The sequence below is a fragment of the Paenibacillus sp. J22P15 genome, assembly GCF_056269345.1.
In genome coordinates this window covers 1-57,671 of sequence record NZ_JBWDNT010000026.1, presented here as the reverse complement: position 1 = coordinate 57,671, position 57,671 = coordinate 1, and the positions used below count along the sequence as shown (strand labels likewise).

Annotated in this window: 51 protein-coding genes and 4 pseudogenes (1 of these 55 running past the window's edge); 11 read left to right on the top strand and 44 right to left on the bottom strand. The window is 40.2% G+C overall.

Features of this window, described 5'->3' with window-relative positions; genetic code table 11:
• From cntE to AC0YN6_RS27730, 15 genes and pseudogenes are all read right to left on the bottom strand, one after another.
• Positions 1–544: the start of a staphylopine family metallophore export MFS transporter CntE gene (gene cntE, locus AC0YN6_RS27800; RefSeq protein ID WP_475751132.1), read on the bottom strand. Its footprint begins 656 nt before the window's first position; the window shows 544 of its 1,200 coding nt (coding positions 1–544); its start codon is at positions 542–544; the stop codon falls past the left edge of the window.
• Between the two features lie 38 nt (positions 545–582).
• Positions 583–1,329 (bottom strand): ABC transporter ATP-binding protein, encoded by a 747-nt coding sequence (locus tag AC0YN6_RS27795; protein ID WP_475751130.1) that lies wholly within the window; start codon positions 1,327–1,329, stop codon positions 583–585.
• Positions 1,316–2,139 (bottom strand): annotated as a pseudogene (cntD, locus tag AC0YN6_RS27790) (staphylopine uptake ABC transporter ATP-binding protein CntD). The gene AC0YN6_RS27795 and the pseudogene cntD overlap by 14 nt, the downstream one beginning before the upstream one ends.
• Positions 2,120–3,007, bottom strand: a complete 888-nt coding sequence (cntC, locus tag AC0YN6_RS27785; RefSeq protein ID WP_475751128.1) for a staphylopine uptake ABC transporter permease subunit CntC — start codon at positions 3,005–3,007, stop codon at positions 2,120–2,122. The pseudogene cntD and the gene cntC overlap by 20 nt, the downstream one beginning before the upstream one ends.
• Complete coding sequence (gene opp1B / locus AC0YN6_RS27780; RefSeq protein ID WP_475751152.1) at positions 3,007–3,939, bottom strand: nickel/cobalt ABC transporter permease; 933 nt, start codon at positions 3,937–3,939, stop codon at positions 3,007–3,009. Before opp1B ends, cntC begins: the two co-directional genes overlap by 1 nt.
• A 117-nt stretch (positions 3,940–4,056) precedes the next feature.
• Positions 4,057–5,673 carry a staphylopine-dependent metal ABC transporter substrate-binding lipoprotein gene (gene cntA, locus AC0YN6_RS27775; protein ID WP_475751126.1) on the bottom strand — a complete coding sequence of 539 codons (1,617 nt, stop codon included), beginning with the start codon at positions 5,671–5,673 and terminating at the stop codon, positions 4,057–4,059.
• 1,018 nt (positions 5,674–6,691) lie between these two features.
• Positions 6,692–7,609 carry a TIGR03943 family putative permease subunit gene (locus AC0YN6_RS27770; RefSeq protein ID WP_475751125.1) on the bottom strand — a complete coding sequence of 306 codons (918 nt, stop codon included), beginning with the start codon at positions 7,607–7,609 and terminating at the stop codon, positions 6,692–6,694.
• Entirely contained in the window at positions 7,606–8,517 is a 912-nt protein-coding gene (locus tag AC0YN6_RS27765) for a permease (RefSeq protein WP_475751123.1), read from the bottom strand. Before AC0YN6_RS27765 ends, AC0YN6_RS27770 begins: the two co-directional genes overlap by 4 nt.
• 792 nt (positions 8,518–9,309) lie before the next feature.
• Positions 9,310–9,465 (bottom strand): hypothetical protein, encoded by a 156-nt coding sequence (locus tag AC0YN6_RS27760; RefSeq protein WP_475751121.1) that lies wholly within the window; start codon positions 9,463–9,465, stop codon positions 9,310–9,312.
• A gap of 190 nt (positions 9,466–9,655) precedes the next feature.
• The gene (locus tag AC0YN6_RS27755) at positions 9,656–9,892 is read right to left on the bottom strand and encodes a type II toxin-antitoxin system HicB family antitoxin (RefSeq protein ID WP_475751119.1); all 237 of its coding nucleotides are present in this window, start codon (positions 9,890–9,892) and stop codon (positions 9,656–9,658) included.
• A 37-nt stretch (positions 9,893–9,929) separates the two neighbouring features.
• Positions 9,930–10,121: a hypothetical protein gene (locus tag AC0YN6_RS27750; RefSeq protein WP_475751117.1), complete on the bottom strand. Its 192-nt coding sequence runs from the start codon at positions 10,119–10,121 to the stop codon at positions 9,930–9,932.
• Between the two features lie 48 nt (positions 10,122–10,169).
• Positions 10,170–11,021, bottom strand: a complete 852-nt coding sequence (locus tag AC0YN6_RS27745; protein ID WP_475751115.1) for a phosphoadenosine phosphosulfate reductase domain-containing protein — start codon at positions 11,019–11,021, stop codon at positions 10,170–10,172.
• Between the two features lie 42 nt (positions 11,022–11,063).
• Entirely contained in the window at positions 11,064–11,441 is a 378-nt protein-coding gene (locus tag AC0YN6_RS27740; protein WP_475751113.1) for a hypothetical protein, read from the bottom strand.
• 574 nt (positions 11,442–12,015) lie between these two features.
• Entirely contained in the window at positions 12,016–12,639 is a 624-nt protein-coding gene (locus AC0YN6_RS27735) for a hypothetical protein (RefSeq protein ID WP_475751112.1), read from the bottom strand.
• A 190-nt stretch (positions 12,640–12,829) separates the two neighbouring features.
• Positions 12,830–15,814, bottom strand: coding sequence for a hypothetical protein (locus AC0YN6_RS27730; protein WP_475751110.1), 2,985 nt, complete (start codon positions 15,812–15,814; stop codon positions 12,830–12,832).
• 821 nt (positions 15,815–16,635) lie between these two features.
• Here AC0YN6_RS27730 and AC0YN6_RS27725 point away from each other — a divergent pair.
• The gene (locus AC0YN6_RS27725) at positions 16,636–16,950 is read left to right on the top strand and encodes a PepSY domain-containing protein (RefSeq protein ID WP_475751109.1); all 315 of its coding nucleotides are present in this window, start codon (positions 16,636–16,638) and stop codon (positions 16,948–16,950) included.
• A gap of 572 nt (positions 16,951–17,522) precedes the next feature.
• Here the strand turns inward: AC0YN6_RS27725 and AC0YN6_RS27720 are convergent.
• From AC0YN6_RS27720 to AC0YN6_RS27695, 6 genes are all read right to left on the bottom strand, one after another.
• A complete protein-coding gene (locus tag AC0YN6_RS27720; protein WP_475751107.1) occupies positions 17,523–17,855 on the bottom strand; it encodes a hypothetical protein in 333 nt (110 codons plus the stop codon).
• Positions 17,856–17,927: 72 nt separating this feature from the next.
• Positions 17,928–18,236, bottom strand: a complete 309-nt coding sequence (locus AC0YN6_RS27715; RefSeq protein ID WP_475751106.1) for a tyrosine-type recombinase/integrase — start codon at positions 18,234–18,236, stop codon at positions 17,928–17,930.
• 79 nt (positions 18,237–18,315) lie between these two features.
• Positions 18,316–19,059 (bottom strand): hypothetical protein, encoded by a 744-nt coding sequence (locus AC0YN6_RS27710; RefSeq protein ID WP_475751104.1) that lies wholly within the window; start codon positions 19,057–19,059, stop codon positions 18,316–18,318.
• A 451-nt stretch (positions 19,060–19,510) separates the two neighbouring features.
• Positions 19,511–24,913 (bottom strand): discoidin domain-containing protein, encoded by a 5,403-nt coding sequence (locus AC0YN6_RS27705; protein WP_475751103.1) that lies wholly within the window; start codon positions 24,911–24,913, stop codon positions 19,511–19,513.
• Between the two features lie 351 nt (positions 24,914–25,264).
• The gene (locus tag AC0YN6_RS27700; protein ID WP_475751102.1) at positions 25,265–25,636 is read right to left on the bottom strand and encodes a hypothetical protein; all 372 of its coding nucleotides are present in this window, start codon (positions 25,634–25,636) and stop codon (positions 25,265–25,267) included.
• 105 nt (positions 25,637–25,741) lie between these two features.
• Positions 25,742–26,110, bottom strand: a complete 369-nt coding sequence (locus AC0YN6_RS27695; RefSeq protein WP_475751101.1) for a hypothetical protein — start codon at positions 26,108–26,110, stop codon at positions 25,742–25,744.
• Positions 26,111–26,209: 99 nt separating this feature from the next.
• Here AC0YN6_RS27695 and AC0YN6_RS27690 point away from each other — a divergent pair, with 99 nt between their 5' ends.
• Positions 26,210–26,887, top strand: a complete 678-nt coding sequence (locus AC0YN6_RS27690; RefSeq protein ID WP_475751100.1) for a transposase — start codon at positions 26,210–26,212, stop codon at positions 26,885–26,887.
• Positions 26,845–27,708, top strand: coding sequence for an IS3 family transposase (locus AC0YN6_RS27685; RefSeq protein WP_475751150.1), 864 nt, complete (start codon positions 26,845–26,847; stop codon positions 27,706–27,708). Before AC0YN6_RS27690 ends, AC0YN6_RS27685 begins: the two co-directional genes overlap by 43 nt.
• A gap of 67 nt (positions 27,709–27,775) precedes the next feature.
• On the opposite strand, the gene AC0YN6_RS27680 is transcribed toward AC0YN6_RS27685, so the two are convergent.
• The 5 genes and pseudogenes from AC0YN6_RS27680 to AC0YN6_RS27660 form a co-directional block, all read right to left on the bottom strand.
• Positions 27,776–28,129 carry a DinB family protein gene (locus AC0YN6_RS27680; protein ID WP_475751098.1) on the bottom strand — a complete coding sequence of 118 codons (354 nt, stop codon included), beginning with the start codon at positions 28,127–28,129 and terminating at the stop codon, positions 27,776–27,778.
• 132 nt (positions 28,130–28,261) lie between these two features.
• Positions 28,262–28,426, bottom strand: a pseudogene (locus AC0YN6_RS27675) (SRPBCC family protein); the annotation flags it as partial.
• Positions 28,427–28,471: 45 nt separating this feature from the next.
• Entirely contained in the window at positions 28,472–29,758 is a 1,287-nt protein-coding gene (locus tag AC0YN6_RS27670) for a cohesin domain-containing protein (protein WP_475751096.1), read from the bottom strand.
• Positions 29,759–29,780: 22 nt separating this feature from the next.
• Positions 29,781–29,939 (bottom strand): S-layer homology domain-containing protein, encoded by a 159-nt coding sequence (locus tag AC0YN6_RS27665; protein WP_475751148.1) that lies wholly within the window; start codon positions 29,937–29,939, stop codon positions 29,781–29,783.
• Positions 29,912–30,076: pseudogene (locus tag AC0YN6_RS27660) on the bottom strand (S-layer homology domain-containing protein); the annotation flags it as partial. The gene AC0YN6_RS27665 and the pseudogene AC0YN6_RS27660, both read right to left, overlap by 28 nt.
• Positions 30,077–31,593: 1,517 nt before the next feature.
• On the opposite strand from AC0YN6_RS27660, the gene AC0YN6_RS27655 reads away from it, so the two are divergent.
• Positions 31,594–33,729, top strand: a complete 2,136-nt coding sequence (locus AC0YN6_RS27655; protein WP_475751095.1) for a fibronectin type III domain-containing protein — start codon at positions 31,594–31,596, stop codon at positions 33,727–33,729.
• Between the two features lie 212 nt (positions 33,730–33,941).
• Here AC0YN6_RS27655 and AC0YN6_RS27650 read toward each other — a convergent pair whose 3' ends face one another.
• Entirely contained in the window at positions 33,942–34,118 is a 177-nt protein-coding gene (locus AC0YN6_RS27650) for a hypothetical protein (RefSeq protein WP_475751094.1), read from the bottom strand.
• 496 nt (positions 34,119–34,614) lie between these two features.
• Here AC0YN6_RS27650 and AC0YN6_RS27645 point away from each other — a divergent pair, with 496 nt between their 5' ends.
• Positions 34,615–35,016 (top strand): DUF3888 domain-containing protein, encoded by a 402-nt coding sequence (locus AC0YN6_RS27645; RefSeq protein WP_475751092.1) that lies wholly within the window; start codon positions 34,615–34,617, stop codon positions 35,014–35,016.
• 109 nt (positions 35,017–35,125) lie between these two features.
• On the opposite strand, the gene AC0YN6_RS27640 is transcribed toward AC0YN6_RS27645, so the two are convergent.
• From AC0YN6_RS27640 to ltrA, 3 genes are all read right to left on the bottom strand, one after another.
• Entirely contained in the window at positions 35,126–35,455 is a 330-nt protein-coding gene (locus AC0YN6_RS27640) for a hypothetical protein (RefSeq protein ID WP_475751090.1), read from the bottom strand.
• Between the two features lie 66 nt (positions 35,456–35,521).
• Positions 35,522–36,070 (bottom strand): DUF3221 domain-containing protein, encoded by a 549-nt coding sequence (locus AC0YN6_RS27635; protein ID WP_475751089.1) that lies wholly within the window; start codon positions 36,068–36,070, stop codon positions 35,522–35,524.
• Between the two features lie 307 nt (positions 36,071–36,377).
• On the bottom strand, positions 36,378–37,706 hold the full coding sequence (gene ltrA, locus AC0YN6_RS27630; protein WP_475751087.1) for a group II intron reverse transcriptase/maturase: 1,329 nt from the start codon (positions 37,704–37,706) through the stop codon (positions 36,378–36,380).
• A gap of 612 nt (positions 37,707–38,318) precedes the next feature.
• Here ltrA and AC0YN6_RS27625 point away from each other — a divergent pair.
• Positions 38,319–39,086, top strand: coding sequence for a hypothetical protein (locus AC0YN6_RS27625; protein WP_475751085.1), 768 nt, complete (start codon positions 38,319–38,321; stop codon positions 39,084–39,086).
• Positions 39,087–39,985: 899 nt separating this feature from the next.
• Here AC0YN6_RS27625 and AC0YN6_RS27620 read toward each other — a convergent pair.
• From AC0YN6_RS27620 to AC0YN6_RS27600, 5 genes are all read right to left on the bottom strand, one after another.
• On the bottom strand, positions 39,986–40,174 hold the full coding sequence (locus tag AC0YN6_RS27620) for a hypothetical protein (RefSeq protein ID WP_475751083.1): 189 nt from the start codon (positions 40,172–40,174) through the stop codon (positions 39,986–39,988).
• Between the two features lie 942 nt (positions 40,175–41,116).
• Positions 41,117–41,794, bottom strand: coding sequence for a hypothetical protein (locus AC0YN6_RS27615; protein WP_475751081.1), 678 nt, complete (start codon positions 41,792–41,794; stop codon positions 41,117–41,119).
• A gap of 15 nt (positions 41,795–41,809) precedes the next feature.
• Entirely contained in the window at positions 41,810–42,190 is a 381-nt protein-coding gene (locus AC0YN6_RS27610; RefSeq protein WP_475751080.1) for a PadR family transcriptional regulator, read from the bottom strand.
• A 1,323-nt stretch (positions 42,191–43,513) separates the two neighbouring features.
• Positions 43,514–44,770, bottom strand: a complete 1,257-nt coding sequence (locus AC0YN6_RS27605) for a replication initiation protein (RefSeq protein ID WP_475751078.1) — start codon at positions 44,768–44,770, stop codon at positions 43,514–43,516.
• A gap of 874 nt (positions 44,771–45,644) precedes the next feature.
• A complete protein-coding gene (locus AC0YN6_RS27600) occupies positions 45,645–46,025 on the bottom strand; it encodes a hypothetical protein (protein WP_475751076.1) in 381 nt (126 codons plus the stop codon).
• Positions 46,026–46,907: 882 nt separating this feature from the next.
• Here AC0YN6_RS27600 and AC0YN6_RS27595 point away from each other — a divergent pair.
• On the top strand, positions 46,908–47,180 hold the full coding sequence (locus AC0YN6_RS27595) for a WGxxGxxG family protein (RefSeq protein WP_475751074.1): 273 nt from the start codon (positions 46,908–46,910) through the stop codon (positions 47,178–47,180).
• 38 nt (positions 47,181–47,218) lie between these two features.
• Positions 47,219–47,737, top strand: coding sequence for a DUF3231 family protein (locus tag AC0YN6_RS27590; protein WP_475751072.1), 519 nt, complete (start codon positions 47,219–47,221; stop codon positions 47,735–47,737).
• 391 nt (positions 47,738–48,128) lie between these two features.
• On the opposite strand, the gene AC0YN6_RS27585 is transcribed toward AC0YN6_RS27590, so the two are convergent.
• The 5 genes from AC0YN6_RS27585 to AC0YN6_RS27565 all read right to left on the bottom strand — a co-directional run bounded on the left by AC0YN6_RS27585 (position 48,129) and on the right by AC0YN6_RS27565 (position 51,199).
• Positions 48,129–48,581: a hypothetical protein gene (locus AC0YN6_RS27585; protein ID WP_475751070.1), complete on the bottom strand. Its 453-nt coding sequence runs from the start codon at positions 48,579–48,581 to the stop codon at positions 48,129–48,131.
• Between the two features lie 283 nt (positions 48,582–48,864).
• Positions 48,865–49,170, bottom strand: coding sequence for a hypothetical protein (locus AC0YN6_RS27580; protein ID WP_475751069.1), 306 nt, complete (start codon positions 49,168–49,170; stop codon positions 48,865–48,867).
• 114 nt (positions 49,171–49,284) lie between these two features.
• Positions 49,285–49,593, bottom strand: coding sequence for a hypothetical protein (locus AC0YN6_RS27575; protein ID WP_475751067.1), 309 nt, complete (start codon positions 49,591–49,593; stop codon positions 49,285–49,287).
• 198 nt (positions 49,594–49,791) lie between these two features.
• Positions 49,792–51,048: a toprim domain-containing protein gene (locus AC0YN6_RS27570; protein ID WP_475751065.1), complete on the bottom strand. Its 1,257-nt coding sequence runs from the start codon at positions 51,046–51,048 to the stop codon at positions 49,792–49,794.
• A gap of 28 nt (positions 51,049–51,076) precedes the next feature.
• Positions 51,077–51,199, bottom strand: a complete 123-nt coding sequence (locus AC0YN6_RS27565) for a hypothetical protein (RefSeq protein ID WP_475751063.1) — start codon at positions 51,197–51,199, stop codon at positions 51,077–51,079.
• A 798-nt stretch (positions 51,200–51,997) separates the two neighbouring features.
• On the opposite strand from AC0YN6_RS27565, the gene AC0YN6_RS27560 reads away from it, so the two are divergent.
• Positions 51,998–52,990 carry a helix-turn-helix domain-containing protein gene (locus AC0YN6_RS27560; RefSeq protein ID WP_475751061.1) on the top strand — a complete coding sequence of 331 codons (993 nt, stop codon included), beginning with the start codon at positions 51,998–52,000 and terminating at the stop codon, positions 52,988–52,990.
• 108 nt (positions 52,991–53,098) lie between these two features.
• Here the strand turns inward: AC0YN6_RS27560 and AC0YN6_RS27555 are convergent, their stop codons facing one another.
• On the bottom strand, positions 53,099–53,452 hold the full coding sequence (locus tag AC0YN6_RS27555) for a hypothetical protein (protein ID WP_475751060.1): 354 nt from the start codon (positions 53,450–53,452) through the stop codon (positions 53,099–53,101).
• Positions 53,453–53,484: 32 nt separating this feature from the next.
• Here AC0YN6_RS27555 and AC0YN6_RS27550 point away from each other — a divergent pair.
• Positions 53,485–53,658 (top strand): annotated as a pseudogene (locus tag AC0YN6_RS27550) (transposase); the annotation flags it as partial.
• A 555-nt stretch (positions 53,659–54,213) separates the two neighbouring features.
• The gene (locus tag AC0YN6_RS27545) at positions 54,214–54,444 is read left to right on the top strand and encodes a competence protein CoiA family protein (RefSeq protein WP_475751146.1); all 231 of its coding nucleotides are present in this window, start codon (positions 54,214–54,216) and stop codon (positions 54,442–54,444) included.
• A 76-nt stretch (positions 54,445–54,520) separates the two neighbouring features.
• On the opposite strand, the gene AC0YN6_RS27540 is transcribed toward AC0YN6_RS27545, so the two are convergent.
• The 3 genes from AC0YN6_RS27540 to AC0YN6_RS27530 form a co-directional block, all read right to left on the bottom strand.
• Positions 54,521–54,658, bottom strand: coding sequence for a hypothetical protein (locus tag AC0YN6_RS27540; RefSeq protein ID WP_475751059.1), 138 nt, complete (start codon positions 54,656–54,658; stop codon positions 54,521–54,523).
• Between the two features lie 268 nt (positions 54,659–54,926).
• Positions 54,927–56,048, bottom strand: coding sequence for a hypothetical protein (locus AC0YN6_RS27535; RefSeq protein ID WP_475751057.1), 1,122 nt, complete (start codon positions 56,046–56,048; stop codon positions 54,927–54,929).
• An 819-nt stretch (positions 56,049–56,867) separates the two neighbouring features.
• A complete protein-coding gene (locus AC0YN6_RS27530) occupies positions 56,868–57,344 on the bottom strand; it encodes a UPF0158 family protein (RefSeq protein WP_475751056.1) in 477 nt (158 codons plus the stop codon).
• Between the last annotated feature and the right edge of the window lie 327 nt (positions 57,345–57,671).

Sequence of the window (57,671 nt, the reverse complement as noted above, 5' to 3'; positions counted from 1 at the left end):
TTTTGGCACTATAGCCAAACACACCAGTGAAGATGGCAATTGCTATTATAACAACCGTAAAGGAATCCATACCCCCTGTTTTCCAAATGCCTAACGCCAATATGGGGCCAAAAATGCCAGGTATATATGTAAACAAAGAATAAAATGAAATGCCTTGAGATCGCTCCTTCTCTGGTAGTGCATCAATAATGCCTATCTGTAATGCCATTGAAAAGAAAGCTGTCGACATCCCTTGTAAAATACGGGCAACTAAAAAGCCCCCTAATCCAGTAATCGTATATAGAATTAAAGCAAAACCATTGATAATAAGAATAAGGCGTAACACTTTTATCGGTCCATGCTTTTGAATGATATGACCTGCCCATGGTCGAAAGAACATGGTTGTAAACATGTACGCCCCCATGATCAAACCAATGGTAGTACTACTGGCTCCTAATGTTTCCCCCTGTAAAGGGATAATAACATTCAATATCGAATTGGCACAAAAATAAAGAAGAGCCAGCATATACAATCGCAGAAAAGGCCAAGACATAGCTCTACTCACAATCTTTACTCCTCCTAATTGTATAACAAATTCTGTATCTAAAACGTTATTAAATACTCCAATAATTTTTTCGCATATTTTGACTGAACATCCTTTAGTTGTTCTGTTTGAACCATTTCTTCGATTTGACCATTTCTAAAAATAATGACTCTGTCGCAAATATAGGCAGCAGCCTGAATATCATGAGTTATAAAGACATAACCCATATTGTAGTTTTTTTTTAGTTTTTTTAATAATTCAAGGACTTGTATTTGAACAGTTACATCTAAAGAACTGATTGCTTCATCTAATATGATACATTTTGGTTTTGTTGAAATGGCTCTTGCAATACACACCCTCTGAGTTTCTCCTCCTGATAACTCATGAGGATATTTTTTTCTATAGGACGGATCTAATCCAACTTGATTTAATAGATTATCAATCTTGCTTTGATTTTCTTTTTGAAACTTTTTTTTAATTTTTAATGGCTCCAATATTGCTTCTTCAACTGTAAAAAATGGATTTATAGAGGAAGTATAGTCTTGAAATACAGCACTGATGTTACCTGAACTCACTATTCTATCCTCTACGTTCTTTCCCTCAAATAAAACTGTTCCACGATCAGGCTTTTCAATTCCTAATATCAAACGCCCTAATGTTGATTTTCCACTTCCACTTTCTCCGATAATACCGAGACATTCGCCATTCCTACATTCAAAGCTAACATTTTTCAAAATTTTCTGTCTTTTTTTAGAGAACAATCCACCATTTTTATAGGATTTCTCAACATTATTAACTTTCAGCAATTATAACTCCTCCCACATTATTTTCTTGAAATTATTACTCAGCGCTAGTCTAGTGGATACTAAATATTTTGTATATTCATGTTGCGCTTCTGAAAAAATGGTTTGGATATTCCCTCTTTCGATAATTTCTCCATCCTTCATTACCAAAACGTCATCAGCAACTTTTTTAACAACACCTAAATCGTGAGAAATAAAGATCATCGAACAGCCCATTCTTTCTCGTAATTTAATAAATTGCTCAACGACCTCATATTGTGAGATTGTATCTAGCCCAGTTGTCGGTTCATCAGCTATAATAATGTCGGGCTCTAATACTAATGCCAATGCGATCATAATTCGCTGCAGCATTCCCCCCGATAGCTGGTGTGGATACTTATTCATAATCTCTATAGGATTTTTCAGCATTACACTGTTCATAGCATTATTCATTTTTTCTTCCATTTCGCTTTTACTCCAGCCGAAATGTTCAACAAGTGTCTCCTTTAAATGAACACCGATCACACAAGAAGGATCAAATGCACACATACCATTTTGCAGAATCATGCTAAGATTTCTTCCTCTCTTCTTTCTCATCTTTTTTTCAGAAAGATTGTTTAAGTTTTCTCCTTTAAATAGAATGTCCCCTGATTGACGAATCCAGGCTTTATTCAATCTCATAATTGACCTGCAAGTTACAGACTTACCGCTTCCACTTTCTCCTACAATCGCCAGACAGTTTCCTTGCATTAAATTGAATGAACTATTATGGATAATTACTTTATTCGTGTTTATATCCCATATCTTCAAATTTTCAACTTCTAATATATTCATAAGTTGTTTCTTTCACCTCTATTTCTTGAAGCTTATTTTTAGAGGTAATTAATTTAGGATCTAAAGCAACTTGAAGTGCATCAGATAAAAAATTAAATGCCGAGACTATAATAATAATGGCTAAACCCGGTGCTAACATGAGCTCTGGTCTTGAAAACATAACTACCTTCGCCTCATTTAACATCATTCCCCATTCAGCATTAGGGGCCTGAATTCCTAAACCCAGGAATGAGAGTCCTGATATTTGCAAAATCATCGAACACATAGAACCACTTGAAATAACTGCTATATCAGAAAATGTAACAGGAACAATGTGCTTATATATAATTTTTATATTACTAATACCAGATGCTCTCGAAAACTTCACATAATCCATTTCAGAATATTGCATAACAGACGTTCGGATGACTCTAGCAAACCATGCCCATTTCATCACAATAAACGCAATCAATATATTTTCAAGACCCGTACCTAAAATACCAACAACCGCCAATGTCATAACGTATCCAGGAAAAGAAAGTATAATATCACAAATTCTCATAATAAAGGCATCTGTTTTTCCTCTGAAGTAGCCTGCTATAAAACCTATAATAGTCCCAATAAAAACAGATATTGCCAATGCAACTAAAACCCATAAAAAGCTAGGACGAATTCCATAAATTAATCTGGATAAAATACATCTCCCCAAGTGATCGTTGCCTAATAGATATTCCCACGATGAAGTTGCATACCGAAGCTTCATATATACTTCCTCGGGGTCATGTGGCGCAAATAAAGGGGCAAATATACCAGCAACAATCGTTATAACAATGACTATTAAAGATGTAATAGCTAACTTATCTTTACTTAAGTTTTTCAATATTCTCATTAGATATCCTTTCTAATTTTAGGATTCATCGCAGCATTTATAATGTCGGAAAACGTATTAAACACTACAAAGGCGACTGCTAATAAAAGAACATATGCTTGGATAATTGGGAAATCTCTACTTAGAATTGATTTAACACTTAGTCTTCCTAATCCTGGCCATGCAAAAACGTTTTCGATAACTACTGTGCTCCCCAATATATTGGGTATAGCCATACAAAATATTGATATAGCAACTTGCAATGAATTCCTTAAGATATGCATGGTAACCTTCTTCTCTGTTAACCCACATGCCCTTCCATACAGAACATAGTCTTCATTTAAATTGCTCAACATCGAACTTCTAACGGTTCTAAAATAAATGCCTGCATAACTTACTGTGATCACAATAACCGGTAGTATATAACTTTTATACGAATCGATCCCGCTAGTCGGCAATAAATCTAATTTAACAGAAAAATACCAAATCATAATAGACGCAAGCCAGTATGACGGTATCGCTGTTAGGAAAAATGAAATACCTCTTACTGATTTATCAATTATTTTGCCTTCTCTCATCGCACAGGTAACGCCTAATAGTATTGACAAAACAATAATGAAAACAGATGAAACTAACGTTAGCATTAACGTATTTAGAAAAGCTGGAGCTATTGATGACCAAACTGTTTCTCCTGTGACGTATGAATTCCCAAAGTCCAACTGTAAACAGGCAATAACCCAATGCATATATCGAATTATAAACGGTCTATCTAGCCCCAGCTCTTCTTTCGTTTGAGCAATTAATTCATCTGTTATTTCTGGAATATCTTGCGCTTGTAATACCACTTCGGCTGGATCTAAGGGAGAAAGATTAATTAAAACAAACGTTAAAAACGAAATGATTAAAAGCAAAGGGATTGCAATCAATATCCTTTTTAAAAAATAACTTCCCATATAAAACTCCTTTTCAACATTTAAATCCATTAAAATTCCCATCCATCAGCAAAGGCTCTATTTCATCGAAAGATTTAATCAAAAATAAAAGGGGATTATCCCCTTTTATTTTTATTACTATTTAAAATTCATTAGCTCAAATGGCAACTCGAATTGTGATTGCTTAAATGAAATGCCATTTAAGTTTTTTGGAGCAACTACAGTGACACGGCCATTTGAAATTGGAATAAATATTGCTTCATCATGAACAATTTGCATAATATCAGCGTATAATGATTTTCGTCTTTCCTCTTCAGTGGACACCATAACTTCATCAATTTTCTTGTAAAGTTCATTAGCTTTCGCAATTCCACTTGTAGTATGGAAATAGGCAGACGTAGAAGTAAAAGCAGAGATTGTACTTTGCGGATCATACGCTAATCCCCATGTTTGATTGAATAATAAATCATAGTCACCTGTTGATCTTCTATTTGCGATTGAGGTTGATTCTTCACCGATAATCTCTAGCTGAATACCTATCCCTTTCAATGAGCTTTGAATAAATTCTGCCTGTATTTTTTGGGAAGAAGAATTGCTGTCATAATACAATTTCATTGCTAATTTGTTACCGTCTTTCGTTCTAACTGAGGCACCGTTTTCCAGTATCCAGCCTGCTTTTTCTAAAATATCTTTCGCTATTTCTAAATCATAATCTCGTTTCTTCAAGTCAACATCTGCATAATTAACGTTAGAAGAAAATAAACTACTGGCTGCTTCTTCCGTACCATTAAAAATATCCTTACTAATTGTTTCTCTATCAATAGAATACCAAATGGCTTCACGAACAGCTGTGTCACTTACTGGATTATCAGTTTTACTACTATTAGCTACGATCATTTTCGTATTCATTGCTTCACTTCTAACAAGTTGATAATCACCTGAATCAGCTAATTGATTCATTGCTTCTACATCAATACTGTCTGCACCTCGATCATCTGTGAAAACAAAATTAATTTCTCCTTTTTGTAATGCTAAAAATGTCGTTTCTCCTGCTGGAAGAACTTTAGAAATAATTTTCTTAATTTTAGGTGAGCCACCCCAGTAGTTTTCATTTGCAGCAAAAGTTGCATTCTCATCGATTTTATGTTCGGTGAGAATATATGGTCCTGTGCCATTGTAGCCATTCACACCATCTTTTGTCCCCCCGTTAATAAAATCCTTAGGTGATAGGAATACATAAGGTCTAGTCATGGACAACTCAACCAGAGTTGGATAAAAGGCTTCTGATAGCACTAATTCAACTGTATACTCATTAACTACATTAGAACTTACTATTTTTGTTGATAGTTTAATCCAAGAATGCTTTTCTGCATTATTTTGTACAGCATCAATATTTTGCTTTACTGCTTCTGCGTTAAATGGTTCCCCATCATGGAACTTCACATCTTTCCTTAAATGAAAGGTATATGTTTTTCCATCTTTTGAAATTTCCCATGATTCAGCAAGTAAGGGCTTGATCCCTTCTTCGGTATTTTCAACTAATGATTCATACACCATCCCTTGAGCTGGCATTGAGCCTGTGTAAAAATGGGGATTCATATCATTAATATCTTTAGCTGATGCATAAACTAATTCTGTTTTATCTTCGTTATTCGTTGAATCAGTTTTAGTAACATTTCCTCCGCTGCAGCCTGCCAGTAGTACAATTGAATACGTAAGCATGAATATAAAAGCAAAAACACTTCTTTTTTTCACAATATTTCCTCCTAAAGAATATAAGATAGTAAGATTGAACTCATAAATTTAAGTACAGCCCAAAAATGATGATTTAGGTAGATCTTTGGCTCTTTGACCTACTGAATGGGTAAAAGCAACATTAAGACCAATACGCTTAAAAAAGAATACAAAGTGCTGAATCGTCTCGGTTTATGCTACTCAATTTAATTGTAATTATTACGATATTATTCGCGAAATAAATTGTAGCATGATGTTGGAAAGTGTCAATCCCCTACGATTCAGAATGCGGACAAAATCGTCGTTCTTGATCAAGGAAGACTTGTGGAAGAGGGAACGCACAAGAATCTGTTCAACTTCGGGATAGTAGATAAATGGTGTGCGATAATAAGCACTGTCTCTCCTTTTACAAGCTGCTTACCTTTCGGTCCGCTGCTTGTTTTTCCCGAATTACTGCTGCATCCTGTTACTGTAATAATTACGCTTAATAAACACACAATAAAATCTTGTTTATATAATCCACCCCACTGAATTACAGATTGCTTTTTATTCGTTTCAAAACTCAGATCAATTCGAATCCGATCCCTTGAAACGTAACAATTGAAAAAGCAAATTCTTCTTGCGCCCGCCTGGTTCTCCATTTGATCTACTTTTCCATCACCTGATATAAATCGTAATCATTACAATTAATAATAGTAATGATTACTATTCTTAATGTCAACAAGAATAAACTAATACCCACTTTCTTTCCAATGAGAAACCCGCATTCAATTACTGCTATCGAGGTGAAGAAATGTCGAAATTAGAGGTTGCAAGAGCTTCCTTTACTTTCATTCCGTAAAACAATGAGAATGACGAAAGGAACCGTTGTCGAGTTCTGGCGGCTTGACTACTCCGGCGAGACGGCACTCGTCATAATCATGCTTCCGGATTAGCACAAGCTTAAAAGTCCCGAAATCCTGAAACGCAAACAACACTGCGTTTCAGGATTTCGGGACTTGCAGTTGTATACATAGAGTTATTTATCAACCAGAGTGTGCTAATTGTTCCGGTACACGTAAGGATCCTTGGGATCGGGAATCGGTTCCCACGACGTTACCCGAAGTACGGGAATCTTCTGCTTGAACGGCTGGTACAATTGCGAGGTCAGCTTGCCCGTTATATGAACCCAATCATCATTGTTCAAAGCTGTGCCTTTCGGAAATTCGACCAGCATTCCAAATATGCCAGAATCGGCGGCGCAATGAAGAAATCCAAAACGGAAGATGAAATATTGATTGTCGCCGGTTTGTTCGCCCCGGTAAGCAAAGCCGGTAAACGAAATCGTCCTGTCCATAAATTCCCCCGGGAAATTATAAATGACCTCCATTCCCTTCATATAGTTGCTGTCATCCAGCTTGACTTCGTCCTGACCGACAAACTCTGCCAATTCCTTGTTTTTTACCGATTCGTAATTTTCTCTTCCATAAAAAACGCTAGAATCAGGTTTCAGGAATTGATGCTCCCCTGGGCTTTCATCAGACATCATTTCTTGTGAGGAAGGAAAAGAAAATCCTTTTGCTTTAACAAAGCTGGAGTCCAAGGTATGGACGGGCAAAAAAATGCCAGTGACGATAGGGAAAAACAGTATCAAATATCCGACCGACCGTTTCCACTTTGAAGTCGGCTCATGTGAATGGCCAAAGTCGTTTTCATCATGATCGTGATGATGGCTGTGATTATGATGATGAGCATGCTCATGCTTGCCGCAGCACTCTTGGCTCAGCGCCTTCCGCTCATTGGCTTTGTCCTGGAGGTTCACGCGAATCAGTTCGACGGTGCACATGATCAATAACAGAATGATCGCACTGATGGAAAGGTAGGCATATTTCGTATTGATGTATTTGTTCAGTTCGCCTTGCTTGTGAATAATAGCAAACATAAGCGCAAAGCCAAGCAAAATAACAAACCGAATCAATTGAACAACCTCCCCACGACTAAGGCTCCTATAAATGTGCTGACACTGACGAGAGCGATCAATACAATGACAAATTTGGTTCGAAAGGAGCCGAGCAGCATAAGTGTGTTTTTAATGTCGATCATAGGCCCGAACACAAGAAATGCGGAAATGGATCCGATCGAAAACATGCCTCTGAAGGAAGAAGCGATAAATGCGTCCGCCTCGGAGCATAGCGACATCGTGAAAGCAAGAGCCATCATGACGAGCGTAGCCATTGCGGGATTGCTCCCAATGTGCAGGAGCGACGAAGTCGGTATAAAGGTTTGCATGCAGGCAGCGATAAACGCGCCGAGAACCAAATATTTGCCGACCGAAAAAAACTCGTCAACGGCATGGAGCAGTACTGACCATACACGGCGGTACAAGGGAAGAAGTAGTTTGGCCTGGGCAGGTACGTCCTCCGTTGTTGTCGCAATCTGCATAGCAGCTTCCCTAAGCGGGAGTACCGGGAACAGGTATGCAACGGTCAACGATACAAAAAGCGCAACCGCAAAGGCCATTCCAGCGCGAATAGCGACTATTCTCCAGTCGTTTCCAAATGCAATATAGGTGGAGAACAGTACGATCGGATTGACGATCGGCCCGGTAAGCATAAACGCTATACCGGCATTTAACGGAACCCCTTTGTTCAGCAAACGGCGTGTTATGGGAACAATGCCGCATTCGCAGGAAGGGAACAAAATGCCCACGCTGCATCCGAACAAGGAGGCAAGGAACCGGTTTTGGGGCATAATCCGCGCGATCCAGCGCTCCGTAATGAACGATTGAATCAGACCTGAGATAATAACTCCTAGCAGTACGAAGGGTATTGCCTCCATAATCATGCTAAGGAAGATCGTATTTAATTGAAGAAACGACTCCACCATTTCACCGCCACAGCTCGAGTATCTTGTCTAGCAACCTGACTATCATAACACAAGTACACACGTTTGTGCCTTAACAGGATCTTCCGGAATTTTGATCAAGTTATGGGATGACGCAAGAGGCGCATGAAGAAAGGGCACAATGGTAAAGTCAACGTTCTCCAATTTAAGACGTATTCCTACAAGACTCCGTTCCTATCACTAAAATCCTTCCTAAAGAGTTCACTCGAAGGTTACTGGGATTTGTTTTACCAGAGCAATTTAGAAGGTTACCAAAAATCAATGATATCCTCTATCCATTCCACGTCTAAGAAATTGTCATAACTATCTACCACTCGATCACTTCCTCTTTAAATACATATTCCTGCCTTTCGTCTAGTCTACTTAGTAACCTGTATAAATCCTTGCCAAAATCACTTAGGATCAGCGTTTTCTGCGTAAGAACAACCAAATTAAGTTCATCTGCCGTTGTTCTACCAATACAATATTTTCTTCTAATACTTTAAATAGTTTGGTACTGTCGCGAAGTGGTTATATATCACTCTGTTTACATTGCAAAAAAAATAACCTCCTTAATTGTGATTATTTTCATAACTATTACCAGTTGTAAACATAGCAGCACAGTGTGAGAGCTCAATCAAAGGATAAGAGCGCGAAAATGTAGGTACATTTGTGTCTCTAGCTGACAATGTAGGCACTTTTGTCGTTTTTCAATGACACAAAATTACCTACAAAAAAATAAAAAAGCCCGCTAAATCAGGCTTTTCATAAGAGGTTTATGTTGGTACTTTTGTGTTAACCGACATATTGGGCCAAATGTAAGTTGACAAGAATATGTACCGATTTTTGTTTATTTTCACCAAGAATCAGCCCTACGATCGAGCTCAAATGTTCTTTTGTTTTAATACTTACCACTTCCGGATTACCATCAAATTTTTCTAGTAACCTCATAAATATACCTCCTAGATATATGAGGAAAAAAAGGACGCACTCATCTAAGCCTAATCTCGAAGGGTGCTTCCCTATGCCTGGCAGCGATTCAATAACACTGCTCTATTCGTTTTAATAACTAAAAGTAGAATATTACAAATATATGGATATTTCCAACTAGTTTATAAGAGAGATAATTCTGTCTTATAACTTATTTCCTTACCGGCATTTTGATATTAATGCTTTCAATGATTGCTGTGTCTTGCGGGAATGCTTGGCCCTTTTCCTGTAACGCCTCTAGTTCCATTGTAACCAAATCTATAGCGTTCTCACGCGCCTCTTTCATCGTGTCACCTGTTGCGCCTAAACGCAGTGCTGGAATGTAAGCAGTGACATTACCTTCTGCTTTGTCTTCTTCATACATTACAATAAAGCTTAAATTTTCCATAATAATAAACCCTCCCTGGTGATGTGTTTTAGTATGGTTACCATCCATGGGCACCCAATTGAAGAATAGAAGCAGCAGCTGCTTCCATCCTTCTCAGAGCGTCCATAGAAACTATTTTTCTAAAATGCTCGTCTAAGTTTCTTTCATGAAAGTCGAAAATTCGCTTCATATCACCTGTTTGGGTGTTACAAACATAGAGTCGTTCAGGTTTTTCTTTAAATATTCTCATATTTATACCTCCAAATTAGTGTATTATTATAATTCGATTAGTATTCTATTATAATTCGAATAGTGGTAATTGATCATACTTAATGAAGTCACCAAGGGCGAAAGAAGATCCCTTTTTACTCTTCAGTGTATGACCCAAATCTCGCTCGATTTGCTTTAAGTAACCCCAGTCCTCGGGAAACAATCTTGACGTACGAGACATTTCCGAATAAGTATTAAAAATACAAAATTTGCAGGAACAACGACTCACCCATTCGTAACAAGGATGTAATTTGATACCATAATCTGCTGCCAGTTGTGTGACTTCCGTTTTCAACATATCCTTGATTGGTTTTAGCCAATGAACAAAACGGTTTTTCTTACCCGTTGCATTTGCTGAATGGACCATGAAAACTGGTTTTTGAGCTCGTTCTGAAGATTCCTGAGAACGTTCTCCTGTCAACATCAATATTTTACAGTCCACAAATAGACGAACCCACTTCGAATATACATCCCGCTTCATAAATGATGTACAGAATCTAAATCTCGAGTCCAGAAACATGCCACGGTCTCGTATTCTCTCTTTCAGACTCTTCTCTCTCCATATGACGATTAATGGAAGATTCAAAGTTTCGCTCATATAGCGTAGATAATCATCCGTCTGTGGCCAATCAAACAATTGACGTTTCGTTAAATCGTTAGGATCGCCATCCACTCGCATGTGTTCGAGTTTAATCTTTTCTCTAGGTATTTTGTAACCGTGTAGAGCGACGATCGCTGTTGCTACACTGTCAGCACCACCAGAAACGTTAACATGTACCTCATCATACTCGTGGATTGAAAGCATCTCGGATGGTAGCTCTGGAAGAACATACTGCTCTGCAGCTTGCAATGTCTCAAATTCGCACGCACTAGTTAGCATAGACATGTTCTCCTTCCTCATTAATGAAAGAAAAGAGATCGGTCAAAGCTTTTCGTGATGACTGAAGAAAAAAAGCTCCATTAGGCGTAAATAATAGCCCGCTAGTGCCACTCTCGAGGTTAAATGACAGTTTACCTTGTCATATCTCAATTCGTCTCCTATGCGTCCTTGTGCTTCTGATAAGGGCACACTGTATTGAGGTAAATGGGCATCCTCTTTACAAAAGTGCGTTACCTGGTGCGAACGTGCTGTTACCCAACCACGAGGATTACTCTTGCGATTAGGTTTGATCTCTGTGCCCCAAGCACCGTCAATGATGACGTAATGACCTTGATAGCAGCAGGATTTAATGTGAATACTCCAGCAGTCTTTTTGAAGATAGTAGTGTACGTTTGTTTTGTGCCCATTTGAAACCGCCAATATAGCGCCTCCTTATTTTGGGCAAAGAAAAAGCCATGGAGAACGCAAAAAAAACACCAAATAGGTGTTAGCGTCTCCATGGCTAAATAAGCCCTTATATTTATTATCCGAAATATACTATCGGCATGTACTCCATCTTTATCGATTCATCAACGACAAAGAAAATTCAACTGAAATCGTAGTAACTTATTTCTATCATATTCTACAATATTCGTCAATATATCGCTATAAATAACAAACTCAATGGCTAGTGTTTGATGTTTAATTAGACTGCTTGTATATATAAGACCAGGCAGAGAAGGAGAATAAAATAATGTCCTAGACTGCCGTTGCTTACTGATCAATCTTTCTTCGGGTATCGAGCTGAAATACCAATAATCCGGACGTTTTGTTAAACGTGGGTTTATCGGCACACTGAGGCCTATCGCTACGCCCCTGTTCTAATGCATTAAGAGAGAAATTTTCATTAACGAATATCAAATATCCGTATGGATTGTCTTTGAAAAATGAAAAACAAACAAAAAGAGCAGTCTATACCGAACCGGTGCTCTTTTTGTTGCCTGTCTATGGAAATCTATTGCTTAGCGAATTGAAGCACGGCACTTGCAGCACGTTCTCTCCGATCGGGATCCCCGCTTCTCATCGCCTTCCTTAATATATCCAGCGCCAACGTAATGGTCTCCTGATCGACTGCACATGTTCGTTCCGTACCCACCACCTGTCCGAAAGGCTTATCCAGCCAGTGCTCAATCTGTTCTGGCGTTACCTTCCGTTCGAGCATCGAAATGGTCACCTTACGGTCTACAAAAGACTTCAGCTCCGGATGCAGCTCCGACCTCAGCAGACTCTTCAGCCAAGTCACGCCTCGCCGATGGCAGATACCCGCTTCCTCCTCGGACGGTCTATCTACATAGTAATAGTCGCCTAAGTCGCCCATATGAACATGATCGCCATCTGCCAGAAAGAGATAATCCCCATCCTGCATATCGTAAACGAAGGAGCCGATCTCGAGCAGCCGATCCAGCAGCACCGCACCCTTATGCTCGCAGGCCTGAACAACCTTCTCCTGTCCAGCCTCCTTGCTTAACTGCTCTAAATCCCCTATTCCCGGCCATTCGAAGCCTACGTAATGGTCTCTCAAAAATGTAGGGACATGCCGCACACCATGAAATTCAGAATTGAGAAGAAAAACATTCATTCGATGTGCCTCCAATCGTATGCAAGAACCGCACTGATGCTTAATCTATAAATTTTCTTTATTATCCAACATAGGTAGCCGGAAGTAAATATAAGAACTCTCCGCAACGAAAATAAGCAGCTGCAATCTCCTTGGAGAATGAGCCGCTTATCCAAAAGGTCAATCCCGTAGCCATATTTAACGTTTGTTCTTAATCCGCTTCCTTGACGAGCTCTACTTCCTTCTGAAAAATAACCTTTGCATTTCCCCCAGAAGCATTCAGCCATACAGCTTGAATGGCCGCTCTTCCGCTTGATTCTTTGTCCGAAAGGGAAACCGTCCCGTTCAGCTTCACATGGATTGCTTTTTCTCCGGACAGCTTAATCCACTTCACGAATGCAGACGGAAGCTCTACCCCTAATACGCTAAGCCTGTATTGATGCTTTGTGCCATTATCGCTAATAGTCACCGTTTCCTGAACCTCGGAACGAATATATGCCAATAGCCAAGTATTCATTGCCGGCTTCTCCTTCTCCAGCGCTTGCTGAAAGCCTACGGAAACAGCTTGCCACTCAGCCGCCGTAATACCTAATCCATGAAACCATTCACTTACGGCATACCGGTCTCTTTGCTGCAATACTTCGGTTAAAGCTTGATTGATAAGGGAACTTACCGCTTTCTTATTTGCAAATAGCGCTGTAATTTCCTTAGGTTTTTTGGCAGCCAACATATCGCGGACGGTTTCCTCGATACCCTTTACCTGACTCCCATCGCCGAATAGAAAAACAACCATATCGTCGATATTCAAATCCGCGCTGCCACCGGCTTCCGTCAGGATTGCTAGCGCAGCCTGATATTCGGGATTCGCGAGCATGGCCCTAAGCTCAGACGCCTGAGGATCATACTGAAAGGTCACAGCAACCTTGATCATTCGGAATAGGCTGGTCTTTAGCTGTACAGCATCAACGGATGCTGGCAGCTTTCCGCTTATTTTATTCCATATCGGATCTATGAGAAACTGCATCCCGGTATCATCAAGCCCGGCTATCTCTTCTTGAACAGCATGTATTTTCTGTGCCGATTGAGAGCCTCCCGCTGCAATAGCCTCATGCAGCCTGTTTATACGCTCCAGCAGGAGCGCCGGGATAGCTGGCTCGTCTCCTGTATCAGCAGCCTTCAAAGTTATTTCTTTTTGAAAGAGAATATGCTCCGCTTGTTCGTCCGTGCTGACCGCCTTCGCCTGAATGACAGCAGACACCTCCGGCGTATATGGCGGAATCGTAACGACACCATTAGGCAGCACCGTCACGGCATTGCTGCCTGATACTTTGGACCATGTCAGAAGCTCGGTAGGAAGGGGCTTCCCAAGTGTAGTCAACGCATAAGTATGTCGCAGCCCATCATCGCTAATGATCTCCGTTTCCTGTGTTTCGGAGCGAAAGTAGGCGCTCAGCATGGCACTGGCAGCTGATTCGCTATGTGCAAGCCTATCTTCAAAGCCGCCTATGACGCTTATGATATCCTCTGTTGTCACCCCTCTTTGCTTAAGAGCGCTGCCCAAAGCATAAAAATATGTCGTTCGCTGCCCGTCATCCGATTCGCTTAAGACCGTATCGATTGCCGATCGAAGCAGCTGTTTACGCTTCTCTTCATTATGAAGTAGGGCCATCAAGTCCTGTGGAGATTGTCTTGTAAGAAGTCCCAGCAATTCGCCTTGAACCCCGCCTCGGGCGGCGTCATCACCGAACAGCAGGATCAGAAGCTGCTCAGCGCCGTTGGAGTAAACCGGGATGATGTTATTAAGCAGCAGCTTATAGTCAGCGTTAGTGCGAATGGCATCCAATCGTGCTTCCTGCGGGTCGAAATACAAGCCTGCGGTCTCTTTCAGCAGTTGAAACAGGGCAATTTTCATCTCGTCCGCTAGAGCTGCCGTAAGCTTATTCCAAATGGGATCAAGCAGCTGCAAGTTTGAATTCACATCAAGAGCCGCCCACTCCTCCTGCAAGCTGCGTACATTTGACAAGTCAGAAGGAGGCCCCTCTGCAAGCGTACCGTACAGCTTGCTCATTCTCGCGAAGAAAGGCTCCTCCGGGAAGTCCGCAAATGCATGCGAATGCCTCACCTCTTTCTCGACGATTACCTTATCCGGACCGCCGTATGGATGAAGCAGGTTGACTTGAATAAGCGCTTCTGCGCTGCGTGCAGGGTAAACTAATTCCATGCCCCCTCTAGGAACGACCTTCAGATCAGAGCTTCCCGAACGCTTGGACCAAACCAGTTGAGCAGGCAAAACATAGGCTCCGAATAAACCTAGATCATAATGATAAATACGGCCGTCCGTGACATTGCCATCGTAATGGGCTATACGATAGCTGGTGCTCACATTCGAGCGCATATAGGCGACGGCTATTCCGACAAAAGCATCCGTATCGAGCTGCAGCCTATTCCCAAAACTCTGCAGCATCTCCTGCACGTTCAGAGCGGTCACCCCTAGGTTGCGAAAAACCCTGCTGACCTGATAGTCGTTCGATAAACCAAGCACCTCTTTCATTTCGGAGAAAAGAAGATTGTAAACCTTCTCTCTTTCCTGTGTCAGTGCCATTAACGAAAATGGGTCCATATTATGAATTTCATCTCTGACACTTCCTTCAAGCCCTTTACGGCTGTTGCCGTCACCATACAGAAAAAGTAAAAAATCCTCGAGTGTCAGGCTTGGCTGCCCCGCTGCCGCAGAAATTGCTTGAAGCGCCGCGCGGTAATCGGCATTGCCGCGGATATTTTCCAATTCGCTAGCCTTCGGATCAAATTGGCTGACGATGACCGCTTTTAAAAACTGAAAAAGATCGGCTTTCACTTTTACTTTATCGACATGGGCAGGGAGCTTTAGGAGTAACTTATTCCATACCGGATCAATAAGCGTCTGGTCATTCAAGTCATCCAGCCCATCAAGCTCGTCATGCAGATTGGACACATGCTGGGTATCGGCCGGTTCACCTGCAGCAAGCGCCTCATGGAACTCCCTCCACTTGACCAAGCTAGCTTTAGGCGGCGCTTCGGCGGCGCTCGCAATCCCCAAGCTGCCTCCACGTACTGGCTGATTCCAGCTTCCCAGCGGCAAACCCGTGAACAGCGTGGCGAACAAGCATGAAATGATACCGGATACAACTATTTTGTCTCTTACATTCACTTTCTTCATCCTCCATTTCGATTTACGTTCTATGCATGAGTAAGCATTTATCGACTTCCTCTGAGCTGGGATGATGTATGTGGTAAGCATTATTATATACAAAGTTATTCAGTTTGAATAACTAAATATATTTTATATTCATAAAGAGACCATTGGTATATGCATAGCAAAAAAAGCACCCGATATATAGACGGCTCTTTTTTTGTGCACCTAATATGGGTAGGAGAAATCATCGTATAATCACTTTTGATATATAATTAACGAGTAAGAATATATAAAATTATCGCTATAACACCCAAATGAGCTGGATAAAACGATCTCCAAAACCAGCGCGGAATTCGAATCTTTTCAATCCATTTCAATACATATGGCATGTACAGTATTGCTATGGTTGGAACAATACTAAAAAATTGAATGAGCCAGCCTTTATAGAATAGAAATACTACATTTAATATGAAATGAAATAGCATCATCTTATTATTAGGTGCATAGCGATAAATGAATACCAGCAACATGCCATTCAAACCATAATCAAAATGAAAAAACTCTAAAGTAAAGCCAGCTGCTAATACCGTAAGACTTATATATATTTTCGCTTGGATTTATCAATAATAATCATGCTTAATAAGCAAATCACAAAAGATCCCACAACATTTATCCCTGTTCTTTCATCAAGTCCATACATGTAAGGATACTGTGACAATAAAGCAATAAATAATAAACGAATCACATATTTAGTTCTATTTTGCTGATTAAGTCAAACCAAAGAACCTTTGTATTGGAATTGCATATGATTAAAAAAATTATCATTTTTCTTGGAGGTTTACTATATGAAGGAAAGATTTATTTTACGCATTGGTTTTTTCCTTCTCGCTTATTTGATTGTTTTGTCCATATTCAATACACCGTCAATATCATTCCAAGAAGCCGTTCAAATTGCTCAAAAGGTAACTCCAATATCAGATGGGTATCGTATAAGTCAGATAGGTGGCAGAAATAATTGGTCGTTTCTTTTTAATACTAATCCAGTTTACAGGTTTGATGTGATTACTATTAAAAGCGAATCAGGATTTCAACATCGGAAGTTTAAAGTTGAAATTGATGCGAAAACAAAAGATGTATTGGAAATCAAGGAAATTAACTAAAATAAACTCTTACCACCGCTTCCACTTCTCTCTAGCTGGATTAACAAAATAACACCAACCAGTGGATGGCGGTATTGGCTTTATATAAACAATAACGTAGGCAGCTGATCATCTACCTGTCTGCCGCAGTGTCATTTTTCAATCGTGTCCCTTCGTTTTTCGCTTTCTCAATGTAGCAACAACGAATGTTATTACCAAGATCACAACAAAGGAGATGCTGTAAAGAACAATCTGAGTAACTTGTGCTAGCCCGTCTTTTACAATGGTCCAGAACCACAATGATCCTAACATTAGAATTACCGCATTCATGATGGTGGCTGTTACTAACGAACTTCTGAAGCTTATCAATATCGAAAAGATCATCGAGAGCAATATTGGAACAATTAAACTCACCAAATTTTCATCCAATTTATGTGCACCTACTTGGGATATTATTTTGGATATTGTATCCATGTAGTTTTCGTACTATCCTGCCCAATAGCTTAATGGAACAAGGGCTATCTGTTCCCTGTAACTGCTGTTTATGTTGATCCAACGGTGAGCATACAGAAGGCTTACACTAATTTTATCAACTAGATGTTTTTGTCCTCATATCCCCATCGTTCCAGTAGCCTCTTATTTTCAATAATATCATCCTCAGTTAATCGACCCAATTTCATTTTGGCAAGTAGAATGAGTTCTTTACGATCTGTGTACTCGAAGTCCTTGTAGATCCCCTGATTCTCCTTATGGAATAGATGGATTAGCTCAGTTAGTTCGAAATATGGCAACACCCCTGATTTCCATTCCAAAAAAGACTGATACAAGGGTTCCAGAGCTTGTTCAGTTACAAACCTATGATACTCGTCAATAATCTCACGCTCTTGCTGTCGTTTTTGTTGTTTAGAAGTTAATCTGTTCTCCACGATTTTCCCCTCTTTTTATTGAACTATGGAATGCTTTAATGACTCACTGCCGCTACCAATAGAAAAGCGAAACTAAAAGAACCAACGATAAAGTTCTCGCCGGCGTTCGCCGCGCAACTGAGCATATATTTGGGTGGTTGATGCTCTTTCATGCCCCAACATGCCTTGAATGAAATCTAACGGCGCTCCGTTATCAAGGAGCTGGCAAGCATAGGTATGACGAAAGTGATGCGGGTATGCATTTGCTTCGATCTCTCCCCGATCTGCAAGCCGTTTTAATGCCCACCTTAGCGTTGGAATGGCCCTTCGTTTAACTGGATTTGTATCCGTTACAAATAAGGCTTTACACGAATCCTCTCGACTGGCTAAATACTTCTTCAACCATACTTTACACTCGGTGGTGAAGTAAACCTCCCTCTGCTTTAAACCCTTTCTTTCTGGTTTTTTCTATCGTCATCTTCTAAGTTACTAAGCAGCTTATCAATAACCATGATAAACCTAAGTGATGCACTCGCAGTGAAACCGAAACGAGCAAGTTTTGAATTTCCGTCCCACCCGCATCTCTAAGTCCTTGCATATAGTTTAGAAATAACTCTTCCTTATATTCTGCTATCTTGTTTACTGGAATTCTCTTCTTTAATAACGCATATCCAAACATTCGACCGAGCTCTTCTCCTACACCTGAGATGCTTGCAAACTGCCAATCGTTCGCTATTAATGAATCGCTGCCATTCAATTGCTCTATAAAAATGTTATCCCAGTGGACGTCTTGATGGGCAAATACACGGGGTAGTAATTCTAATGTCTCCATCAAGCTATTTACTCGGTTTCTATTGTTATGATATAGCTCCCATATAGAGCTCTTATCCTTAAAATCATTCAAACAAGTATCCCAAATAATTTTTTGCTCCTCAATGGGTTTGGCATAAGCAGCACAAACCTCTACCCAAGAACGCATCCAAGTGTGGCATAAAAAAGACTCAGTCGGAAGAGGAGTTCCTGTTATGTAAGCGCCATTGTATTTTCCAAGTAAGTAGGTTATTTTACACATGTGCGTGAATGACCAGTCACTTTGGATAGATTCAATAGCTATATCCTGGAGCCAGATCCAGACATTTTCATCAGGATACTCTTCTACTGCATGGCATAATGGCGCCCTAATACCAATAGGCAACTGATTCAGTATCCCTGTATGATAAACCAAAGCTTCGCGTTTCCAGTAATAGTAGTGATCGACTTGATTTCGCATAGAATCGGGTTTTAGTATTTTGAGTATCAGGGCATGATTTTGCTTTCTATCGTTGTCTAGAACTGTACAAGATATCCTATAGACAGAACTTTCTTCCTTGTTTTTTCCAAGCGGGCTGCAATTCCACGATAATAACTGTAAACATTTAGAAGGTACAATTCGCAGTAGTGAGAGATGGGAAAAAATATAAATTTAAAGACGGTAGTGAAGCAGTTTACTTTACAACGAATTCCCCAAAGGCTACTCAAGAAAGATTCAAAGTAAAAGATTAAAGAGAAAGACGATATTCCGTTCCAAAGTGAACGAAATATCGTCTTATTGATTCAATACAATCTTTAACAAATTAAAAGCGTTAGTTTTCCAGTGGTCTCGAACAAAGGTAGGGGACCTTTTTAGTAACGCTATTTTATTGTATGATTGCTTTTGCTACCACTGCAAGGTCTTCGATATCAACCTTACCGTCTTTATTAATATCTGCAAGTTCATTCCAATCAACTTGACCTCGTTCTGTGCCATAAGCCGCTGCAACTATAGCCAAATCTCCAATCGTGATACCATCTTTACCATTAATATTCATGTTGATTTTCTTTCCATTAAACACTTGAATTGCGGATTCTAATGCTGTAATTGCTTGATCTACCTGCTGTTGCGTAGCATTTGGATCGTTTGCCATTGCATTAGCTACATCGATAGCAGACTGTAATGCCGCTTTCGATCCAATCACATACAAGCCATCCTCATTACCTTCAACTGCAGCATCGTATTTCGATTGTGCATTTGCAATCAAATCATTTAAGGCTGATTTTTCTACATTTTTCACAAGTTCAATATCATGGCTCGTTCCTGCCACTTGCAGTTCATGCCCTTGGCCATTTGCAATTCCAATATTGTCAATAGAAATCGTCGTAGTCGTTGGCTGTGCTCCAGATTTAGCTGTGAATTTGAAATCAAGGATATTTTCTTGAACATTCAAACCTTGGTTTCCACCTACACTAGCAATTAGAATCCGAACTTTACCTGGCGCTACTTCCTTTTGGTCAATCACTTTGAATTCGCTTTTCGCAGATGAAACCGACTTAAACTCTACATGCATCGGGTTATACTGAAGCGTTACTTCTTCAGCAAATATTTGCTTAAATTCACTGTTCGTAACACCTGTCAATCCCATTGTCAGATGGAAAGTTTGGTCGTTGCTTACCTTAACAGGTCCTGAAATAACCGATTTCGGTCCTTCTACTTCTTCCACTGATTCAAGTAATACATTGATTTCAGCAGCTGAAGCGTAACCGCCAACCCCTGTTGTTGCTTCAAGTTTCACAAAGGCTGCTTTTGTCGAAGTAAACGAAGCGAATTTCTCTTTACTGTCGTTTGCCCAATTTCCATTTGCAACCTTCGTATAGTTTACTCCGTCTTCACTTACATACACGTTATAAGCTGTAATATTTCCGTTATTGCCCGATTGTCTTGGTAAATAAGCAAATTGATTGATTTGATGTGTTCCGCCAAGATTTAAAACAATTGATTGAGGACTAGGACCCGATTTATCCCACTTTGTATGCCAAAATGATTCCGGGTTGCCATCAATTGCATTCGAAGCTGCATTGTCCTCGCTAACCGTTTCCTGACTTGTCGCTATTGCTGTCATTTGCGACTGAGGAACACTATTGCTCTCTACATTTAGCGTTATCGGACGACTTTGAACAGTTACTCCGCCTATTGTAACTTTTACAGCGACAGTTGCCTTAAACCCAACGCCAAACTCTCCGTTAACTGTAATCTTGTTACTACCTTTAGCAACAGATAATCTTGCATCGCTAAATTGATATTCCACAGTAGCCCCTGATAAATCAGCTAGTTCACCATTATTTAATATTCCTTCTAACGTACCGTCCATCGGTTTGTTCGGCTTAATCGTACTATTATTTAAGATCAGCTTCGCATCTTTCAAGAAAGGATTCAAGTGTACATGGCCATCAGCATCAACATCTACGTAGAAATACTCGTTTGCATTATAGCCGTCGAGTCTGACATTAACATTGATCTTGGCCTTGCCTGCTCCTACAGCTTTAATCACTCCGTCCGTTCCAACGGATGCAACAGCCGTGTTGTCACTTGTAATCGTAATTTTCGCATCAGACAAATCAAGAACATCACCTAGATGCGAATACCCATCTACATCCACCGTTACCGTTTCGTTATCCGTACCGATTTGCGGGTCAAGTTGAATGTTGCCAAGTGCCGATAAATCGCCTGCTGCAAACATTCGTACTTCCATCACATCGATCGGATTACCACCTTGACCTCCACCTGGGAAGGACACTCTTACATAGCGTGCCTGTACTTCGGCTTTGCTTGGATCAATCGGATAGTTATAATACAGACCTTCTTGTTCCCAAGCATATAACGTTTTATCATGTTCCGGAACCGCCAGTGTATTTCTTGCTGTCGGCAGTCCGCCGCCTGATAACGTATTCGTTTCATTACCTGCAGTCCAATTTACACCGTCAGTGCTATACTCAATCTTCATCTTCTTCGGTACGTTGTAGTACGTTACGTTATCCTTATTTGGCATACGGTGATTGAAGAAAATATTTAAGCGGGTAAGGTTTTGCAACTTGCCCAAATCGTACGTTATCGCAGGATTTGTATCACTTGCAGGTGCTGTCCACTTTGCAAGATTACCGCCAGCAGCATCATTGATGATACCGTCAGATAATTTATCAGCATTACTGCTATCACTTGTAACTGTCGGTGTAATGCCAGTTGCGACATTTACATCTGGGATAAGAGTAATATAGTTACGCGTTGATGTAAATGTCTTTCCATCTACAGTGATGTCAGCCCAATAGCTGTACATCGTAGGAGTCTTGATGATATCTGTAAATTGCATCGTGCCATCTACAACAATGAACGGAACTTGATCGACAGGTACTTCCGTTACAATGATTTTACCTGTAGGATTGTTACGGTTACCGTCTACTGTAGCATAGTGGTAGGTGATATTGTCGCCATTCATAATATCAACCGTTCCACCTTTTTCAGTAAAGCCTTGGAATGTCACAGCAAGATCTTTATTCGTTGAAAATTGTCCCCAGAATAAAGCATCTTCTGTAAACAGATTCACACCAACAAGCGGAAGATCAGCCGAAATCGCACCTTCTGACACTTTTACAGGATACGTGTCTGTTTTAACTTGAGCAGCGTTTACACCATCGTCATAGGTTGCTGTCACGGTAATCGTAGCTGTTCCTTCACCAACGGCTGTTACTAAACCTGTTGCTGCGTCTACCGTTGCTACACCTGTTTTGTCGCTTGTGTAGCTAAGTGTAGCAGGAGCAAAAATATTAGTGTAGTTGTTCATATAAGGCTCCGCTTTAAGCTGTAGCTTATCGGTTGTTGCCTGGCTGCTGAACAATTTAACACTTGTCATTTTGTAGTTTCTTGTTTGGTCTTCCGTTGTAATTTTCAAGACGGTGTTGATTGGATCGGCAACAACGCTTGAAGTATCAATCGTAATGTAATATTTCCCTTCTTTTTGCTCAGTTGTGAATGGTAGGGAAGTTCCCTCATTCAGCCATTCCACTTCGCTAACCGGGTAATTGAAGGGACCAATACCGTTCATGGAGTCTTGACCGGTAAATCCTTTCTTACTCGTACCGGAAATCATGTTTTCGATCATATGCATATAGACATACTGGTCACGGGCCATCGCATAACCCCATTCAGGACCTTGGCCGTGCGCGATCGCTTTCTGTGGATCCGTATACCAGCCTGATTTCAAAGTATAATCTAGCGTGTACGGTAGTGTGCCATACATAGACTCACGTAAATCTGGTCCCCCACCAACATTGGACATCCAGTTTGCAATCGAGGTACGCATACCTAGCGCGTTCTGCGACTCAATCGGCACCATTGCGAACACATTGGCGTTATCCAGATTACTACTTAAGTTATCCATACCGCGGGTTCTACCAATGCTCTGGTCATAATTCATTACATAACCGTGACCGTATTGGTTAATAATTTCCTTGGTTAACTGAACCCAGTTATCGCGTTCGTTGCCCTTTGCGTATTGTGCCCACACATCCAGTGCCGTTGTAAATGGGTCATTCCATTCCTCATGGGCGACTTTTTTCGTTTGCTTCAAAATACCATTTCGCCAGCCACCCTCATTATAAGGTTCACTGTGCCAGAATGGACGCTCATGGAGCGTAATATCTTGGTCTCCCGTTTGAGCTTCGGGATTGGTGTCAATGAGAACACGGTCGTTATAGTTACGAGCCGAACTCCACGCCACATCAATAGTAGAGTAGTTCTGTGGAGTGCCATCGACAAACAGATACCATGGGTCGTATCGTTCGATTAAACCTTGGATATCAGTTTCAACAATATCCCTACCTTCATACTGTGAGGAAAGGTACACGCCGAACTTCATACCGTAGCGTTCCACAGCTTCCTTCGCCTGCATCACTCTGTCTTTCACTTGCCAGCTGCCATCGTCAGACTGGAACAATGCGTTGTATTTATACAACTTATTGCTGTCATTTGGGGTTAAGTTAGCATTCGATGACGGCCAGTAATAAATAGTGTTTTGCACGGATTCTGTCGAAAGCATCGTCATTCCCAATTCTTTGGCTGTCTGTGCCCATGCGTCAAAGTTGTAGTTTGGATCGTAAAGATTCGGATAAGTGCCCGTCGTATGTGTAAGCGCCGACATTTTACCTTCAATAAACCAATCTACAGGGTTTTCCTTAACTGTAATCGTATATTGCTTAGTTGTCGAAGCATTTGAACCGTCTGTTACCTTCACTGTAAAAGTATAATCTTGCTGTTTTGATGTGCCTTGAGCACCGTCTGCAACATGACCTGCAATTTGACCGCTAGCTGTCAATGTCAGACCCGGTGGTAACTGACCATCGGAAATTTCCCATATGTAACTTGGATTTCCACCGGCAGCTTGGAATGTAAATGGAGATGCTTGTGGAGCAAGGGATGATGTATTCGGATTACCGTCACTTGTAGCAACCATCCATACATATGGATTTTCATCATAAGCGATTGGCAGTATGTTAGACGGATAATCGTTTGCCGGAATATTTGCATTACGAGCTTCAAATTCATTTTTATTAATAGAAAGACCATCTGTAACGATTGTTAGATCGTTATTTGTTGTGTTTGGACCTGTTACCGAATAAGTAAGACCAGAAATTTCGTTTCCTGAGTTGTCTGAAAGTCTTGAGTAGAAGCCGAGGTAATTCTTGTTCGCTGAAGGATTTTTATGTTGAATTTCAATAAAAAGCTTATTCCAACCTTGTTGTAATTCGATAGAATATTTCGTGCCATCTTTGTTCACACGGGATGGAACTGTAGTTTGTTGCCCGCTAAGAACATCGTTTGCGTATAGTTTGTACACACTCGAACCGGCTACCTGCCACTTTACCGATTGTTTGGTAGGGCTGTAAACATAGGTTGCAGCAACAACCCATTTATCAAGTGTATCTACCCCTTGCTTGACATCAAAATAACCCATTAGATCATTGTAATCATCATAATTACGATTGAAGATACGGTCATCGAAATATTGCCATTTCGAGTCGGCGAAGGACTCGCCTATAACAGGTACAACTTCCTCATTAATTACTGGAGTGGCAAATGGACCTGTAACTGCCCACTGATTAATATAAGGTGCAGTACCATTCGTTTGTGCTGCATCTGCTGTTTCTTCGAATAGAACCGTGCCCGCCACAAGGTTTGTTGCAACAAGCGAAGTTGCAGCAACGATGGATAAGCTTTTACGTAATCTTTTCACTTAATTCTACCTCCTCAAATTGTTTACAACATTAAGTGGTGAATTCTCATGATGTGATTTTCATTCTACAAGGGTTCCCAATTCCCATTACTTTCTCTTTCGACGTCCCCCTTATTTCATTGCGTCAATATTTGAATGACTACCTGATTGTAACAAGCACTAAAAAATCTGAATATACGAAAAAGTACATTTCCCACAAATTTTTCTAAATTAATCTCTTCAAAAAGAACGAAATTCTCTGATTTTCACGAAATTCTCGAAGCATTCCTTAACCTTTCCACACGATGGCAGATATATGGAGAAAAAAGGGCTCTCTACAATAAATATAGAGAGCCCTTTGGGCGACGTCATTTATTGTAAAATTGCATTATTTACTTTGATCGGATATTTCCAAGTCAGATATATCGTCGGTGCAGGATCCCAATTCGGCCAAGAAGATGGTGCGCCGCCTGTATTATGCATTTGCGAGTTCCACTCTGTACTCTTATTGCCGTCAATAGCAAACTTCGCTACCTTCGGATCGGCAGCTATTCCGTCTGGGAAAGGAATAGCGCCAGCTTGCCACATCGAACTAGCATTTACTGTGGCTACTCCAGCCCAATTTCCGTCTATCGGTCTTTCTTCGCATGAAAGATCCGATAGTGACTCTTCATATACTTCCAACTCACTAACCCCTGTAATACTAGGATATGGTAATCTGCCTTTATCAATTTCAACATTCATTTCCACAACATCTTCAAATTTAAATGTGAGATGATAATACTGATTGACATGTCTGTTATCTCCCCACTGCGCAATCGTTACAGCACCAATCTTAGTAGGTATTTCTCACTTAAAATTTAACCAAGGTGCATGGTCATTTTCAGTTACCCACTGATTTTTTATACTGCCGTCAGCAACCAAAGTAGGAGGATTGGATGCAAAAGTCGCTGATGATGCCGTAATTTTCGCAGTTGGCGCTACATTTCTTTTTTCCGGAATGACCGTACCATAGATTTCATCCGCAACTGCTGTATTATAGGGACCCGCTACCAGCCAACTATTAATAAACGGGTCATTTCCTGGTGCCTGTTGTGCATCTGCCTTTGGAGCATTAAGCCCAAAGTGAACATTCCCACAATCATGGATAACGATACGCCAAGTGAAATTACTTTTTTTACATGCTTTTTCAGCTTCATTTTCAATCCCTCTTTTCATTTTTGTAATTGTAAAAAAGGGCAGACTCTAAATTGATATGCTCCCCTTACGGTAGACAGGTGAAATAATAAAACCTGCTACTGTAAGGGGAGCTTTTTCATGTTTAAAGAAAAATACTGTGCTTCGGAGAAACTCGCTATCCTTGAAGAGGTAACAAGTGGAGCAATTGGTTTTATGGCTGCGACGAAGAAATACGGTATTAACAAAACGACTTTGATGAAGTGGCGGCGTCGTTATAAGTTGTATGGTTATGAAGGGCTGACAAGTCGTAAGCATAATCAAGGTTATAGTGCTGAGCTTAAGCTTCAGGCGGTGAAAGATTACCTGGATGGTGGATTATCCAAATACCAGATTATCGATAAATACAAGATTGCTAGTACAACGCAGCTATCCCACTGGATTAAGAAGTATAATAGTCATAGCAGCTTAAAAGCCTATAAAGGGGAAGCAAAAGCTATGACAAAAGGTCGCTCTACGACATATCAAGAACGGATCGATATTGTTCAATATTGCCTGGCACATCAACAGGATTATCAGCAGACGGCACGGCACTTTCAGGTCTCCTACCAACAAGTGTATCAGTGGCTAAAGAAATTCGAAGCTGGCGGTCATGTGGCGTTAAAGGATGACCGAGGACGAAAGAAAGCGCAAGAAGAATTAACGGAGGCCGATCAACAGAAGCTCGAGATGAAGAAGATAGCGTACGAGATGGAGCGGCTTCGAGCGGAAAATGCATTTCTAAAAAAGCTACAGGAATTCCAAAGGAGGCGAAGTTAAGCCAATATCGCCAAGAGAACGTCTATCTTGCCATTCAAGCGCTTCGGGAAGAAGCGTTGTTCAGTGTTCAGCTTCTATGTGAAATTGCAGGTATACCACGCTCAAGCTACTACAAGTGGCTAAATCACAAACCAAGTTCGCGTGAACAGGAGAACGCAGAGTTGACGCATGTCATGATGACCATTTATGAGAAAGTAGAGCGTATCTTTGGCTATCGTCAATTAACGGTGCACATGCGCAGCCAAACGAAAAAAACGATTAATCATAAGCGCGGGTACCGGCTGATGAAGGTAAAGGGAATCCAGTCGGTCATCCGCAGGAAGAAAAAGAAATATGGGTATTCCACTCCGCAGCAAGTGGCCGAGAACCTGTTAAATCGCAAGTTCCAAGCTACAGCACCAAATGAGAAGTGGGTAACTGATGTGACGGAATTCAAATACGGCCATGGTCAGAAAGCGTATTTAAGCGCTATTCTCGATCTTCATGATAAATCCATCGTCTCTTATGTAATGGGGTATTCCAATAACAATCCACTTGTATTCCAGACGTTGAAACTAGCCTTACAAGCTGCTCCAGGAAGCAAGCCTATGCTTCATAGCGACAGGGGATTTCAATACACCTCACTAGACTTCAAAGAGCTCTTGGACGTAAATGAACTGTCTCAGAGTATGTCCCGAGTTGGGCGGTACATTGATAACGGCCCAATGGAATCTTTCTGGGGAACTCTAAAATGTGAGAAGTATTATTTACACACGTACAACACCTATGAGGAGCTCAAGCGAGACATTGAGGCCTATATCCACTTTTACAATAACGAATGATTACAAGCAAAACTAAACGGCCTCAGTCCAATGGAATTCAGGACCAGAGCCGCTTAGTTGATTTATATTATTTCCACTGTCTACTTGACGGGGTGCAGTTCACCTTATTCCAAGCTTCCGAAAGGTCTTTTATTTTTTCGATTGTCTGATAGTTCTCGAATGGTACTGGGGAATCTGGCTTACCCTGAACTCCGCGGAGCCAGCTATACTCTACATCTAAAATGTGAAAAAGTGTGTACAGAATGCTACCCGTCCCACCGTTTCGTTTACGCATTAATTCTCCGATTGGGATTTGCTTGCATAGTTCTAACCATTCATTTCTTACCATCCAGTTATCACGAAACATTTTTATCAAATCGTCCAATCCCACCTTCACTTGTTTACCAAGATTTCGTTTATATCGTTTAACCTTCTCCAACACGTCGTAAGCTCTTTTGGATATTTATTCGAGTAATTTTTGTGCAATCCTGCCCGTTAGCGTAACGAAGGGCCGCCCGCTGGCAGCCCTCATGGTATTGAACTATCGTTTCCAGTTAGTTGAATGGGTAAAAAGTTAATTATTCGCCATCATACTCTTGTCGAGCTGTTCAAGTACAAATGGCCAAGCTTGTTCGTGCTGGCTCTTCGATTCCTCATCTGGAAAACCCGTATGCGTTAGACGTAATCGCGTTCCGTTGTCATTAGATTCAAGTTCAACCGTAACAACCGTCTCAGCTCCCTTTGTTCCCCAGCCCCGATAAGTCTAATTTATTGAATTTCAGGCCTACATCAAAATCATTGTTGCTAACCTGCTAAGATCAGAAATATCGATAACACCATCGCCATTTAAATCGCCATTTTTCACTGATTCCCAATCAGGATCTACTGATGTTTTACCATATGATTGAACTAAGATCGCTAAATCACCGATGCTTACTCTTCCGTCGTTGTTGAAATCACCCGGAATCCCGCCAATTATTTGTAAGCTGTGTGTAGTGCTTTCAATTTCTGTCTCCGCGCCCTCGCCGTTGGCTACAATCAACTGGGATACAGAGAGCGCTGCGATACTCGATTGTGCATCCACTTTCGCCTTGAAACGGAGCTTCATTAAATGTCCGTCCAGGTTATTTGGTATAATTCCAAAATGAACCCCGAGGAAGCGTACTTGTCCGACTTTTTCCTCATGTTCTATAATCGAAAAATGCTCTGCATCCAACAATTCGTAGGCGATGAACTCAAGTTTGTCCGCGTCATATGTCAGAGTCATATCCTGGGCTAAGACGCTTTTTGTTATCCCTTTCATGCCATAAGTCAAATCAAAAGTTTGACCGGCCTGCGCCGTATCTGTGCCTGTGAGAACAATAGACAATACCTCTGGCTGCCCTTGTAGAATCAGTCCTGCGACAATTCTCAGGTCCCCGTCATCTACTTTTCCATCCTGATTGACATCCGCATGAGCGTACATCTCCCAATCCGGGTCAGCCGATGTTTTCCCAACTGCCACTGCTACGATACCTAGATCACCGATGGTAACCTTTCCGTCGCCATTCAAATCACCCCGAATTGATGAGGCCACACTTATGCTGCGAGCTGCTCTATTGATCTGAGAATCATCATCCTCGCCGGTAGATACGACCACGCTTTTCAAGGTGATCGATGCAGCTGCTGTTTTGGAGGACGATTTAGCCTTCCAATGCAAGGCGATGACATCGCCATCTTCGTTAATCGCATACTCCTTTCCCTGGCTGGCCGCAATCAGACGGACAAGCCCAGGCTCCTCCGACTTAGCGACGATCGACAAACCTTCCTTCGATGATTCCGCACCAGTAAATACCAGCAGTTCCGGATCGTAGGTCACGGTCAGATCCTGTGCAAAAACAGGCTTAGATATTCCGCTGATACTGTACATTAATTCCAGCGCTTGATCGGAATCAACCTTACTGTTCCCGTGTAAGAAGCCTTGAACGGCCCCCTTTGCCTGAACGCTTGACAGGTCCGCAAATGGGCTTGTTAATATAGCGATAAACAGTACTAGTGCCAAAAATGTCTTTTTACCTGTACTCCATTGCATGGCATGATCTCCTTCTCCTCATTTATTTGTTCACTTGCTTATAATCGATCAATGCGAGAATTAAGGTTACCGCTTCCGCCCGAGTTGTGTGATCGCCAGGGACAAACTGATTATTCCCTGTTCCCTTGATCAAGCCTGCTTTGACTGCCACCGTCACTGACGGAAGCGCCCAAGTCGGTATTTGACCAGCGTTGATGTACCCCCGGCATTCACGTTGATACCTGACGCTCGCATTACCATGACGGTCATTTCGGCTCGGGTAATCGGATTGTTCGCTCGGAATGTGTTGTCCCCATAGCCTGTTATGACGCCTGATTCTACCGCTTCCGATTTAAACGGTTTTGCCCAATCGGGAACTTATGCCATATCGGCAAAGGAAAGTGTCAAGCTGCCTTTCGATGACAAGGAAAACGCCCTGGATAACATCGTCGTAAACTCTGCACGGGTTACTTAATTTTCAAGACGGAAGGTTGCGTCCAGATAACCATTAATCCATCCAAGACCAGCTGCCTGTTTAATTGTCTCCTTTCCCCAATTACTGGTAATAATTGTATTCTATCAAAGGACAGCCATCATGGCTACCCTTTGATAGTTACTGCTTTAATTCGTATTTGTTAATTTCCGAGAATTTTTCTTGCCACCATCGACAGGTCGACAATATCCACCTTAGGCAGCCTTTTCAGGAGAAAAAGCTTCTCCCCTTTGAACAATTCCGATGATGATTCGTGCTAGTTTTCCTAGCAGTTTAAATACCGATTGTTGCTTTACATCGGTTTCGTTCATTAATGTAATCTGCCCGTTAGTTCAACAATTGGGATGAACGGTATGTTCCAAAAACATTATTTTTTCATTCGACAGTTTGTGACATTTAATACACATCAGTCCTAGTATACTAACCTCATACAACCATCGGAGGAAAATCTATGCCGAATTACTATTTTAATGAAATATGGACTCCCTTGAAATTGATTGGGATCCGTTTTTACCGTGATGACGAAGACCAAGTTTGGATCAAAATGTGGTCTAAGCCAAGACGGCGTCTTAAAAGAAACTAGTTGAGTATTTGATGTAAAGAGACCATTCCGTTAGGTTCAACGAGATGGTCTTTTTCATACTATGTTGTTGCACAGTATGATCCGTTAGCGCAACAAAGGCTGCCAATCATCCGCGGCAGCCTCATGGTGTAATTATTGAACTATCGTACCCGTTAGCTCAATGAAGGTCCGATCTGCCTCACCCTGGGTGTATTCAGATATTCCTCGTTAGTTAAGCAAATCGTGCAGTCAGTTTATGTTGAAAGGCATTGTAGCAACGAGCTTACTTGTTTAACATTCTGATATCGTCATATTCTATTGATAGATCCCGATTGCCTTTTCATAGTAACCGTTGGTGGCTAACTCCATTGCTTAATGCAGCAATTGCCGGCCAGATTCCTTCGTAAATACGCAAATTCCGAGTCGTGTGGGCCCGGCCGTGAAGGATGGCAATATCCGAAAAGACGACTATCCGAATACCTCAAAATGCACGTGCACCTGATCGTGCCAATTTAAATTGCCTGGAGCGCTTCACGAGTCTATTTCTTTTCACAACTGCTGTTGGCTGCCCAAGGGGATCGAACGCAACGTAATAATCTATGTAGACAGCGTCAACATTCGGATCTAAAAACTGTTTGAGCTCTTTGAACTTTACCTGGTCATTCACCTACAGCCAGTCATCTGCATCCAGCCAAAAAATATAATCCTTGGTAGCGATAATTGAAATAAAAAGTTATTCAAAACGAGAACTTTAATGGTATGTTATTACAAGATATAAAAAATTGGTTAGAGGAGGGAATTATGAAAACTTTTTCAAAGAGGCTTTCTTATTTACTCGTTGCAGCCTTATTCATCCTGCTTTGCGTTTCCCCGTTTGCCCATGCAGAGGAGACTGGGGGAACAGGAGAACCAAATGCATCTACATCCATTATCAGAAATGTTAGCCCGCCTGACGGCACATTGCTTACCGAGGGCTTTACACTCATCAAATTTGCTTTAGGTATTCCGCTGGCAGATACGGGCGACATCATCATTATCGTTGATGGTCAGCCCATTGACCCGATTCAAATCGATTACATGCATGGCACGGTGATTACGTATGTCTCCGATTTGAAAGATGGCGCTCATTCCTTATTTATTCGTGTATTGGATCGTGAGATGAATCTATTGCAGGAGTACAATGGAAGCTTCAACGTCCAGCTTTCGATTTGGAAAGACAGCAGCATGAAAGCGGAGAATATCGATGTGACGTCACTTCGTTTAACCTGGACGCCCGCCGCTCAGAGCTTGGGTTATCGAATTTATGGCAATAGCCTGCTCATTGGGTCTGTGGATGGAAACACCACCTCATTGGATGCAACGGGTCTAATGCCAAAAACTGAATACAACTTCAAAGTGGAGGCGCAGCGTTCCGACGGCAGCTGGACGACGGATGGCCCTGTCGCTTCGGCGACAACATTGCCTCAGGATCGGGTAAGCCCGATTATCGAATCTGTGACTCCTGCTGATGGCGACTTATTAACGACGGCTTGGCCGAAAATCACGGCTCATGTGTATGATAAAGATTCCGGCATTAATCCAATCACGACTGGGATCGGAGTAAACAATAAGCTTGTACCGTCCAGCTATGACGAGTCAACCGGGACGCTGACCGCGGTTGCCCCCAGATTGCCAAGCGGCACTCATTCCCTCCTGGTCTATGCTAGAGATATGGACGGGAATGTTGTGCGGCATACCAGCAGTTTTACCGTGGATTATGAGGCGGGAGCACCGTTTCTAGAATGGAGCATCAAGCTTCGTGCCGCTCTTGAAGCAGGCGATCCGGCTGATCGTGAGGATGTACGAAGACTGAGCGCCGAGATTGCCGAACTGGACGAAATCGAAGACTTATCCTTGATTGACCCGATTTGGAACAAAATCAAGTTCAAGCTGCCTGCATCTGTTGATCAGGCCCAGTTGAAAAAGAAGCTGTTTGATATCATGCTGGCGATTGGTTCGCTCCCCTACAATGAGCAAGATACCGGGCTAGTAGAGATCTTGTCGGACCCCGAAGTGATGGTGGCACTGAATACGATTGCGGCGGCAGGCGGCGTAACGAACCTGACAACCGAAGATGTTCTGACGTTTGTTTTCGGGGATGGCAACAATTATAGAGGGATCGAAGGTCAAATCCTTTATTTTGTATCAAGATTGTCCCCGTTGGAACAGTTAGGACTACTAAGCGATAAACAGAAAATGATGGACGTCCTCATGGATGCCATCAATAATCAGCTGTTGCAAACAACCTATTATAAAATCAGCAAGATGCTGAGGAATTTAAACGTTCACACCTATGATGTTCAGCTGACTTTGCAAAATTTCCATCGCAGGCTAGAACATGACGTGCCGGCCATTCAGGCGATGAATATTGCTTATATCCGCTTAAAGGCGCAGGAATCAGTAAAGGTAGGCAATGGCGGCTATCAGCATAATTACAGCTTGAAGGTAGCTTCTTTAGACATTCCGCCTCAAGCGCTCCTATGGAAGAAGGTATCCGGAAGCCCTGATATCCGTGTAACGCCAGACGGGACCGTCTCCATTCCTGAAGGGACGTATAGCGCAACCGCAGTCATTCAAGCAGCGCTCGTCAATCCTTATAGCGGAAATAAAGTTATCTTCGAGAAAGAAGTAATCCTAATGCCTGACAAAGACACGGCCGTCATCCTCCAAAGCATAATGAATGCATTTGAAAGCGAGCTGGGCGAGGTGCAAAGTAAGCTTAACGCCGCGACCACGCACGTAGAGCAGACGCAGTTGATCATGGACATGATGAATACGGGGAAAGAGGCAATCAAGCAGATCAAATCGTTAAGGATATCCAAAGCAGCCATAACAGACGCCACTGAGAGGATCATAAATAATCTTGTACAAACAGCCAGTAGTTTACTGTATCTCTAAGCTGCTGCCCTCCTCTTTCTAAAATGGAATAGCAAAAGACCCCTGATTAGCTTCAGGGGATTTTTCGCTTTGTTTGTATGAATTCGATTTATCTCAACCCAAATTATCCAATAAACTCATACCGTGTTGCCATATTTTCAGCCGAAATGTCCCCTGCCGTTTTATCCCGGTAGCCTCTTCTCGTGATTGTTAAGCTATAGTGTCCCGTTAGTTTAATCTATATCATCAATTTTCTCTCCTTCTTCATCTATCTGAACGGTCCCTCCTCCGAATTGCCACCCTTTACTTTCGATGAACTTGATAAATGCATCCAGGAATTTGTCATGCCCTAAATCTCCATCATCAGCATAAACACAGCCTTGAATTCGAACACCTAATGGCTTTTTCATCAATTCATCCCCCTTCTTTATTGTTAATTTGCAATCAACTCTCGTTGCTCGTTAGCTTAACTCAATACGCTTTTGTAGCTGAGAGAAGGTAACCCTCAGCTTCAAAGTAACGGAGGACTTTCTCAATATCAGCACTTTCGTAGCTTCTAACGATGATCATGTGTGGAATATGGAATCCTGGTGGGTCAATGTTCGGGCGTGAAAGGTTATTATGCAATCTTTCAGGTGTATATAAAATGCTCTACCGTTTGCTGCCGTCTTCAAAAGTTAAGGTGATCTCTATCCAGTTCCACTCGCCAGCAGAACCTTTAACCTCATCATCATATTTCCAGTTAAGTAATTTCACTTCATGCCCCCATTTTATTTCCGATGAAATAGCTCGATGAGCAGAGCAACGTAGCGCTTGCCCGTTAGCTCAATAACTCCCACTCACTTTTTTAGTAATTTTCGAATGACAAATGGGAAGAATAACCTCAAAACTTTCTGTGGAGGGCTAATGTTAAAATTCATTTTAGCCGCCTGTATATTGTTATTCAGTCAAACTACCCACGTATCGGCAACACCAAACGAAGACGAAGCTGTATGTAATGCAGTTATCGCAAGACTTCTAAGTCCGCAAATACAGGCCGAAGTAAAAAGATATTATGAAAAGATATTTGTTCATCCGCCGACTTACGCACCGTTTTATGGAACGCAAGTAACGTGTGAAGCAGCTTCAACGAACAAAACAACTTACTCCGTAACCGTCGTAGTCATGCCATTTGTCGGTGCTCATGTTTCCGTAGGTGTTGATGAGATTAAATTTCTTGTCGGTTTGAACGGTGAAGTCACGACCGTTAGCTACAAGCACGTCGAGGATCACAAGTTACCACCCCATTTACAGGACCTGTACCGTTAGTTGAAAAAGCAATTCCTTTTTCTGTATGTCTTTCCCCCACCAATCTACCCTTTAGCTTAATGAGGCTGCCGATTGATTTCGCGGCAGCTTCACTTTGTAGTTAATTGAACTAACGTTTCCCGTTAGTTGAACGAACAATTTCATTTATCTTTTCATTGAAAACTTTATTATAGAATTCACATTTCTCTGGAAGTCGATTTCTTAAGTAATCCCAAAACCATTTTTCATCAAATTCATCTGGTCTGTTAACAATCAAATCAGGTAAGTTATGAAAAACATCGGCAATATTGTTTATTTCAATCACATTATTCTTAGCCTGGACCCAAGATGCAGGATTCCACCATTTAATACGATGAGTATAAGAAGCGCTCCGAATATCTAGAAGAACACAATACAATAAATATACGTAGGCTCTTTCTTTGAAAGTCTCCGTCTTCAATCACTCCCCAACCGCGCGGCGACAGCTCCCTAGTTGTTGTGCTATCGTTTCCCGTTAGCGTAACGATTATCTATCAGGTACTTGTATAGTACGCTCTTCTAATGAGCCATCTGTAATCATTGCACTTTTGTATCTTAGAGTCCATACCGCTGATTTTTCATCATAATTCAATTCTTTGACAACAAGGATGTTAACACTTGAAATGTCTTTATTTGTAAGTGCTTTACGTATTATTTCGTCAGGAGAAAGTATTGCTTTTTCAGGTTTTTTTATTTCGGCAATCGTGACCTTCGCCGCCTTTCCCTGACCAGGGTAAGAAGTTGCCAATTCACCCTCAAACCATACATGAACGATTTCTCCTACTTTTACATCTGAAGGGATGTTTGAAACCCATACTGCGTCGTAGAACTCTTTCCTTGTTTGGTTTATTTCTTTACTGATGGAACTAACTACTAATGCTCTTTGATTTTCAATCTTCGTAACATAGCCAATAAATTCAGGTGAACTGGATTTATTAGTTTCGGATAAAGAGGGTTGCTGTGATTCAATTTTGGCGTTACAAGCACTAAGAAAAAGTGATGTAAACAAAAGGAATAACATAAAAACCTGTTTCATTTGGCAACCTCCTTGCTTTTTTACACAATCGACGTTGTAATCATTTGATATGTTGCTAGTGGTTAGCACTATCCTGCCCGTTAGTTTAATAAAAAGAGCAGGCTATCGTAGCGTCTGCTCCAAGGTGTGTTATTCAACTATCGTTTTCCGATAACGTCATATTTGCGAACTTCGCAAACACTTCAATATTTTACATATTCGTGAATCGAGTCGAGTAGAATGCAGGTCTACCATTTTGTAAGTTTGACCTGCAAGCCCTCACAGATCCGTACGTGCCCAATTAAGGCATACGGCTCTTCAAATCATCTTACTGAACAACGGCCTTAGCCTTGCGTTTCCCATAGATATTCACATAAATGCGAGGTTCCGGTAATGGGTTTCGTTTTAGGAATTGGTTGAAGCTCTCCCAATTGAAGCTTTGTTTCTGGCTTCTGCGATTTAACCATTTCATCAGCGCCTTTTCTATCTCTCTCTTGAATTTGACTAGATTCGGGTGATTATCCGTGATTCCATAATATCGGTAATGTCCGGTTAATTTCTTGCGAATCGTTGTCATCAAGATTTCCAGCTTTTCATGGCGATGCTGCTTCATCCAAGTCCCGAACGTCTTAACTTTATTCTTGTATTTCTTTGCGCTTGTTTTGCGCTTTACCCGGAAGGATGTCCTCTTGGCATTCTTGCTGCAATAATGAGTAAAACCTAGGAAGTCAAAAGTCGATGGTCTTCTTCCACCATTCCTCTTGTACCAATCTTCCGCATAGCTTCCAAAACGAATAATCTTCGTTTTCTCTTCCGCAATGCTCAGGTTGAACTCTTTTAACCGCTGGATCAGTGACTCATAGAACTCTTTCGCATCTGTCTCGTATTGAAAGCAGCAAACAAAATCATCAGCGTATCGCACCATGAATGCTTTCCCGCGGCTCTGCCTCTTTATCCTTTTCTCGAACCATAAATCGAGCACGTAGTGGAGATAAATGTTTGCGAGCAGTGGGGAAATAATCGATCCCTGCGGAGTTCCTTCCTCCGTCGGCTCTAGGCGCCCCTCTTCTTGAACTCCTGCTTTTAACATTCTGCGAATGAGGTGGAGGATATTCGGATCTCCGATGCGAAGTGTCAGAAACTTTAACAGCCACTCGTGATCTACGTGATTGAAGAAACCGGAGATGTCCGCATCCACGATGAATTGGATCGATTGTTTGTCAATGATCTGGTCCAACTGGATTAAGGCTCCATGACAACTTCGTTGCGGGCGAAACCCGTAGGAGCAGTCTAAGAAGTCTTGCTCATAGATCTGCTGCAGCAACTTATTTAACGCCGATTGCACGATTTTATCTTCATATGCCGCGATACCTAACGGTCGTTTGCTTTTCTCATCCTTTGGGATGTACGTTCGGCGCGCCGGTTGCGGTCGATATCCCTTCCGCTTGAGCCGCACTACCAGATCCTCGAGGTTTTCCTCCAGCTGCCCGGCATACTTCGCCTTGGTCACTTGATCCACCCCGGTGGCTTTGTTTGGATCCAGTTCTTCATGGCACTGTCTCAACAGTTCCTTATTCAGCAAGTGGTACATTGATGTGAATTGTTCATTGGGTTTTCTTTTCGCAATTTCAGCTATTCTTGCTAATTTTGTTTCCATGTGTTCGCCTACCCCTGTGTGTAGTTCATGTTTCCTTAGCCAGAGTGATAATTTGTAACTCCCTTCCAGTCACCCTTCGGGCAACTGTACTATGAAGTTATCCGACTTCCTATCGTGTCATCTGAACATCCTACCTTTCCGGGTTGTTTGTTCATACTGCGGTTCCTTTCCTAACAAGTACTCGTCTGCCACAGAACCGATAGGATCTCTCAAGATCCCATGTCATCATTGTCTAGCATGCCCTGCTCTCTGACCCCGGGAAAGGGATAAGCACCTCGCCTGTTGCGCTGCTTATCCTGTAGTCTTCCGAGAGTTTAAAATCCGTCGACCTTCCCATTTTTGCAGTTCTTTCGAGGCTCAATCACACGGCCTACTAGCTGACTGTCTACGCTTAAACCGTAAGGTTACCCTTAAAGCTCCAAGACTCGCTATTGGTGACTTGGCTAGAGTCTTTCCAAGCAGGATTTCCACCTGCTAAATGACATGACTTAACTTGACGCACTTAAACTAAACTGCCCGTTAGCTTAACAAGGCAAGTGAACTTTTTAGTGCTAGAAAAATTGTTACATAAAAATGCTCATAACGTAACAACATAAACATGAGGTGGTGAAGATGTCAAAATTATGCAAGGGTTATGTTATTAAAGTATTTATATTAATCGTTTTCTCAGTTTACTTAACTCCTTCTTATGCTCAAGGATTACAGAATCCCCAAATAAATGACTGCCAAGAGGTAAAAAAGCGGGCTAAAGAGTTGGAGAAGCGTTTGACTCAGCTTGAGCCTCCTTATCCGACTACAATCGTTAAAGCACCAGAGCAAGTTGAAGCCGATAAAAGTTATCCAATTGACACTCTTTCTATTCCTGCGGTAATGGATAAAGGAACAAGAATTCGCTTCAATATAATTAAAAATGAACCTAATTATGAAAGACCCATATATAAGGAACAATGGCATAGCACATATTGGGGAGGAAGATGGAGTTATGTGCCTGAGCGAATACATTACGCACTCCATCGGCTATTCACAACTTATGATATTGGAATTTCAGGCGAGTTAAATTTCAAACAAAACATTGGCATTGATTTCCCTATGTTTCAGAATAAAACTGACCTTGATTTGTATATTGTAGCTTTTCAAATAGCGGTTACAGATGTTTATACTAAGGGGAACCAAATAATTGTAGTGGGCAATCCTAAACGAAATGGTGTACAAGTTTTAACCATTAAAACTGGTGATTTACATCCTTCTGATTTAAAGAAATTATTACTTGTGCAATTAGCAACTCCAAACGGTGATGAACTTGATTATTCACTTATTGTTTACGAGCCACCAGATTTTTGGCTAAAACAAATACAAAAAGCAAAAGAACGAAAACGTTAAATGTACTTTTTACTAACACCTTTTGAATGGGCTGTAAATGTAACTAAACTGCCATTTAGTTCAATAGAAAAGAGGAGCTACTACAAAGGAAGCTCCTCCACTATCGTTACCCGTTAGCGTAACAGATGTATTCGAATCGTACGCTCGTTGTATCTCTCTTTTTATCTTGGAAACTGAATTTTTTAAAAAATCGTATCAATCAACCATAAACCTGTTGCGGCAATAAAAACTGAGTACACAAAAACACTGGCGTCGGTAAGAGAAAACAAATACAAAATAATCACTGCAAATATTAGATGTGAGGCTAACCCCATGAGCATGCCCAGCATTGTTTTTATTACCTTCATTTTTAAGATAATCATGTCTGTAATTAATGAACACGGTACTCCTATTATTAAGCAACCGATGAATGAGTACATAAAATAGATGGAAAACGGGGCATAAGCATGAAATAGCACAAGAATCAACGAAAGAATTACTGCTGTGATTATACTAGAAATTATTTTCCTACCAATATCAAATTTCGTTAAAATTATAACACCACCCTTTTTCACTTGAATGATAAATATAACTCGGTTACATCCAGTTACAAGGATTATAACCCTACTCCCTTCAAATTAAATAGTTCTAACAATTATAGTCCCCCTTCTATTCCACGCTCTACTGCCCGTTAGCTTAATAAAGAAATGGAGCAGCTGCCTCAGCAAACTACTCCTTGTTTGTTTAACTATCGTTACCCGTTAGCTTAACAAGTGATGTAGCTAAACGAGAAACCTTTGCTTTTTCAAAGTCTAATTTTCAAGTAGGTTGTTGCTGAAATTGTATTTCGCAGTTTCAAGCATATCTATAGGTGTCTAATAAAGTACCATCATATTTTTTGCTTCACCAAGTGGTAAAATTCACTTTTTCTTTTCAAGCAATTCTCTTACTATCCTGATCTCAAGCTTAATATCACTTATCTCTTTTCTTAATTCTTTACTTAGGTTAGACCTATCAATCGAGTATTTAATAATACTAGTTAAAATTAGGAAGACAATTCCCAGCATTACTAAAATCCAAACAACCCCCATTGGATTAAACATGCTCATATACATTCTCCTTTTGATTCATTTAGTTTTGTTAAACATAACTGCCCGTTAGCTCAACGAGGCTGCCGTTACATACCGGCAGCCTCGTCTTGGTGTTTATTTAACTATAGTTTCCCGTTACTTCAATGGAGTCCATGATGAATAATTTGATATCGAATTACCTCATTACCGAAGGTAAACCAAATTAGTAAAAGCCAGACTACAATACCTATTATCAAACTAAACAATTCAAAAAAACGGCTTTCCTTTTTCAACAATGGATACAGTACGATTAATAATGCTCCGAGTCCCAGAGTGAGTACAACAGTTAGCTGAGCTGCTAAAGTTTCGAAAACTAACGAATTCTCCCCTTCCCCTGCGAAACCAATTTCAACACAAAAACAGGAAAAAATAGGGTGTATTCAAAAACACTGCATAGAATCATTTTGTTCAACTATGCTGCTCGTTAGCTTAATATAGCACCTTCAGTCTAATACTTTATTTCTTTAATCGTATCATGATAAATAGGTGTTTAAAAACAAGCATGTTATTCAACATGCATGATCCTGTTCCGTGCAGGCAAGTCTGCTTCTAGTAGTTCAAACCCATGTTTGTGAGCATAGCAGCGAATTGCTACAGTTCGAGCCTCTCCAATAATGATAGCTTTTAATGAATGGTGTTTTGCGTAAATGATTAATCTCTCTAGAACTTTAGATCCAACACCACTTTGAGTGTTTGCGACCTTGATTTTCGCGATTGTCACGCTAGAACGGGTAATCTGGAGGTAAAGCTCTGCCTTCTCTTGAACTCCTCCAATTTGTATCCGTTCGCCATCGAAAGAATAGGATAATCGCTTCCTTGCATCCAGTTATAGAATCTGAACAATCTCGAGAAACTCTAAAATTTGTATGCCTTCTGACCGATAACTATGGAAGAAAGTAAATATCAGTTCAGATATTTTTTTCATACATTACCTGTCTTTATGATTTTAGCTTCAAAATCATTTCTTACGGTCTCGTTAATTTTCTTTTTTAGATGATTAGGCAGATGATTATAGCAGTACTTCATCTTTTCACGGTTCAAGTTAGGCACTTGACCGAGTAATTCCCACTCAGATGAGGTTATATGTATCCCACATTTGATGCATTGGTGAGTCATTTTAGCTAAGGATTGAACAGGCACTCCACCCGATTCAGTGCTTGGAAGCGGGCCCCCTTCTATCAAGTGCTTAAGTGCAGGGTTGCCAGCCCAATCTTTTAACTTATGTGGTGCTAGGTCTCTCCAGCCCATTTGGTAGCTGTCCATGGCTTCTAGAAATGCTTCATTAACTGCCTTATCAACAGCGGAAGCAATTTTGTGTGGTTCTTTTGATGGATCACCATCGATTGTTGAGAACCCATAACCATCTCGAAAATGAGGCTCTATGGTTATACGTACAATGGCTTTAACATATCTGCAGGGTGCATTTATTTCAAGATCTTTGATTTCACGGCTCCATTGACTGTTTGTCACGGATTCGAGTCGATCGGTGTACACCTGATTAGGAATATACGGTCTATGGTTATCCGAACGGAATTGAACGGTACCTTCAGGAAACCTTTCTTTAAGTTCAGTAACAATTTGGCGATACCTTTCATCCATCGTGCTTCCCCCTCTTTAATCGGCGTGTTTTTTAATCAGTTTGTCAAAGGCTTTGTATACGTTGAGTGCTAGTTCTACACGTTCTGGAAGATCGCGCAGTAGCTGCTGAAAGTACTCAATACCTGAATCCGTAACCTCATAATATCGGTTATACCGATTATCGCTGTCCCACCGGCTGGTAGCATGTCCTTTTTCAGCTAGATTCTTAAGTCGCTGCGCCAGATAAGAATCATTGACGCCAACGCCTCCGAGCTCCTCTATGATCACTTGATAGATTTGTTTTCCGTAACGCCGGCCCTTCTGCAGTTCAGTAAGTACAATGAAGTCGATAACCTGCTGTACCCTTACAATATGGCCAAGTGACATTTCTTTTTCTATGGGTTCTTGATTTCGCATTTTCTAACCACTCCTTCTCAATACAACGTTCTAGCCACAAGCCTATAAAGGCTGTATAGTATCCTGTAGCATCCCGCTCCCATCCACAATCAAAGAGGGAGGTATACCCTAATCATACCACAAACCACGTGAAAACAATATACGTGACAGCACGCAAGCCGCCTCTCGCTTCCCACCATACCCCTCTTTATCTCGTATCTAATCCTTTTCTACCACTCCCTTCTGCTCCACGTACCTAGATACGAATCTAGTTGCAGATTTCTTATCTTCTACTCTATTCGTATCTATTCTTTTGCTCTCCTCGGACCAAGTAGCAAGCAACAAGTCTTCCACTAAATCCGGATCAAGTAACAAGTTTTGTTTGTGGGGCGGGTTGGCCGCGCGCTGCGCGAAAACCGGGTCTGAAAGGTATTTGCCTTACTTCGAATGAATAGTCAACAATTATATGTGCTAGATACCGAATTTGTTGAAGGATAGGACAAGGGATTCATGAAAAGGAACTACATACGAATCACGCTGCAGATGACCTAACTGAATATAAATTCGAAGAAGCGGGATTACGGATTGGATCAACGGAGGCTGCCAGAAGTAGATATCGATGGAGGTTTCTGGGGCGAAGCGGGCAATCAACCGGAAAAAAGAAATGATAAAGACGGAAACGTAGCAGGCAGCACGAAGTAACTAACTGCTGGGTGAAACGCTTTTTAATTCGTGCAAACACGTATATGGTTATCACGTGTTTGATGTGGTTTTTACTCTTGTTCAAACGATAAATTGTGTCGTAATGTCGTACCGAGTTGTTGCTATTCTGCGGCTCGTTCATTTGTGAATCTGCTACCTCTGAAGTGCTAATACAGCCTTATCTTACCGTTATTCTTTAAACTAACTTTACTTAATTAATCTGTGAGCGGCACATGTTGTTTTTCCCTATCAATATACCACTATTCATATAGTATAAAAATTCCCGTTCAACACTTGCTGAAAGAGATGGGCTATAGAGGTATTCAAGCAGAAAGAGGTGCCTATATATGTCGATCGCAAAACATGTTAAACAAATGGTCGTAAAGGGTGTAGTATTCACTAAGAGGGTAGCGGAGCACAAACATTTCAAAAAAATTAAGAGTTATTCTTCAATTCTATGGTGGTTGTATCGAATTCTTAAGTATATATTGAATTTATAAAAAATTCATTTAGTCGTTCAAGGGAAATAAAGTACTAATCTGTCCCCGTAAATAGAAACAGCGGCAGCCATGGACAAGAAAATGTCCTAGACTACCGCTGTTTCGCTACTTAATAGCTTAGTGCAAAGATCGATTAAATTTCCTATCCTAATTGTAACTGCTGCTGTGCATTTCTCTGTTCTTCAAAAAACTTAAATGCTTCTTTTGCACGTTGATGATATACATCATTAATATCTAGTGGTCTAAGATTATTGAGCTCCCTCATTTGAGCTGTACGATCAATCTCTTCATAAAGACTCTTTAACATCATTCTTACGCTCTCATGCTCGGATTTAATTCCTTCTTTTATGCACTGGTCGTAGAAAAATACTTGTTTACTAATCCGTTTATTCAAATGGGTAATCGCAGTCTTTTGGTCAGTCTCATCTTCCGGATCATAAGCCCTTTTCGTATCTGCATAGTTTTCCTCAATGGCCCGAACAATGTATCCTGCTAGATTACTAACATCCATGTTTCTTTTTTTAGCGTAAACATATTTTACATTTTCACGTATATGCGGCTCGCCAAATTTCTTCACAAGATCCTTTGCCGTCTTCTTATTAATTTCGAAGCGAGCAAGCATTTCGATGGTGTCTTCTTTATCTATATATTCAGCATCATTAAGGGCTTCGCGCCCTCCCCGATGATTTGGATAGATGTGAAAGACGATGCCAACCACTTTAGGACCATTTTTAATTTCTTCGAAAGTAAATTTGATATCTGTCTTAGCTTCAAGCTCTACCTGGGCAGCGAGTAATATTCGGTTTTTAAGATGGCTGTACATTTTGTACTTACCTTCTTCTAGCTCCAACTTCTCCCTCAACTGCTCCATTGTAAAACGGCGTTTCCCGATCGGCAGATATTGTTTAAGCAGCTTGTACAGCTTTGAGGAGTAAAAACTCTTCAGATACAGTACATTCCATAATTTAAACTTAGTAAAATTCTGCTGCAGCTGTAACAGATACGGACGTAACATTTCTGAAAATTCCAACTCAATAAGACCACGTCCATGATAATACCTTGCAGCTGCCAACCAGTGAGCCGATAACGTCGAGTTCATGCTTTTCTCTTCAATGATAACTTTCTTATCCTGAAGTCCCTCTATGATGTCTCTCACACGTTTATAAAAATTTTTCTCAGTCAGATCAAGCTTTTCAGCGATGTCCGCCACTTTAAAAATATGTGTTTTAAATTTCGTATCATCTGGGTGGATCCTTGAAGCCAATATGTAAATTAAACGTTCTTCATATAGTGTTAAATTGGTCCTGGCTTCGATTAATGCATTTGATTCAGACACAATGTAATGGTCTGATATAGCGTCGAGTTGAAAGTTAAACTCCATTTGCTTGTCCTCACTCATTACATCATCTCCTTCTTCTTCTATATATAATGATTGTATTGCACCCTGCGCTCTTTATCCACTCCCTTTTATGTGGCATTTTTTAGTAGTATAAACCTACGCTTTGCATAGCACGCGGCTACAAGTGCCACATCTACGGGAGTAAAATATGCGGTTTGAGCTTTAAAACATCGTTATTTTATTAAATGCCACACAAAAGGGAGTATTTTTGCCTGCATAATCGGTTGTTTTATACGATTCACTCCTCTTTATGTGGCACTTAGGCTAAAGAATTCGCTAAATGCCACACAAAAGGGAGTATTAACTGCTATTATCCACAAGTAGCATCTTTATAACACTAACCTTTACAGATATTAGGCGAGATGGCGCTTTTCCCACTACTAATGCCACATCTACGGGAGTAAACTGTATAAATAGTATGCACCTCATCGACAAATTTCCAACATTTAGAGTTAAACTGCCACACAAAAGGGAGTATTATGACGATATATCCCCAATTTTCTTATCTTCAGCACCACTAATAAATAGTTTACTCCCGTGCATGTGGCAGTTTAACTCCTTTCTTTGTGGCATTAGGCTCCCTTCCCTGTGGCAGCACGTTACCCTTCCCTGTGGCAGTTTACTCCTGTTAATGTGGCACTCTACTCCCTTAGGTGTGGCAATAACCACTAATGATCCTATGAATCTAGTAGGTTCTGCGCTTTCTAAAACAATAAACATATATAAACATAAGAACATTAAACCAATAAAAATATATATATAAATCATACGTACAAAAAAAACCTTAAGAATACCCTTAAGGTTATATATGATGATATTCTTTTCTATAGTACTAATGTTCACAATAAACTATAAAAGTTCCTAACTCTTATTATTAATCAATTACGATCGACTCATAATTTAACAGTTTTTTATAATGCTCGCTATTCAATATTATTTCAATGTTTCTGTTACTATCTACAGAATGATCCTCTGATACTTTATTTTCAAAGTTTGTCATCCTCACTACTTCATATAATTTTAAAATTGCTGCCTCATCAATTTTAAAATTATATGATTTCGCAAATTGAATATTATCAACTGTTATATTTTCATTTGTAACAAATGAAAATATAAATCCGTCATTAACACGCTTTAAATGTAATAACTCCCCTGGTGTCATAACGGATTCTATTTTAGTCTCCTTAATGCTACAACTTGTAAGTAGAACTATGAAAAATGTTACAAATAACATCAACAACCAATCTTTTTTCAAACTAAAGCTCCCTTCAACTATCTGTATATGTAATCTCTAAATTCAAGCAAATTTCTACGATTCCAAACCAGTCTTCCAATCCTGGCCAACTAGTACTTTACCTTATAACCATTCGGATTTAACAAAAATCTTTTTCGATGGCACTTATCGATCCATAACTTCCATCGTTAACTTGTGGAATTAATTCAAATACAGTACATACAGCATTACTCCAATCATCGTACACATTCAGACGTTTTACCTTTTCTTCAAGTAATTGAAGAGCTTCTGTGAAGTTTGAAACTTGTACAATGGGTAACCATTTCCCTTCACTCTTAAAATAAAAAAGTGATAAAGGGTCAGAGTTTCGTCGAACTGCGTAACACAATATTCAAAGCTACTTCACAGTAGAAGCACCATTCATTTAAGTGGCATACGCATGCACTGCTCAAATCGTTATCCTCCCATGTATTTCTGTATTCAATCTGGGCTACCGTCAGTACAGTACAAACGTCCAATCCCGATGCGTCATCCGAACATAATCTACATAGTACTTTTATTGGGAGGTGAATGTTTGATGGGTAACGGAATTGGTTCTATTCTGGTATTATTCATTTTGTTGGTGATTATAGTGTGCAGTACTGGTATCTTTAACGGCAATAACGTCGGTGGCGTCAGCAACGGTAAATGCTACTAAATAAAAATTGTGCAGACTGTCAAGAACTCATTTAAATAGAATCATCTTAAAAAGGCCCATTATATGGGTCTTTTGGGTTTCAATAACCTTACACATGCTCTTCCGTATTCAATACTTAACACATGAATTAGACAGATGAATATTTGTTTTTGGGATGGGTAACCATATACTCGTTCTAAAATAAAAATACGAGGAGTAAATGAAAAATGAAAAAGTTATGCTCGTTTCTAATCGCTTTTTCAATCCTGTCGTCTGCAATGTCTATTCCTGTATTTGCAGAGAAATCAGAGAAAACTAATCAATCGGATAATATGACTTTGGACAACAACCGAATGATTAACAACGGAACAGATATGAACACTAACAATTACAGAACTAATGCCGCAACTGATGATAATGACATGGATTGGGGCTGGTTAGGTTTACTTGGGTTGGCAGGCCTAATTGGGTTAAAAAGTCGCGACCGGGAACGTACTTAATCAAAAAACTGTTAAAAACGAAATAAGGAGTGAATTAATTGGGAATTTTAAGTGGTAATCCTAAAGACGAACCAATGCACTATGGAGAGATTTTTAGTGTATGGCAAGCTTCCGCTGTAGCTAAAGGCGCCGTATCTTGCTACCAAGCATACTTAAATCATTCCGGTGACAAAGAATTAAAAAAGATACTTGAAGCTCTAATTGATCAAGCTAAGTTGGAGATAAAAGAATGTGATACTTTGCTTACCGATAACGGCATCGCTTCTGCGCCTTTAATGCCTGAAAGGCCACCAGTAAAACTCGAAGATATTCCAGTAGGTGCAAGATTTACTGACCCTGAAATAGCAGCTAAAATTGCATGTGACACATCACTAGGAATTGTTGCTTGCAGCCAAGTTATGGGCCTATCAGTTAGAGAGGATATTGGTGCTTTGTTTGCTAAATACCACCTCACTAATACAGCATTAGGCTTAAAAATACTCCAGTTGAGCAAGGAAAAGGGTTGGCTTATCCCACCACCACTTCAAGTAAAGCGACCTGAGACTGTTAACGCATAATTATTAAATTAATCCTGCCCCTTGGGCAGGATTTTATTTCCTCCTTTGTTTATGTCTCAATATGGGTCTACTATGCAATTTCCATATCCATTTTGATACTTGATTGATAAACCACCTTACAAAAGGAAGTCCTATTAATAACCAAAAATAATCGGTATACCTATAATCAACCTATTCATTTTGATAGCTAGCAATTTTACTTATTAACTGCACTAAACATTAAAGATGCAAACGTAATTGCTGCAATTAATAAAATAAATAAAAGGACATAATTCTTTCATTTTGTTCGAAAAATGTAAGAAATAAAATCGCGAAACTCGGGCATTCACGCTTCCCCTGTTAAGCGTGTCGTACAATTCTCCACGGGACAAGGTGACTGAAGTACCTTGGTTCATACTGCCAAAATATACGGTAACTTGTCACGGAGTAAGAGATAATTTTTTATAATCCCAAGATCAACCTCTTCGCTCTTAAGCGAGTCTACAATCTGCTTGAAACTAGATGCAGTGATTATCCCGCTTACAAACGACTCCTGATTGTTAATAGCTACATCAGAGATATAGCGATAAATTCGGTGTCGATCCGACGTCAGAAATCCGAGTTTTCCATCGTGATTAATGATGTTAATTCCCGTTAGTACAGGTAATTTTTCATCACCTAAAGCGAAACGCGAAGCAACAGCTCCCTTACGCAACACTTCTATCGGGATTTTGATCATTTCGGACTGTTCTAGCTTAGGCAACTGAGGATACTCCTCCGAATTCAGTACTTTGAGATTCGCTTTACCTCTTGTTGCATAGCTGATTTGATTTTTCCTCGAATTTTTTTCTTCAACATGCATCATTATTCCTTCCAGTTTTTGGACGAAAAAAAGTCACGGAGAATTAAAATAAAACCTACCTATGGCATGTTTTATTAATTCTCCGTGGCTAATCAAGCGCCTATTTTTATTGTCTGTATCCAGACATGCTCCCTCACTAGCCGAATAGATGACGGCAGTGAGAATTTGAAAGTGTTTCGTAATAATTCTATTATAGAAGATTTTTACAGGTTCTTTCAAATATTGAATAGGTAGCTCAATACCAAAACACTATTCATCATTAAGACCACTCGTAGCGAATAGCGAATTAATGATTTACTGTGTGTAGCCCATGTAGTTTATCGCTCCACTTCCCCCAGTTATCTAAGAGCATGACGGGACCATAGGTGGTAGCACCAGATAGACTCATATACAGTAACCACGTCTCTCCATCTTTTTCCCCGCGGTAATCTAGCGGTTGAGTGAGGTAATGGGAACGAATCATAATTGGCCGTACACTAACATCAATTTGTTTGTCTTCATGCTCTTTGTTTTCCTTTTTAGTTGCTTCAATTCCATAAAACACGTCCATGATTTGATTCGTTTTATTATTAATCAAACAGTAATTATACATTATCTAATGCCCCTCTCTTTTTTTATAGCGCCAGCTTCAAGCAGATTCTTACTGTTTGATTTCGTAAGAAATTAAAGCAATATATCGGATCATTCTTTCTTCTTCGGTAAGTGGCTATAGTAAAGCTACTTCACGAAGTAGACGAATGTAGTCTCCTAGCAAGACTTCACCATCAAAAGAATAAGACGAAACGTCAACTTCTTCAAATTGATCATTAATAGGGACTTTAACGATTTTTGCATATCCATCTTCTGTCATCAATTCATGCTCACCGCAGGTTCTCTGCTCAGATAAATAGCTATAGATTTCTTTTTCTACGGTATTTACAAGGATTTGAAGATCAAAGTGTGGAATCGTACGTTTTGCTATCCCTTTATCAATGATTTGAAAAACAAAAAGACAACGTTTGGTTGTAACATTCATTGTATTACCTCCTGTAACGGACTCCTTTCAACGCGGGAGGCCGTTTATCAATCGCCCCGCGTCAAGCTAAAGAGGACATACTTTATGGCACTAAGCACGTCCTTTATTTCTACCTGTTCGATTTATTCAATCCCCTATAATATAGTTACCAACTACAACGGCTCTAGAAATATATTTAATGCCATTAAATATGGTTTTTTATGCTAGTAATGAAGTCAATTGCGGAATATATCCGTTATCTGTCAAATCATCGATTCCCTTGCCCAGTGATAGATCCCACATTGCAAGGCTGAGTGACATATCCGTATTTTCAGCAAAAAACTCAGCACATAACTCCAGCGCATTCGCTACTTCTGGGATTTTCACACTATCAGCATCAAATGCTAGAACAACGTGCTTACATCCTAATTTCTTCAGCGGCTCAAGAATCAAAGGATACGCTCCCACTCCTGGTAAACCAAAAAAGGGTTTGAGCATTGCATCAGCACCTTTATCTGCCTTCATAGGTCCCTCTGTCACCCATACTTCAGAACAATCAATTACGGATGATCCTAGTTCTCCAACGTTCCAGTAAGGTAAGCATGGGCTTGGTAGTGCAAAATGATAAGGTAGAGGGCTGCCAATTGATGCACCACTATCCTTAGATCCACTGCTCCACCACCAATAACGCTGACCTTGCTTTAGTTCAACACTAAAAACAAATTGGCCAGAGGCAGATTGACTCACTTGTTTATCTTGTTCAGTCAGATTAACTTCAATTGGATTACCTTGAATAAATAACTTGCATTTAGCACGCCGTTTACCATTCTCATCACAATTAAGTTCCTGAATGATTTCTCCTTTTATTGCTCCCTTCAAGACTAATTCTAGTGGAGGTTTGTCCACTCGAATTTGCCATCCATTGATCTCATTTGTAATCGTGCGAAAAGGAATCATTAGTCCCGATGCACCAGCCATTGTCCAGTAAGGGCCATACTCACTCTCAAGGGAGAAAAAACCTGGAACACCTGACAGATCACTTGTATCGCTTAACCGGTTTGCAACCTTTGTAGCGACTTTGAAGCGATATTGATTCGGCATTGTCCGATACTGCCGCTTCTGAATGACTTCATCAGTTAAAAGACGCGCGTTTCGTAAATGTTCCGCATGTTGAGTGGATAAAGAGATTTCTTGTATCAGAGCTCGATAGACGCGATTGAGATGAAAATCTGTTTTTTTTTCAACCACATGTGTGTGAATAATCTCAATTTTTGTCTTTGGTACATTGTCAGGATCGAGATAATGTATAAACTGACGTCCCATAGGGGAATCAAAATATTTATCAGCTGGCACTCTCATGCAGTGAACGATGGTTTGCTCATGATTAATAGCACACCATCCCATTTTTCCGCATATTGGACACTGAGATCGTATCTCGTACCAACTCGGCTGTTTCGGTATTTTACGTAGCTTCATGCCGGTACCTCTTCTCTTATTAATTTTATTATTTTATTGTCGCCAGTATTAGGAATTGCGTATCTTTCAGATCATCATGCTCTCCCGCCAAGAGAGATTTGGTGTGCGAATAAAGATCATTCCAATTGATTTCTTTCTGCCATATCGTCATTTATTACCACCAACTTTCTATATTATTCGACAAAAAAGGAGATCCATTTCTTTATGAAATGGATCTCCTTGGTCATAACAGACAAAAAAAAGGACACACGTATAGTGTATGTCCTTATAACGTCCATTACATTTACCTACTTTGCCTTGCGGCATTCCCACTCTCCGCTAATTCAAAATGAGCAGCGAAGAAAATTAGTTTATATCATATAATACATGCATTATACCATTGGTAGATCCGGTGGTAAAGCCCGTCAGTTCATAAAACAGGGTAAAAAAAAAGTATCCCCAAGAGAAGAATTTCTTCTACTAGTGGGGGCACTTAGTGCGTGCAATATTTGGTTTGGCATGATTTTACCATAAGTCAGCACTCTGTAGCAAGCAACAGAATCCGATAAATACTTCCATAATTCTCTTTACCATAAAAAATTAGTATGATATATTCGTAGTGCGTGCAGCATCGGGTGAGGTCTATCCATTTTAAAAATGGAAGATGATCTACCCTTTGTTTAGTTGCGCACAATTATAAGTTGTGTGCTTTTTGTTTATTCTACTTAACTGGATATATAGAGAAGCTTCAACAACAATAAATAATAGTGTAATTCAAAAAAAAAGCCCCTATCATGTGAACATTTATTGTCTGCGGCCGCCAAGCGTGAACAATAAATGCTAGAGGAATAGGGACTTTACTTAGAAAGTTTTGTGAGTTCATTTTATCACAAATTTTTCAAAAAGTGAAGTCTCTACTCTTCTTTAATGTTGCCTATTACATGGGGATCAACAAAAGGAGAGTTTTTTTATGTTAGACAAAAATCTAAAAGGATCTCATCATAAACTTTCTTATTATCGTTACCGTGCAACGGGTGCTGAAGAATCAAGAGTACGAACTGTCAATAACACAGAACAGGCTTACAAGAAAAAAGAGCTAGAAAAAATCTATATTCCGGAAGAAGAAGTAAAGCGTTTTTCGTTAGACAAACACGGACAACCCATCCCCTTCGTTGACGGGCATATGACGATCATTAGTAACTATGTCTTTGACTACTGGGGTCATTTTCTATCGGCTGAGGGTGTAGCTCTATACGGTCATTTAAAACGATACTGTTATGGAGAAAAGGACTTTTGTTGGCCAGACTTGAATTTGATATCACAAAAAATGAGTAAGAGTCGTAATACGGTGAAGAAGATTCTTGGTAATCTTGAACGGTATGGTTTTGTGCTTGTATTCAATGTCCAAAATGCAGATAAAAATAATATGGAGGAAAGTCCGCTTTTTAAGATACGAAAAAAGGTCCCCTTCCTCCCTATGGAACTATATGAGCAACTTCCAATGGAATTAAAATTGGATCATGATCGGTACATGTTGTCTATAGTTGAGCAATTTGACCAAATCCTCAACTTGGAGCCTTCGATTGATTATGGTGAAGTTTACGAGAATGTTCTTGATAAAGGAACGGTGGTACGAAAAATCAAGACACCACTCGAGCTAGATAAGGATTTATCAAATAAAGTGAAAGTGTTAGAGAAGGAGATTTCGGAGGCCGACCGGACCACTTGGAGTAAAGCTCTGGCATTAATGAAACTTAGATTATCTCCTCCTTCTTTTGATACCTGGCTAAAAGATTCATTTTGTATTAAGCGTGCTTCAACCTATACAATATACGGGGCTAGCAATTTTGTCTCCGACTGGATTAAAAACCGATTTGATCTTCTCATTAGAGAATCGTTGGAACAGGTAGATCTCACTTTTGATACGATCGAATATGATTATATTAGCTATCAGCGTAATTAGAGTGGAACATAATGTTCCACTCAGACTGAAGAGAAACCCACGTTTTTCAAAAACGTTGGGTTTCTCTTTTGTTCTTTATGACTGTTCTGGGAGAGCAGGAGGATGAAGCTATGGAAAAACAATTGGATTTAGGGGACTTGCGGCAACATCTCCAGGTTTTAGTCCTGGAAACCATCTTTCTATTTCACTTTTTCGTGCATTGCTATCCTGTTCAGAAATAGTCAGCCCATCCGCAAAATAGATTATCGTCATCACCTCACGCATGCGATCCGTTGGATTGTTTGGAGCGCTGTGAAGGGTCCATCCAGCGTGGAAAGTAGCATCTCCAGCAGCCATAGCACCATAGTTTACCTGCTCTATACCTTTACCCTCAATGTAGCTCTTGAAGGTGCGGTGCGATTCATCCGTAATACCCTGCTTCGAGATATAGCCATTATGATGGGTAGCGGAAGCAAAGGTCATCGACCCGACTTCCTCCGAAATTGGAACCAAAGTTGTACCGAAAACGAAGAGAGACCATTGAGCGAAGCTTCGCGGATGCTAAACAGCTCCACGGGTTTCGCTATTGCCGTTTGCGGGGTTTGAACAACGTTATGGAACAAGCGTTGATGACCGCTGCGGTACAAAACATGAAGAAGATAGCCCTCCATTTAGAAAGGAGGGGATAAGAGGGTTAAGAACCTATTTTGACTCCCACTTATGCTCAAAAAACAAAAGAGAAACCCGACGTTTTGAAAAAACGTGGGTTTTTCTACAATCTGAGTGGAACATAATGTTCCACTTTTTTATAGCATAATCCGCCTCTCGATTTTTGAGAAGCGGCCTATAAAAATTAGAGAAGCGGCATATCAATTATTGAGTGGCTGCCTATAAAATATTGATAGGCGCTGCTTCTCAATATTTTATAGGCGAGTTATTCACAAAATTATCGCCTCTCAATTATTGAGAGGCTGACTCTCAAAAAAATATAGACGGTTTCGTTTCTCAAAGTTTGAAAGACCCTAACTCAAATATTGAGATAGTCTCTATCAGACTCTGAGTGACCCTGATTCAAAATTGAATAGACCTTATCTCAGAATTTGAGAAGAAATAATACAATCTATTAATAACTAAAAAGAATGAGAAATAAAAAGATAATTAAGAAGACAAAAAAGTGCGGCTAATTAATAGCCGCACTAACCATCATCGTCTTATTATATTGATTAAGTAATTCATCCAACTCCATAGATTTAAGTAATCAAAATATGCTTTGCTGCCCTGATTGCAGAAGCGTTGTTCGATTTCGTGCAGGCACAAAGAAACCTCACTTTTTCCATTATCAAAAGGAATGCGACAATTTGAATCCGTTTAGTGAGCCTGAGTCCCCTACCCACCGTGCGGGAAAGTTTTTGCTATACACCTGGCCAACAAGGAGATGCCCCCGACGTTTCAGAGGTCATCTCCTTGTTGGCTAAGCCCAAGGCTGTTTCTTTTAAACTGTCCACAAATAGGGTCATAATTCAACTCAACTGGCTTCTTTTTAAGCGTCTATTATTTTTCACGCTTCTTTGATAGTTCTTTTAATGTAGCTTCTCTCTTGAGTTTATTATCTTTAAAAATTTGTTCTTGGCTTTTAAAAATGACTTTCTGTGGTTTTCTAATAAAATCGACTATCTTCTTCTTTGTCATACGTACTAAGCCCCCGATCAGGAGATACTAGTAGCATTCTCGGTAAATCTATTAGATTTTAATCATTTGATCTAAAATTAAGAGAATAAAAAAACCTCTTGGCTATGAGCCAAGAGGTTTATATCGACGTTATTCTGATTTTGTAGGAATTCGTATTTCAATAGTTGCTGCAATTTCACCATGTGCACTTCTAATCTCTTGGAGAGAGCGAAGCATGCGCTCGCGTCTAGCATGGTTGGAAGATGTGATCTCTCTTTGTGATAAAAACTCAACCTTTTTCGGTTTTTGTACCGGCTGTTGACTCAACATCGAGTATCATCTCCTCTCCTAAGATAGTAGTTTTTTGTAAGACAAGGCAAAATGCATGGACAAGCCGATACACTTCTCTCACCTCAATAATATCATTACCAAAGGCTAGAAACAATGCTTTGTCATTAGAATCGTCGAAATGAAAATTCCAGATCCAATGTTTATTGTTCATCATTTCCATAGAATAAGAGATGACAGTTCGTCCTGGATACGGATTATTATATTTTGGACCATCCTTAGGATGCATGGCCACATCAACAGAAGCGTATACAGCTGCGTTCTCCTCCGTTAAATCGATATGTTTTGGACTTACACCCGAAGTACCTTTATCTGTTATCTTGTAGAGAACGTCTTCTCGAACTTCATAAATAGTATATGCGCTCACAAAATCCAGCTCTTGAAAGTTCATACAATTATTTACGAGACGATATAATGATTTATTCGTTTCTTTAATCAAATCAATCAGGTAACCAATAGCTTTTTCTTGTTTATTAATCTCTTTGAGTAGAAAGGTAATCTCTGCCTGTAAACCGTCATTGGAGCTCTGCAAGGAGTCCGATTGCCCTTTCACATAATCAATAGCAGCTCGTAACTCCGTGGCATTCTGAGAGTTCATTACTGTGTTAAGGAAGTCATATAAGCCCCCGAAATTAGCATTATGACTTTGGATGAAAGGAGCCCATATTTGATACTCTGCTGGACGCTTGGCCTTTAAAGCGCCAATATGGAAGCTAGGACTGGCAATGGAAAGCATGGTACCCGTATAACGGATAACGATGATCCAATAAATGAGAAATAAGATTCCAATTGCGAGCAAAATGATCAACCATATCGGTAAAATATCGAACACACCTAAGATTACAGGAATAGAGGGACCGACTAACGGCAATGCAATCCATGGTATTTTTAACATTGGACTAATTGATTTAAAAGTGGCCATAAACACTTTAACGGGAGCTGTCCAAGCCACTCTTCTCCAATCGTTCGGATCTTGATTTCTCATTTTAAGAATTATAGGATCAAAAGAATCTTTTATCTCTCCGAGAAAACTATGATAGTTTGTTTTTATCTCATCATGCATGAGTTATTTCACATCCCACTTCGTATGATTTTTATTGAGATAGTTTATCTCCTATGCTATGAATAAGAGCTGCTTATTATGTAATCACTGTCTTATTTCATAGGTTCTATTGATTTACATGAATTCTGATTTGAAAGTGGAATACATGCATTCTCTATCTCTAAATCTATGTATTTATAATTTGAAGCGGGTTTGCTGTGATCAAACCTTATATAAAGAATACTGTTTGGTCGATTCTATCATCTCCTCCTAATGAATAAAAGTGTCCCGTTAGTTGAGAACGGCCATCCAGCAAAGTAGACAGGCCATGGCTTACTTAAGCTTCACTTTTCTATACGTTATTGTGGCCAACATTATTAGAATACTCATGACAAAAGCAATGATAGTAACAGCGATACCTTCGAAAAATGATTCTGCAGTCAATCCGACGTTCGTGAAAAAGACTAGCAGAAACCATAAGATCAATCCAACAATATAAAACAATAAATTAAAGAAAATTCCTACTAATGCAGCACTAGTGCTGGTCTTCTGTTGAACAAAAATCCTATTAGTAATACGCGATCCGAGATAAAATGGAATCACTATGTACAGAAGATAAATCCAGAGAACAACAGTGTCTAATTCCATCTAAAGAACCCCTTGAAATAGATTTTTTAACTCTTCTTCATAAAAGTATTCGTTAAGGAATGTGCAATTACTGCAGAAGGTTATCACGCCATCCTGCCCGTTAGCGGAATAGCGAAGAAAAGCTGACTGTTCACACAGTCAGCTTTTTGTTGTATTCAACTCTTATCTCTCGATAGTTCAACAAATAATACTTCATTCCTCTATTACAAGATCCTTCTCTTCACACCATTCAATAACTAATTCCTTTACCTTTTTTTCTTTGAATTCATACCATTGTTTTTCGACGTCATGTTCTCTGATCCCGTCTTTAAATCTTCTAAATGCCCCTCTTCCTTGAATAGCTCCAAACAATTCTTCTCGAACCTCTTCTTCGCTTAATGTCCCGATAAATTCTTCTACTATTTCATACTCATGGTACTCGTTTCTTAATGTGAAATCGAGGTAAAACTCGTCTTCATCCTCTATAATTTTTATTTCTTGTTCAATGTTCTCTCTTTGCCAGTCTGGATAGTTTTCAAGTGGCTCTTCATCTTCTGCCGCTCTCATCTCTTCTCTCGATAATGTTATAACTTCTCCTGTCTGGGTGTTTATATATGTAACGGTCTCATCCATTTGAATTTCAATTTCATTAATTAGATCATCTAATTTTACCGCTGCTTTTTTCTTCATTTCATACCTGTCCTTTCATTGATATCCCTTCTACAATACAGTTTATTCAAAATACCTGAATAAATCAAAGAGGAGCTGCTTTAGAAAATGCAACTCCTCCTCAACTATTGTGTCCCGTTAGCTTAACATGATGTGCTTGTAAATCCGTATTACCTCGCTCTATATAATTACTTTTTCATTGTCTGTATTGCGTTACTAAGCCTTCCTTCTACTCCTTCAATACCATTAATACGCATATAAATCAGTAATAAATTTTTAGCTTCATAAAAGCTGGGTGAGAACACTGTATTCACCGAGGCTGTTTGATTTTTAACTTCTTCTAGCCCT

Excerpts from the sequence above, each read along its gene's own strand:
- cntC (WP_475751128.1), bottom strand. The coding sequence starts at position 3,007 with ATGAGAATATTGAAAAACTTAAGTAAAGATAAGTTAGCTATTACATCT.
- opp1B (WP_475751152.1), bottom strand. The coding sequence starts at position 3,939 with ATGGGAAGTTATTTTTTAAAAAGGATATTGATTGCAATCCCTTTGCTT.
- AC0YN6_RS27765 (WP_475751123.1), bottom strand. The coding sequence starts at position 8,517 with ATGGTGGAGTCGTTTCTTCAATTAAATACGATCTTCCTTAGCATGATT.
- AC0YN6_RS27760 (WP_475751121.1), bottom strand. The coding sequence starts at position 9,465 with ATGAGGTTACTAGAAAAATTTGATGGTAATCCGGAAGTGGTAAGTATT.
- AC0YN6_RS27755 (WP_475751119.1), bottom strand. The coding sequence starts at position 9,892 with ATGGAAAATTTAAGCTTTATTGTAATGTATGAAGAAGACAAAGCAGAA.
- AC0YN6_RS27750 (WP_475751117.1), bottom strand. The coding sequence starts at position 10,121 with ATGAGAATATTTAAAGAAAAACCTGAACGACTCTATGTTTGTAACACC.
- AC0YN6_RS27745 (WP_475751115.1), bottom strand. The coding sequence starts at position 11,021 with ATGCTAACTAGTGCGTGCGAATTTGAGACATTGCAAGCTGCAGAGCAG.
- AC0YN6_RS27735 (WP_475751112.1), bottom strand. The coding sequence starts at position 12,639 with ATGAATGTTTTTCTTCTCAATTCTGAATTTCATGGTGTGCGGCATGTC.
- AC0YN6_RS27730 (WP_475751110.1), bottom strand. The coding sequence starts at position 15,814 with ATGAAGAAAGTGAATGTAAGAGACAAAATAGTTGTATCCGGTATCATT.
- AC0YN6_RS27725 (WP_475751109.1), top strand. The coding sequence starts at position 16,636 with ATGAAGGAAAGATTTATTTTACGCATTGGTTTTTTCCTTCTCGCTTAT.
- AC0YN6_RS27700 (WP_475751102.1), bottom strand. The coding sequence starts at position 25,636 with ATGAATGTTGAAATTGATAAAGGCAGATTACCATATCCTAGTATTACA.
- AC0YN6_RS27695 (WP_475751101.1), bottom strand. The coding sequence starts at position 26,110 with ATGAAAAGAGGGATTGAAAATGAAGCTGAAAAAGCATGTAAAAAAAGT.
- AC0YN6_RS27690 (WP_475751100.1), top strand. The coding sequence starts at position 26,210 with ATGTTTAAAGAAAAATACTGTGCTTCGGAGAAACTCGCTATCCTTGAA.
- AC0YN6_RS27670 (WP_475751096.1), bottom strand. The coding sequence starts at position 29,758 with ATGCAATGGAGTACAGGTAAAAAGACATTTTTGGCACTAGTACTGTTT.
- AC0YN6_RS27655 (WP_475751095.1), top strand. The coding sequence starts at position 31,594 with ATGAAAACTTTTTCAAAGAGGCTTTCTTATTTACTCGTTGCAGCCTTA.
- AC0YN6_RS27650 (WP_475751094.1), bottom strand. The coding sequence starts at position 34,118 with ATGAAAAAGCCATTAGGTGTTCGAATTCAAGGCTGTGTTTATGCTGAT.
- AC0YN6_RS27645 (WP_475751092.1), top strand. The coding sequence starts at position 34,615 with ATGTTAAAATTCATTTTAGCCGCCTGTATATTGTTATTCAGTCAAACT.
- AC0YN6_RS27635 (WP_475751089.1), bottom strand. The coding sequence starts at position 36,070 with ATGAAACAGGTTTTTATGTTATTCCTTTTGTTTACATCACTTTTTCTT.
- ltrA (WP_475751087.1), bottom strand. The coding sequence starts at position 37,706 with ATGGAAACAAAATTAGCAAGAATAGCTGAAATTGCGAAAAGAAAACCC.
- AC0YN6_RS27625 (WP_475751085.1), top strand. The coding sequence starts at position 38,319 with ATGTCAAAATTATGCAAGGGTTATGTTATTAAAGTATTTATATTAATC.
- AC0YN6_RS27620 (WP_475751083.1), bottom strand. The coding sequence starts at position 40,174 with ATGAGCATGTTTAATCCAATGGGGGTTGTTTGGATTTTAGTAATGCTG.
- AC0YN6_RS27615 (WP_475751081.1), bottom strand. The coding sequence starts at position 41,794 with ATGGATGAAAGGTATCGCCAAATTGTTACTGAACTTAAAGAAAGGTTT.
- AC0YN6_RS27610 (WP_475751080.1), bottom strand. The coding sequence starts at position 42,190 with ATGCGAAATCAAGAACCCATAGAAAAAGAAATGTCACTTGGCCATATT.
- AC0YN6_RS27605 (WP_475751078.1), bottom strand. The coding sequence starts at position 44,770 with ATGAGTGAGGACAAGCAAATGGAGTTTAACTTTCAACTCGACGCTATA.
- AC0YN6_RS27595 (WP_475751074.1), top strand. The coding sequence starts at position 46,908 with ATGAAAAAGTTATGCTCGTTTCTAATCGCTTTTTCAATCCTGTCGTCT.
- AC0YN6_RS27585 (WP_475751070.1), bottom strand. The coding sequence starts at position 48,581 with ATGATGCATGTTGAAGAAAAAAATTCGAGGAAAAATCAAATCAGCTAT.
- AC0YN6_RS27580 (WP_475751069.1), bottom strand. The coding sequence starts at position 49,170 with ATGTATAATTACTGTTTGATTAATAATAAAACGAATCAAATCATGGAC.
- AC0YN6_RS27575 (WP_475751067.1), bottom strand. The coding sequence starts at position 49,593 with ATGAATGTTACAACCAAACGTTGTCTTTTTGTTTTTCAAATCATTGAT.
- AC0YN6_RS27570 (WP_475751065.1), bottom strand. The coding sequence starts at position 51,048 with ATGAAGCTACGTAAAATACCGAAACAGCCGAGTTGGTACGAGATACGA.
- AC0YN6_RS27565 (WP_475751063.1), bottom strand. The coding sequence starts at position 51,199 with ATGACGATATGGCAGAAAGAAATCAATTGGAATGATCTTTATTCGCAC.
- AC0YN6_RS27560 (WP_475751061.1), top strand. The coding sequence starts at position 51,998 with ATGTTAGACAAAAATCTAAAAGGATCTCATCATAAACTTTCTTATTAT.
- AC0YN6_RS27555 (WP_475751060.1), bottom strand. The coding sequence starts at position 53,452 with ATGACCTTTGCTTCCGCTACCCATCATAATGGCTATATCTCGAAGCAG.
- AC0YN6_RS27540 (WP_475751059.1), bottom strand. The coding sequence starts at position 54,658 with ATGACAAAGAAGAAGATAGTCGATTTTATTAGAAAACCACAGAAAGTC.
- AC0YN6_RS27535 (WP_475751057.1), bottom strand. The coding sequence starts at position 56,048 with ATGCATGATGAGATAAAAACAAACTATCATAGTTTTCTCGGAGAGATA.
- AC0YN6_RS27530 (WP_475751056.1), bottom strand. The coding sequence starts at position 57,344 with ATGAAGAAAAAAGCAGCGGTAAAATTAGATGATCTAATTAATGAAATT.